Source organism: Hymenobacter lapidarius (assembly GCF_001816145.1).
Classification (GTDB): Bacteria; Bacteroidota; Bacteroidia; order Cytophagales; family Hymenobacteraceae; genus Hymenobacter; species Hymenobacter lapidarius.
Genome location: NZ_MDZB01000089.1, coordinates 1 through 57,671, shown reverse-complemented (window position 1 = coordinate 57,671; position 57,671 = coordinate 1). Strand labels below are relative to the sequence as shown.

Annotated in this window: 48 protein-coding genes (1 of these 48 running past the window's edge); 38 read left to right on the top strand and 10 right to left on the bottom strand. The window is 59.1% G+C overall.

What is annotated here, in order from left to right; all coding sequences use genetic code 11:
- From BEN47_RS05895 to BEN47_RS05880, 4 genes are all read left to right on the top strand, one after another.
- Positions 1-364 carry the 3' portion of an OmpH/Skp family outer membrane protein gene (locus tag BEN47_RS05895; protein WP_083322157.1) on the top strand. Its footprint begins 119 nt before the window's first position, so 364 of the gene's 483 nt are visible here — the last part of the coding sequence; the start codon falls outside the window, past its left edge; it ends in the stop codon at positions 362-364.
- A complete protein-coding gene (locus tag BEN47_RS05890) occupies positions 361-969 on the top strand; it encodes a hypothetical protein (protein ID WP_125921530.1) in 609 nt (202 codons plus the stop codon). Before BEN47_RS05895 ends, BEN47_RS05890 begins: the two co-directional genes overlap by 4 nt.
- A gap of 37 nt (positions 970-1,006) precedes the next feature.
- Positions 1,007-6,610 (top strand): hypothetical protein, encoded by a 5,604-nt coding sequence (locus BEN47_RS05885; protein ID WP_125921529.1) that lies wholly within the window; start codon positions 1,007-1,009, stop codon positions 6,608-6,610.
- 78 nt (positions 6,611-6,688) lie between these two features.
- On the top strand, positions 6,689-7,456 hold the full coding sequence (locus BEN47_RS05880) for an IS5 family transposase (protein ID WP_070726089.1): 768 nt from the start codon (positions 6,689-6,691) through the stop codon (positions 7,454-7,456).
- A 282-nt stretch (positions 7,457-7,738) separates the two neighbouring features.
- Here the strand turns inward: BEN47_RS05880 and BEN47_RS20840 are convergent, their stop codons facing one another.
- From BEN47_RS20840 to BEN47_RS05860, 4 genes are all read right to left on the bottom strand, one after another.
- Positions 7,739-8,011 (bottom strand): integrase core domain-containing protein, encoded by a 273-nt coding sequence (locus tag BEN47_RS20840; protein WP_070726087.1) that lies wholly within the window; start codon positions 8,009-8,011, stop codon positions 7,739-7,741.
- 73 nt (positions 8,012-8,084) lie between these two features.
- Positions 8,085-8,540 carry a DDE-type integrase/transposase/recombinase gene (locus BEN47_RS20835; RefSeq protein WP_070726085.1) on the bottom strand — a complete coding sequence of 152 codons (456 nt, stop codon included), beginning with the start codon at positions 8,538-8,540 and terminating at the stop codon, positions 8,085-8,087.
- A gap of 616 nt (positions 8,541-9,156) precedes the next feature.
- Entirely contained in the window at positions 9,157-9,663 is a 507-nt protein-coding gene (locus BEN47_RS05865; protein ID WP_070726083.1) for a hypothetical protein, read from the bottom strand.
- Between the two features lie 143 nt (positions 9,664-9,806).
- Positions 9,807-10,319, bottom strand: a complete 513-nt coding sequence (locus tag BEN47_RS05860) for a hypothetical protein (protein WP_125921528.1) — start codon at positions 10,317-10,319, stop codon at positions 9,807-9,809.
- A 401-nt stretch (positions 10,320-10,720) separates the two neighbouring features.
- On the opposite strand from BEN47_RS05860, the gene BEN47_RS05855 reads away from it, so the two are divergent.
- The 15 genes from BEN47_RS05855 to BEN47_RS05800 all read left to right on the top strand — a co-directional run bounded on the left by BEN47_RS05855 (position 10,721) and on the right by BEN47_RS05800 (position 28,940).
- Positions 10,721-11,773 (top strand): site-specific integrase, encoded by a 1,053-nt coding sequence (locus tag BEN47_RS05855; RefSeq protein WP_070726079.1) that lies wholly within the window; start codon positions 10,721-10,723, stop codon positions 11,771-11,773.
- A gap of 150 nt (positions 11,774-11,923) precedes the next feature.
- Positions 11,924-14,548 (top strand): ATP-binding protein, encoded by a 2,625-nt coding sequence (locus tag BEN47_RS05850; protein ID WP_239691513.1) that lies wholly within the window; start codon positions 11,924-11,926, stop codon positions 14,546-14,548.
- 16 nt (positions 14,549-14,564) lie between these two features.
- A complete protein-coding gene (locus tag BEN47_RS05845) occupies positions 14,565-15,662 on the top strand; it encodes a hypothetical protein (protein ID WP_125921527.1) in 1,098 nt (365 codons plus the stop codon).
- A gap of 31 nt (positions 15,663-15,693) precedes the next feature.
- Complete coding sequence (locus BEN47_RS05840) at positions 15,694-16,482, top strand: hypothetical protein (protein ID WP_125921526.1); 789 nt, start codon at positions 15,694-15,696, stop codon at positions 16,480-16,482.
- Positions 16,483-18,465 carry an HsdM family class I SAM-dependent methyltransferase gene (locus BEN47_RS05835; RefSeq protein WP_070726073.1) on the top strand — a complete coding sequence of 661 codons (1,983 nt, stop codon included), beginning with the start codon at positions 16,483-16,485 and terminating at the stop codon, positions 18,463-18,465.
- A 569-nt stretch (positions 18,466-19,034) separates the two neighbouring features.
- Entirely contained in the window at positions 19,035-20,624 is a 1,590-nt protein-coding gene (locus BEN47_RS05830; protein ID WP_070726071.1) for a site-specific DNA-methyltransferase, read from the top strand.
- 9 nt (positions 20,625-20,633) lie between these two features.
- Complete coding sequence (locus BEN47_RS22620; RefSeq protein WP_317039470.1) at positions 20,634-21,101, top strand: DEAD/DEAH box helicase family protein; 468 nt, start codon at positions 20,634-20,636, stop codon at positions 21,099-21,101.
- Complete coding sequence (locus BEN47_RS05825; RefSeq protein WP_317039469.1) at positions 21,035-23,293, top strand: DEAD/DEAH box helicase family protein; 2,259 nt, start codon at positions 21,035-21,037, stop codon at positions 23,291-23,293. Before BEN47_RS22620 ends, BEN47_RS05825 begins: the two co-directional genes overlap by 67 nt.
- Positions 23,294-23,347: 54 nt before the next feature.
- Entirely contained in the window at positions 23,348-23,512 is a 165-nt protein-coding gene (locus BEN47_RS22830; RefSeq protein ID WP_083322154.1) for a DUF3606 domain-containing protein, read from the top strand.
- 230 nt (positions 23,513-23,742) lie between these two features.
- Entirely contained in the window at positions 23,743-24,693 is a 951-nt protein-coding gene (locus tag BEN47_RS05820) for an Abi family protein (protein ID WP_070726069.1), read from the top strand.
- Positions 24,694-24,994: 301 nt separating this feature from the next.
- On the top strand, positions 24,995-25,156 hold the full coding sequence (locus BEN47_RS21340; RefSeq protein ID WP_158010874.1) for a hypothetical protein: 162 nt from the start codon (positions 24,995-24,997) through the stop codon (positions 25,154-25,156).
- A 158-nt stretch (positions 25,157-25,314) separates the two neighbouring features.
- Complete coding sequence (locus BEN47_RS05810; RefSeq protein WP_070726065.1) at positions 25,315-25,854, top strand: hypothetical protein; 540 nt, start codon at positions 25,315-25,317, stop codon at positions 25,852-25,854.
- A gap of 777 nt (positions 25,855-26,631) precedes the next feature.
- Positions 26,632-27,759: a replication initiation protein gene (locus BEN47_RS05805; protein WP_083322161.1), complete on the top strand. Its 1,128-nt coding sequence runs from the start codon at positions 26,632-26,634 to the stop codon at positions 27,757-27,759.
- Between the two features lie 263 nt (positions 27,760-28,022).
- Positions 28,023-28,193: a hypothetical protein gene (locus BEN47_RS21335; protein WP_158010872.1), complete on the top strand. Its 171-nt coding sequence runs from the start codon at positions 28,023-28,025 to the stop codon at positions 28,191-28,193.
- A gap of 183 nt (positions 28,194-28,376) precedes the next feature.
- The gene (locus tag BEN47_RS05800; RefSeq protein WP_070726061.1) at positions 28,377-28,940 is read left to right on the top strand and encodes an RNA polymerase sigma factor; all 564 of its coding nucleotides are present in this window, start codon (positions 28,377-28,379) and stop codon (positions 28,938-28,940) included.
- 128 nt (positions 28,941-29,068) lie between these two features.
- Here BEN47_RS05800 and BEN47_RS05795 read toward each other — a convergent pair whose 3' ends face one another.
- Positions 29,069-29,494: a hypothetical protein gene (locus BEN47_RS05795; protein WP_070726059.1), complete on the bottom strand. Its 426-nt coding sequence runs from the start codon at positions 29,492-29,494 to the stop codon at positions 29,069-29,071.
- Between the two features lie 262 nt (positions 29,495-29,756).
- Positions 29,757-30,818: an IS110 family RNA-guided transposase gene (locus BEN47_RS05790; protein WP_070726058.1), complete on the bottom strand. Its 1,062-nt coding sequence runs from the start codon at positions 30,816-30,818 to the stop codon at positions 29,757-29,759.
- 561 nt (positions 30,819-31,379) lie between these two features.
- On the opposite strand from BEN47_RS05790, the gene BEN47_RS05785 reads away from it, so the two are divergent.
- The gene (locus tag BEN47_RS05785) at positions 31,380-31,973 is read left to right on the top strand and encodes a recombinase family protein (protein ID WP_070726056.1); all 594 of its coding nucleotides are present in this window, start codon (positions 31,380-31,382) and stop codon (positions 31,971-31,973) included.
- Positions 31,974-31,976: 3 nt separating this feature from the next.
- A complete protein-coding gene (locus BEN47_RS05780; RefSeq protein ID WP_070726053.1) occupies positions 31,977-34,994 on the top strand; it encodes a Tn3 family transposase in 3,018 nt (1,005 codons plus the stop codon).
- 180 nt (positions 34,995-35,174) lie between these two features.
- Here the strand turns inward: BEN47_RS05780 and BEN47_RS05775 are convergent, their stop codons facing one another.
- Together BEN47_RS05775 and BEN47_RS20830 are read right to left on the bottom strand one after the other, a co-directional pair.
- On the bottom strand, positions 35,175-35,573 hold the full coding sequence (locus BEN47_RS05775) for a hypothetical protein (protein WP_070726051.1): 399 nt from the start codon (positions 35,571-35,573) through the stop codon (positions 35,175-35,177).
- A gap of 21 nt (positions 35,574-35,594) precedes the next feature.
- Positions 35,595-37,337: a hypothetical protein gene (locus BEN47_RS20830; protein ID WP_125921525.1), complete on the bottom strand. Its 1,743-nt coding sequence runs from the start codon at positions 37,335-37,337 to the stop codon at positions 35,595-35,597.
- A gap of 696 nt (positions 37,338-38,033) precedes the next feature.
- Between BEN47_RS20830 and BEN47_RS05765 the strand changes: the two genes are divergently transcribed.
- The 6 genes from BEN47_RS05765 to BEN47_RS05740 all read left to right on the top strand — a co-directional run bounded on the left by BEN47_RS05765 (position 38,034) and on the right by BEN47_RS05740 (position 43,687).
- Positions 38,034-38,852, top strand: a complete 819-nt coding sequence (locus tag BEN47_RS05765) for an AraC family transcriptional regulator (RefSeq protein WP_070726125.1) — start codon at positions 38,034-38,036, stop codon at positions 38,850-38,852.
- A gap of 127 nt (positions 38,853-38,979) precedes the next feature.
- Positions 38,980-39,747: a hemerythrin domain-containing protein gene (locus tag BEN47_RS05760; RefSeq protein ID WP_070726046.1), complete on the top strand. Its 768-nt coding sequence runs from the start codon at positions 38,980-38,982 to the stop codon at positions 39,745-39,747.
- A gap of 8 nt (positions 39,748-39,755) precedes the next feature.
- A complete protein-coding gene (locus tag BEN47_RS05755; protein WP_070726044.1) occupies positions 39,756-40,193 on the top strand; it encodes a DoxX family protein in 438 nt (145 codons plus the stop codon).
- A 105-nt stretch (positions 40,194-40,298) separates the two neighbouring features.
- Positions 40,299-41,393 carry a chromate efflux transporter gene (gene chrA, locus BEN47_RS05750; RefSeq protein WP_083322152.1) on the top strand — a complete coding sequence of 365 codons (1,095 nt, stop codon included), beginning with the start codon at positions 40,299-40,301 and terminating at the stop codon, positions 41,391-41,393.
- An 83-nt stretch (positions 41,394-41,476) separates the two neighbouring features.
- On the top strand, positions 41,477-42,322 hold the full coding sequence (locus BEN47_RS05745; RefSeq protein WP_070726040.1) for a chromate resistance protein ChrB domain-containing protein: 846 nt from the start codon (positions 41,477-41,479) through the stop codon (positions 42,320-42,322).
- Positions 42,323-42,661: 339 nt separating this feature from the next.
- Complete coding sequence (locus tag BEN47_RS05740) at positions 42,662-43,687, top strand: extracellular solute-binding protein (protein ID WP_070726037.1); 1,026 nt, start codon at positions 42,662-42,664, stop codon at positions 43,685-43,687.
- On the opposite strand, the gene BEN47_RS20825 is transcribed toward BEN47_RS05740, so the two are convergent.
- Complete coding sequence (locus BEN47_RS20825; RefSeq protein ID WP_125921524.1) at positions 43,662-43,844, bottom strand: hypothetical protein; 183 nt, start codon at positions 43,842-43,844, stop codon at positions 43,662-43,664. The genes BEN47_RS05740 and BEN47_RS20825 overlap by 26 nt on opposite strands.
- Here BEN47_RS20825 and BEN47_RS05735 point away from each other — a divergent pair.
- The 4 genes from BEN47_RS05735 (at position 43,844) to BEN47_RS05720 (ending at position 48,964) form a co-directional block, all read left to right on the top strand.
- The gene (locus BEN47_RS05735) at positions 43,844-45,214 is read left to right on the top strand and encodes an ABC transporter permease (protein WP_070726035.1); all 1,371 of its coding nucleotides are present in this window, start codon (positions 43,844-43,846) and stop codon (positions 45,212-45,214) included. The genes BEN47_RS20825 and BEN47_RS05735 overlap by 1 nt on opposite strands.
- Complete coding sequence (locus BEN47_RS05730; RefSeq protein ID WP_070726033.1) at positions 45,193-45,924, top strand: ABC transporter ATP-binding protein; 732 nt, start codon at positions 45,193-45,195, stop codon at positions 45,922-45,924. Before BEN47_RS05735 ends, BEN47_RS05730 begins: the two co-directional genes overlap by 22 nt.
- Positions 45,925-45,979: 55 nt before the next feature.
- Positions 45,980-46,618, top strand: a complete 639-nt coding sequence (locus tag BEN47_RS05725) for a 3-keto-alpha-glucoside-1,2-lyase-like domain-containing protein (RefSeq protein WP_125921523.1) — start codon at positions 45,980-45,982, stop codon at positions 46,616-46,618.
- 153 nt (positions 46,619-46,771) lie between these two features.
- Positions 46,772-48,964: a DUF5916 domain-containing protein gene (locus tag BEN47_RS05720; protein ID WP_158010870.1), complete on the top strand. Its 2,193-nt coding sequence runs from the start codon at positions 46,772-46,774 to the stop codon at positions 48,962-48,964.
- A gap of 185 nt (positions 48,965-49,149) precedes the next feature.
- On the opposite strand, the gene BEN47_RS23015 is transcribed toward BEN47_RS05720, so the two are convergent.
- Positions 49,150-49,449 carry a transposase gene (locus tag BEN47_RS23015; protein WP_438830498.1) on the bottom strand — a complete coding sequence of 100 codons (300 nt, stop codon included), beginning with the start codon at positions 49,447-49,449 and terminating at the stop codon, positions 49,150-49,152.
- Between the two features lie 828 nt (positions 49,450-50,277).
- Here BEN47_RS23015 and BEN47_RS20125 point away from each other — a divergent pair.
- From BEN47_RS20125 to BEN47_RS22615, 7 genes are all read left to right on the top strand, one after another.
- Complete coding sequence (locus BEN47_RS20125) at positions 50,278-50,736, top strand: chromate resistance protein ChrB domain-containing protein (RefSeq protein ID WP_239691512.1); 459 nt, start codon at positions 50,278-50,280, stop codon at positions 50,734-50,736.
- An 11-nt stretch (positions 50,737-50,747) separates the two neighbouring features.
- A complete protein-coding gene (locus tag BEN47_RS05700) occupies positions 50,748-51,413 on the top strand; it encodes a hypothetical protein (protein WP_125921522.1) in 666 nt (221 codons plus the stop codon).
- A 100-nt stretch (positions 51,414-51,513) separates the two neighbouring features.
- Positions 51,514-52,551 (top strand): DUF1259 domain-containing protein, encoded by a 1,038-nt coding sequence (locus tag BEN47_RS05695; protein WP_083322149.1) that lies wholly within the window; start codon positions 51,514-51,516, stop codon positions 52,549-52,551.
- A gap of 136 nt (positions 52,552-52,687) precedes the next feature.
- Positions 52,688-54,067: a TolC family protein gene (locus BEN47_RS05690; RefSeq protein ID WP_070726027.1), complete on the top strand. Its 1,380-nt coding sequence runs from the start codon at positions 52,688-52,690 to the stop codon at positions 54,065-54,067.
- A 13-nt stretch (positions 54,068-54,080) separates the two neighbouring features.
- Positions 54,081-57,263, top strand: coding sequence for an efflux RND transporter permease subunit (locus BEN47_RS05685; RefSeq protein ID WP_070726025.1), 3,183 nt, complete (start codon positions 54,081-54,083; stop codon positions 57,261-57,263).
- The gene (locus tag BEN47_RS21330; RefSeq protein WP_070726023.1) at positions 57,253-57,441 is read left to right on the top strand and encodes a hypothetical protein; all 189 of its coding nucleotides are present in this window, start codon (positions 57,253-57,255) and stop codon (positions 57,439-57,441) included. Before BEN47_RS05685 ends, BEN47_RS21330 begins: the two co-directional genes overlap by 11 nt.
- A complete protein-coding gene (locus BEN47_RS22615; protein ID WP_070726021.1) occupies positions 57,420-57,671 on the top strand; it encodes a hypothetical protein in 252 nt (83 codons plus the stop codon). Before BEN47_RS21330 ends, BEN47_RS22615 begins: the two co-directional genes overlap by 22 nt.

Genomic DNA, 57,671 nt, shown 5'->3' with positions numbered 1-57,671 from the left:
TCGTTTAAGGCAGCAAGTCATGCTTAACAAAAGGGAGGTTTGGCAATCTAACCTTGATTCCCTAACTGACGAGATGACATCTCTGCCTGATAATCAGGCAAAAGCAAAGAGGCAAGAGTTTCTGCAATACCGTCAAGCTATTGAACAGAAAATACAGGTTGAGGAGGCCCGGATAAACCAAGAAATCTTGGCTGAAATTAATTTATACATCAAACAGTACGGAAAGAATAAAGGGTACGACTTTATCCTGGGAGCCACAGAAAACGGTAACATTGTTTATGCAGCAGAAGGCAAAGACATTACCGAGGACGTCTTAAACGGCCTGAATAATAAATACGACCAAGAACATCCCAATCGTCCATGAATGCACTACCACCTCGTGTATGGCTGGCCATTAACCTGCTGTTAGCAAGTTGCTCTCGGCCACTTAAAGAGGAGCAATACCAGGATTATCTCAAAGACAATACCAATGGCCTAACACAAACCCAAGATGCGGGAGCCGCAACGGTCACTTGCTCATACCGTTCACTTGACTTGCTGGTAGCACAAGAACTAGCCGGAAGTAGAGCCACACCGAAAGCGGTGGATTCGCTGCGCCACAATTATGCAGGCAAAAGCTATTTATCGCTTTCGCTGACCCAGGACGGCACAGAAATCGAAAACCAATTCGTCACTGACAACAATACGTTTACCAGAGCTCTCACATACCTTAGTTCCGGCATTGCACAGGATGTGTATCTCTCTACTCTGACTCCTCAAGCAGATTCGGTCAGCGCATTAATGGCTCTCTACCCGCGGCAATATGGGGTTACGGGCCGCTCCACCGTCCTACTGGTATTCGACACCCATCGGTTGGACTTGACACGCGGCTTCACGCTCACTTATCACGACACGCATTTTCAGCTCGGCACTATGCGCTTCCTCTTCAAAGCTGCCGATTTGAACAGATTGCCTGCTCTCCAATTTTAGCCTTTCTCTGATCTGATAACTTTCTACCCATCTTATCATGTTGTTTCGTAATCGCCGCCTCGTTCGAGTTGTCGCTTGTTTTCTGCTTCTCGAAACCCTCGGCAACGTCATGGCACCAGCCGTCTCCTGGGCGTCCATGGGGCCCGGGCAGCCGGAATTCACCAGTTATGAGTCTCCGGGCTCCAGCGACATGGTGAATCTGACCACTGGCGATTTGACCTATAACATTCCAATTCTGGACGTACCGGGACCAGAACGCAGTTTCTCGCTGCCGCTCACCTACCGGGCCGGCGTCCGGCTGGAACAGGAAGCTTCCTGGGTGGGACTGGGTTGGTCGCTCAACCCTGGCGCCATTGCTCGCAGCCTCAATGGCTACCCAGACGACATTTCTGGAGAATTTTATACATCAAATTACCGCAAGGATATCAACCGCGGGTGGTACGGTGGCGTACCTGCGGTACTGGACTTGGCCTGGGATTCCGAAACCGGCCACAGCGGCACAGCAGACTTATTGGGCCTAGCCAGTGTAGGGTGGGAAAATGGTAAAATCAATTCTGGAGACTTGGTAGGTGTAAAATACACCAAAGGCGAAGGGATTAGTGTCGACCCGGTACGCATGGCCTTTGCTGCCGTGACTATTGCTTCGTTAGGCAGTGCCGCACCGGTCTCAACACTAGGACACACGGTAAGTACGGGGGCCAAAATTGCTGCTATCGGCGCAGAAGCCGGCTTACAGCTAGGCAAAGCCGCCGCAATCGGCACGGCTATGAGCATGGTGGGAAGGGCCAGTGGGCAAGGTGGAGGTTTTAATACAGTCACCACTAAGAAGGAAAAGAAGTTTTTACACACCAACTATTGGGTCTTTTTTAACGATACAAAGGACGAGACAATGTTCGGCTCGTTGTATTTTCAGAACATGAGCGCCGAGGTGTCACCCTGGGCCAACCAAGGCCAGAGCGACGGTCCTTGGATCCACAACGGTACGTACGGCACGGGTAGGGAGAAGGCCAAGGTCTATCATTATTATCACAACTACTCGAACTCCGGCAGTCTTACCCGCGAGGTCGGGGCCGACCTGCAACAGGAGATGACGCCCGCTGACAACGGCGATTACCTGCGCTCCAGTTTACGCCAGCTCAGCATCGCCCACGACGACTTCTCGGTCATGGGCGCCGGCGTGTCTGGCAACATCCGCCCGTACCGGCTCGAGATGGGCAGCGTAGCGTCTCCCAAGAAAGGCGCGGCTACCCATTACAAGTACAGCGTGACGCCTTATCTAAACGATTACAAGGTTCCCTTTCGGTACGACAACAGCGCTGCCAATGGCTATGATTACCATTTTCTGGATGCCGGCACCAACCCCGACGTTTTTGAACACCTGGGCATCGCCACGGGCGGCAGCGGCAGCCCTTCCGGCGACGTAGACAACAACGGCTTGGTTATAAAGGACCCGCGCCTTAAGTCCCGGTACGATAATATTGCCTCAACCGCGCCGGCCCGCAAAGGCATCCGCAACCAGGCCGCCGCTTCCGGCGGCCGGGACCGGGCTCTGGTGCAAGGCAAGCACGTAGCGTGGTGGTCGAACGAGGAAATCATGCGCATGTACGCCACTTCCACTGACGGCGACGGCTCCATGCTGGAATTCTACAAGCCCGCTTCGCGCCCTGCGATGACCTATGGGCCCACGGGCGAAACCCGGCAAGAGTGCACCAACGATTACGGCTACGACGAACGGTGCTGGGAAGAGCCGGTTTACGACAGCGTGGCCACGGGCGGCGAAGTACACAACCCGTGGCGGCTGACGCTGCCGGGCAAGGGCATCGGGGCCTACGCCGTCACGGCGGAAGACGGCACCACTTATCACTATTCGCTGCCGGTGTACCACTACAGCACGTTCACTAAATCGACCGAGAAGAACCCGACGCAAGGCTCAGCCGGCGTGGCCACGACGCGTACGGGAACCAATAGCGGGGCGTATGCCTACGCGACCACATGGTTGTTGACGGCCATTACTTCGTCGGACTACGTGGACCGCGGGCAGCGGGGCGTGGTTGACGACGCCGACTGGGGCGGGTGGGTGAAATTTGACTACGGCAAGTTCGCGGCGCGCTACAAGTGGCGCCAGCCGTACGTTGGCTCCTCCTACACTGAGGACGACAACGCCGACAACTTCATGGAGGGCTCCAAGCAGACGTATTACCTGAATTCCATCCGGACCCGCACCCACACGGCGCTCTTCGTCAAGAGCGTGCGACGTGATGCCCGGGGCCATTTCACTCCCAACGGTCAGAGTAATTTGGGCTTAAACGAAGCAATCCCTGCCTCTTCGTTGCGGCTGGATGAAATCGTGCTGCTCACCAATCAGGACCTAGCCCGGCTGCAAACCGAAAACGGCATCCGACAGCCGGGCGACAACGCCACGGTGCCTGCACTCAGCAACAACACTGGCGACAACGCACAAAGCTCCGACGCGGCCCTGCGTGGCGGCAGCACGTATCGTTACGTGCTGGACCAGCAAGATTTGAGCGCGGATGCGCGCATTCGCGCTTTCGTCAATGCCCAGGCCTTGAAGCGGGTGGTGTTCAACTACAGCTACCGCCTGTGTCCGGGCACACCGAATTCATTCGCCAGCCTGATGTCGCTACCGGCCATGGACGTGGCCCAAATTAGCACCGGGCGCAGCGGCAAGCTCACGCTGGAAAGCCTTTCCACTTACGGGCCCCAGACCACGAAGCTTATGCCAGACTTTCTTTTTCGCTACGGCAACAACCCAAGCTACCACCCCGAGAAATGGGACGGGTTTGGCCTGTACAACGGCAGCGGCTACGCCGGCAAAAACGGCCACGCGGTATCGTGGAACCACGAAACGGCGTCCCAGGACGGCGCGGCCTGGTCGCTGGCGGAAGTGGTGACGCCGCTGGGCAGCAAAACTCAGTTCACCTACGAGCGCGACCAGTACGCGCACGTGTCAGAGTTTGGCACCAAGGGCGTGCGCTTTGCGAATACCGACTGCTCGGCCACTTTCACCGCTTCCAACGCGCCGGGCGACTTACAGCAGTATTACCGCCCGGGCGACTACGTGAAAGTAGACGGAACCGCACGCTACGGGGCCAGTTGCAGCTATTACGATGCGGAATACGGCACCCAGTACTATTCAACGGATTGCGAGCAGCCCTACAAAAATCAGCGCGTTCGCATTGCCAGCGTTACACCCAATACAATCACGCTGGACCCGGCGGACGCCCCGGGTCCAGCGCCGTGTACCGCCGATGAATCCGAATGCGGGCCCATGACGAACTTGGGAGCGGTCTTGTATACGACGCTTCCTGCCACGGTCAACGGAGGGGACATTCGGGTAGCGGCGGTGACCACGCTCGACGAAACCAACCGCTCGTACCAGGTACGGTACCGTTACCAAGATGAGACGGCCCTGCCCATTGCGAACAGCGCGGGCGTCATTTCAAAGGAACCGGAATTCGTCACGCGGGTGCCTCACGCTCATGACAATCTTTATGATTATCCTTCCACGCCCGTTATGTATAGTAAAGTTATCGTGCTGCGGGGAAATTTTGCGAACAATAGCGATGCGGACCATGACCAGCGGGAGGAGTACGGCTTTGTAACGCCTTCGTCTGACATGATTCAGATCAACGAACGCAGTCACGGACAGTACTACGGCTTCACCTATGATGGCTCGACCATTCGATACGTCAACCTAGCCACGCGGGCCAATCACATCAAAGTGGACGTGGGTCAAATGGGCCAGGCGACAATCGTTCGTAAGCGCAATCGCCGGGGTGAAGTAGAATTCGCCACCACGTTCAACTACGCCAAGCAGATGCTCAACGCGGACGGAATAGCCGGCCAAGGCAAATTCACGGAAGGTGTCGTGACCAACGAGATGCTCAACCGTAATAACTACCGCATCAACCGCTCTACCAAGGAGTACGTGCCCACGGTGCTTGCGTCGACCACCACGGTCGCCAACGGCATGCGCGTGACCACCCACAACGACCTCTACGATTTCTTCACCGGACAAGTGCTGGAAACCCGGGCTCAAAACGCGCTGGGCGATGAGTTGGTAACCAAGACGGTGCCGGCGTACACCCTGGCCCCCTACGCGGCGATGGGCCCCAAGAGCGAAAACGGTACTAACCGCAACATGCTAACGCAAACTGCCGCGACTTACGTGTATAAAAAGAGCGCGGTTACCCCGCTCTCCTTGCTGTCGGCCAGCGTGCAAACCTGGAAGAATGCCTGGCTCTACCGCACCTACAATGCCGCCGCCGACCGCTACGAGGACGTAGCGGCCCCGTACCCCGTGTGGCGCCAGCACGAAACGTACGTATGGAACGGCGCCCGCCTTAACAGCGACGGCACCTACGCGGGCGTCGTGGCCTTCGACTGGAGTCGCTTGTTTGCGGGCGGCCAGCACGTCAACTGGCTGAAGCTGGGCGAGAGCACCCGCTACGACGAGTTCTCCCGCCCCCTGGAGGCGCGGGGTGTAAACGGCCGCTACGCCGCCAGCAAAGCCGGCAACGGGCAGACGCAAACCTTCGCCAGCGCCGGCAACGCCCGCTACACCGAAATGGCGTATTCCGGCGCGGAAGACCAACTGGCCCCGCTACCCGGCAACGGCGCGGTTCACTTCGGCGGCGAGGTTCGCGACGGGGGCCGCCGCGATGCATCCTACCACCACGCGGGGCTCTACAGCAGCAAGCTCACGGCCGGCCAAACGGGTTTTACCTACCGGGCGGTGGCCGGCGATGCCCAGGACGTTCGGGTGGGACGTCAGTATCGCCTCAGCGCGTGGGTCCACAGCAGCGACGCCGGCCGCACCAACGGCCGGCTGTACGCCACATTGAACGGGACAACGCTAGGGGAGGCGTCAGTGGCTTCGCCGACCACCAAAAAAGCGGGGGAGTGGTACTTGCTAAACCTATACGTTACCGTGCCAGCTTCGGCAACAGGGCAGTTGCTGGTGGTGGGCACGCGGCACGCTGGCATCACCAATGACCCGGTATACGTGGACGATTTCCGGTTCCATCCCCTCACGGGACCGCTAACGGCGTACAACCATGACCCGCACACCGGACTTGTCACCTACGTTCTGGACAACAACAACCTGTATACCCGCTTTCAGTACGACAATGCCGGCAAAATGATCCGCATCTCAAAGGAAACGCTCGACCAGCCGGGTGACGGTTCACCAGCGGAAAAGCCGGTCAAAGAACATGCTTATAACTACGCCCGCATGCGCGTGGCTAACTGGCACCGCACGGGCGAAGCGGCCTGTGCCACCAACCCCGACGGCTCGCCCACGGGGTACCGTCGCTACCGCATTCAAGACATTAACCCCCTCAGCAGTACTTACAATGCGTTGGATTGGGAGCCCGGCGAGTATACCAACGATTGCCCCCCGTGCGGAGGCCCTCACACCAAGTGGGTTTCGGGAAGTTGCGAAACGGCTTACGAAAGCGGTTGCGTAGATAGCCAGTATAACCCTTCTACGCAGATGTATACAAACATTTACCGTTACGTGTATTCGGACGGTACCTACGACGACGAACCCCGGTCGGAATCATTCCAGTGTCTTTCATACCGGGTGCAGAAGGCAAGCCAGTCTACGGTCCAGCACTAAGAGCCTGTTAAGGATTCTAAGTAATTGGTAGACAAAAGAAACCAGCCAGGTTACTTCCTTTTCCTCATCCGACCAAAGATGTACGAAACGGACCTGACTGATTTCCAGTGGCAAGTTATTGAAGAAATCCTGCCCGATACGCGCCGCCGCAAGCACTCGCTGCGGCTGATAGTCAACGCGTTGCTGTACCTGACCAAGAGCGGTTGCCAGTGGCGGCTGTTGCCGCGCGAGTTTCCGGCGTTCCCACTGGTCTACTACTATTTCCGGCGCTGGCAGGCCGACGGGCGCTGGGCCCAGCTCAACCAGGCCCTGGTGCGCCGCCACCGCCAGCGGGCCGCGCCTTCCCGCCAACCAAGCCCGAGCGTGGCCGTGCTCGACGCCCAGTCCATCAAATACAGCGAGCGGGGCGTGCCGGCCAAAGGCTTCGACGGCCACAAGAAAATACAGGGCCGCAAGTGCCAGCTCGTGGTCGACACCGGCGGCTGGCTACTGGCCGCCCACGTCGGCCCGGCCCACGAAAACGACCGGGTAGGCGGGCAAGCAGTCCTGGAAAAGCTCCACCAGCAGGGCTTTGAGCGCCTCGCGTTGGTGCTGGCCGACGCCGGTTACGGCGGTCAGCACCTGGCCGAGTGGACGCGGGCCCACTGCGGCTGGCGGCTGGAAACGGCCCCCGGGCTGGTCGGCAGCGGCGGCTTTACGCCCGCGCCCACCCGCTGGGTCGTCGAGCGCTCCATCAGCTGGCTGCACTGGGACCGGCGCCTGAGCCGCGACTACGAATGCGAGACCAGCAGCGCCGAAGTCATCTTGCTTTTGTGCAGCATTCGACGCCTTATTTGCAAATTTTAACAGGCTCTAAGCAAGTTTATTGAACGACATCTTTTAACAACACCCAAAGTTGTAAGTTAAAAAGGCTCTTACCTTGAGGTAAGAGCCTTTTTAACTTGTGGTGAAGAATTAACACCTCCGAGCGAAACATAAGCACTTGAAAAAATTCCGGGTCAATGGTTGCGAGTTGTTACCCAGTAGCTACGCTAACACTCAATATTTTTGCCATGCATCTAACGGCATCAGCCTTACTTATGGCCTTGGTTAAAAGTTTGGTACAAAGATTAAAATGAGGTGGTCTGATTAGGCTGGACAGTTTAGGGCAGTGGTTTGAAGAAGCTGTTGGTGAGTGTGATAGGGTGTATGATAGCCAATACTGGAATGCAGCCGGTCGCAATTGTAGTAGTCGAAATAATCGGCAACGCTGGTCTGGGCGTCGGCCAGGTCGGCAAAAACGGGCCACTCGCGCCCTTCGAGCACTTCCGTTTTGAGCCGGGACCAGAGGCTTTCCGCCTGGGCGTTGTCGTAGCACTCGCCGCGGCGGCTCTGCGAGCGCACGGCCTCGTGTTTGTGCAAAAGGGGCGCGGTAGGCGTTGCCGCAGTACTGCCCGCCGCGGTCGGAGTGCACGAGCAGCCCGGGCGTGGGCGGTTAGGAGAGAAAGCCCCGCTGCAAGGCCGTGGTGACCAGCTCCTCGGGCATGGTGGCGGCCGCGTGCCAGCCCACCACGTGCTTGCTGGCCACGTCCTGAAAAGCGCATAAGTAAGCCCAAGTGCCGTCGGCGAGCGGCAAGTACGTGATGTCCGAGACCCACACGCGGTTGGCCTGGGTCGGCTTGGGCTGGTCCAGCAGCCGGTTGGGGGCGCAACGCAAGCCGTGGGCGGAGTCGGTCGTGCGCGGGGCATACGCTTTGGGTTGCAAGTCACGCAGGCTCCGCCGCTGCATGGCCGCGCGCAGGCGCTGGCGGCCCACCCGGTGGCCTTGTTCGCGCAAGGCCACCCGCAGCCGGCGGTTGCCGTAACGGCGTTGGTGGACGCCAAAGGCCTCGCCCAGACGCGCAGCGGCCCCAACGCGGCCGCTGCCGGCGTCTGGGCGGCTTTTTGCCACTAGTAAATGCGTTTCGGGTCGATGTTCAGCGCCCGCGCGGCGGCTTAGGTCGAGCGGCTTTGCTCGGCCAGGCGCAGGACTTCGGCGCGGAAGGCCGCGTTGTACTTGCGACATTTGTCGGGTTTCGGCGTGTCTTTCATGACGAAGGAAAGATACCACCCTGTTCTGTCCAGCCTAACTAGACCACCTCAACCTTGACCCTGTCAATCGGTGGCTGTCACGCAGGTAGAAAAGGGGCTAAAAGTGGAACCACTTGCGTAGCCTGCTGGCCCCACCTTGTTGACCTGTTTGGCCCACTCAGCGATGCTGCCTACAGCAGGGCCAACGACGACCAGTCAATCCGGGATGAACGAGGTGACGGCTCGCTGGAGAGTTGGCTATCGCGCAATCTTTAGGGCGAGTTCAACTTCTCCGGGAAACCATGTAAAAGCCCGCTGATTGGATGTAGGGGTATTATTCATGGTCAAGCTGAAGCCGACTTCAAGCCCGTCGTTTAACCTCTGTACCAAACTTTTAATCAAGGCCACTTATAGCGAAACCAGCTGCTACTTAACCGAAGCAGAATAAAAACGATTCAACGTAGTTAAATCATCCATACAGACCGGTGAAACAGTGCTCACCGGCTTGAATAGTGGAGGTTGAACGTTCCACTCGTGACCGGTATGGCGCGGTTACGATTGCTACCCGAGCCGCAGGCAGTGCCGCTAAACGTACCGCTGACAGTATGCCTGACGCTATCAAAGCCTATGACATCAATCATACGATTCGGGTTCGCACAATTGCGAAAGTCAAAATACTGCGCCCGCCCGTCGGTAACAGCCGTGTAGTAAACGCCGCTGAAGGAGCGCGGATCCGTCACAACAAATCGTTCGGGTCGGCGCCGGAATTCGGCCAATCGCACCACCACGCGGGCCCCGTTGGCGGCATTGAGAGTGACAAGCAACTCATTGGTTTTGCGGTCCAGAACAGCCGATGAGGCCGCTGGCACAACCGCAAAGACTTGGCCGTTTACCCGCACTGCAGCGGTGTTAGCCGGCTGCGTTTTTTGCGCGAAACTAGAAAGGCTGACAGCTTGCCCCAGTGCCAGGGCGCAGAGGCTGGCAGCAAAGTAGTTAATTCCCATGGGTAGAAAAAGTAAAAGTGCCTATTCGATAAAACAACGGGGACATCTGACGTAATCGCGCTAGCTTAATTATGCTGAACTGTTGATGGTAGCTCACAACGGGTAAATGGCTGGCATGGGCGTGTGCAAAGGGCATCGCAGCATCACTGCACCTCCGCATAGGGCAGGTTGAATTGGCCGTTGGTCAATTGCACTGCGCGGGTATTGCTCCCAGTACCGCATACGGTGCCGCTGAACGTACCGCTGATGGTATGCTGGCTGGCATTAAAGGCACTAATCTCCACCGTCCGGTTATTGGAACTGCAGGCGCGGGGGTCGAAATACAAGAACCGTCCATTAGCTGCCTCCGTGTAATACGGGCCACTGGGTGAGTTTGCATCGGTAATCACAAAGCGAGCTGGCGCTTTCTTAAACTCGAGGAGCCGGATCACCACGCGGCTGCCGCCGCTGCTGTTCAAAGTAACCAAGACTTCGTTATTTCGAGTATTAAGCGTAACGGTTGAGGCACTTACGTTGGCGGCCAAGTTCTGGCCGTCGACCACCACGGACGCTGTATTAGCAGGAATAGCGGGCGAAGGAGCATCTTTTTTGCCCGAACATTGGGCCAAAAAAAGTGCCGCCGTCAAATTGCAAATTAATAGAAAATGTTTTTTCATAAATCAGGGATTTCTTAAGGAAATTTAATTGCTTGACCCTAACCTAAAGGTAGTAACGATAAGGCAAAAAGGTATATAGTTTTTTGTTTAATCCGTCTTTTGCTCTGACACTGGGAAAAAGTTTCTAACAACTGGAAGATTCTACCAAGTGGATTATCTGTTTCTTGTAAATGTACTGCTCCCCGCTAAACTGTCCATTTTTTGGAGAGTGGTTCATATTTGTTCTCACTTTGGATAGGTCCATTTTATAGGTTATGATAATGTTTACTTATCATAACTTATCTTTGGCAGCCAAAACGGGGGCTTTTCGACCGTTTTTGCTACCTATTATATAGGTGTACCGAACCGGTCCGGTCGCCCCACCGAATCCAGTCCTCCCAACGGCCCCCGGCACGCACGCCATGAGCGAAGACCTTTCCATCGTTCCGGCGTCCAACGCCACCCCCACGGTCAGCACGCAGCTGGCCCGTGCTTCCGCCAAAGTCGCGGGCTTTCTCGAAACCGGCTTGCAGGGTGCCGCGAATACCGAACGGGCCTACACGTCCGACCTGAAAAGTTACGGGGCCTTTTGCGAGCACCACGGCTTCGTGGCGTTGCCGGCCGACGTGGAGACGCTGACCGAGTACGTGGCCTTCCTGGCCACCGAGAAACCCGAACCAACGCTGGGGGACGGTCGGGAAAAAAAGAAGGGCCAACAACCGCTCACCCGGCCGCATTCGCTGGCCACCATCAAGCGTCACTTAGCGGCCATCCGTAAAGCCCATCAGCTTGCCGGCCACCGGCTGCCGGCGACCTTGGATGCCTTGAACATCGTTATGGAAGGCATTGCCCGCACGCTGGGCAAGCGACAAGACCAGGCGCAGGCATTCACGGTCGAGGAGTTGAAACAGGCTATTCTCCGCATCGACCTGGAAACATCGGCCGGCCTGCGGGACCGGGCCCTTCTGCTGCTCGGCTTCTCGGGGGCCTTCCGCCGGTCGGAGCTGGTGGACCTGAACATCGAACAGCTGGAATTCACCGAACGGGCCTTGCTCGTGCACCTGGCCAAAAGCAAAACTAACCAGTACGGGGCGGTTGAGGACAAAGCCATTTTCTACGCGCCCAACGCGGACTTCTGCCCCGTGCGCTGCCTACGGACCTGGCTGAATCTGCTGGGCTGGACCACGGGGCCGCTGTTCGTAAAGATTCCGCGGGCCGCCCCTGGGCAGATGGCGGCTCCGTCGGACAAGCGGCTTTCCGATATTTCCATCAACAAGCTGGTGCAAAAGCGCCTCGGCCCGGCTTACTCGGCCCACTCGCTACGCGTGTCCTTCGTGACGGTGGCCGTGCTCAACGGGCAGTCCCACAAGGCCATTAAAAACCAGACCAAGCAGAAAACAGACGCCATGATTGAGCGCTACACACAGCTCAACAACGTAGTTTCCTATAATGCGGCGCAAGCATTGGGATTATAACTACTGTGCGCTGCGCCCCTAGTAGGAAGTAAGTTACTTGTTTAGTTCCAATGGCTGACACGCGCCAAATATGAATATTGGTGCTGGAAGAGTAAGCTCCACCCCATTACATCTACCTTGGAGTCCCGTAGCTCCCACCTAACATTCTCCATGGACTCACTAACCTATACACATCGGCGCGTTTCTGTTGCCAATCAATGGTTTATTGAAATCCAGGGGTTAAAACCGACTAATCAAGCTGAATTGGAGGAAATGCTTGCCGGCCTAAGCGAGATTCATGAGTGGCCAGCGGAACGGCAAGTTATTGTTGGCGAAAACGAGGAAGGGCAAGGCTCAGCAAACTCATTAGCGCTAAGCACCTACAACTGGTATATTAAGGAAGTAAGAGTTGGGCCACAACGGTCAGATGTAGCCGTCACAAAGTGGGAGAAGGCTACTCTTGGCAGGGTGCAAATCATCAAAGGGTCTATAAGGGCCGCTCTGCAAGAAGAAAAGCTAGACCATTCCAAAATCATTAACCTATCTAGTGAACTTGCTAGTCTTGACGAATCAACTGTTCGCTTTAGCGTCGATGCTGGTATCATCAATCGTTTGGGCAAAGAATTGGTGGGGCGTGCGGAAACAGCATTATCCGAACTTGTCAAGAACGGCTATGATTCGGATGCTACAACCGTCACACTAGTCTTCAAAAACAATAACCAAATCGGGGGTACTCTCACGGTCACCGACAATGGGAACGGGATGACTCAGCAGCAGCTGGTGAACGGATTCATGCGCCTTTCTTCAACAGATAAGATTCACCACCCAAAGTCCCCGATATATAAGCGCACCCGCGCTGGTAAAAAAGGGATTGGCCGATTTGCAACGCAACGACTAGGCGCCAAGCTAACAATTGTCACCCAGACTGCTACAGCCACGGAAGCCATTCAAGTTACAATTGATTGGGACAAGTTCGTAACCGATTCTAATCTGCTTGCGATAGAATCAAAGATTGAAATTATTCCCGCACGAGCGGAAGGCAAGGGAACCGCGCTGATAATCGAAGGCCTGCGAGAGGTGTGGTCTGACACTGCTATCAAACGTGCTTACCGATACCTAGCTGAACTGTTACAACCCTACCCCCTATCACCGCAGCTCACTCAAAGCGAAAACGACCCTGGTTTCAGGGTTGATATTCAGCAACAAGATGCGCAGGGCAAACTGCATCTTATCATCAATGAACAACGGGCCTATTTTGACCAAGCATTAGCAGTCATTGAAGGTTACGTTGATGAGAAAGGAGTAGGCTTTTGGGCTGTCGAGAGTCAATCTTTAGGTATCGCTCAGGAAGTGCAGGCGCTTACTAAAGCAGATGGGGGGATTGAAACACCTTTCGACCACCTGCGGAACATCCACTTAAAAGCATATTATTTCATTTTTGAATCGGGCTTGTTTGCGCCTAACACTATTACGGCGGTTCGGGAAACATTGAAGGAACAAGGAGGGGTACGTATCTACCGTAACGGTTTTCGTGTCCTACCCTATGGCGAGCAAGACGACGACTGGACTGGTCTAGATTCATCGGTGCGGCGAAATGTTGTCATTCCGCCGCACGGCAACAACAACTTTTTAGGATTTGTAGAACTCGTTGATAGCGAGGGACGTCAATTTGACGAAACGGCGAGCCGTGAGAAACTGGTAGAAAATCTGGCGTTTCAAGAGCTTTCCGACTTCACCTACCGAACGCTGATAGGTGGCGTTCTACGGGTGGCTGCTTCTCGAAACCGAAAGGGCACTGCGGGTGAAAAACGCAAAACACCGCCCAAACCCACAGAGACCATCAAGGACGCCGCAAAAGATGCACTTGATGCCATAGAGACAATGAGGCGGGATAGCGCCGCGGCCAACCCACCACCTGATTCGCCCTCACCTAATACTGCCCCACCTATAGCAAGCCCAACTCCCCCTGTTTCTTCGCTGGATGTGTTCACCAATGCCGTCAAAGCCATCATCGGTGCCAATACCCAGCAGGAACAGCAGAATACAAAGCTTATTGAAGAAATCAATCAGCTTCGCGTACTGGCAGGCCTAGGGCTTGTTATTGGCCAGTTTGTGCATGAAATCAAGACGTATGTGACCTCATTTAACTTAGACATTCAGGCCCTGACCCTTCTCTTGACAGGCAATGAAGAAGCCGCAACTGTTTTTGCCAGGTTCAGCCGCAACATACAAGCGTTTTCTACCTATCGCTCTTATTTCGAGCGCACCATCTCCGACAATGTCTCTCGCGAGCTAGAGCCCTTAGAACTACGGGAGCTTATCAATCCATTCATCACAACCATCATTCCTGACGCAGAGAAGTCCGGCATTACCGTGTTGGCTCCAGTGTTCGAGGGCTATGATTTATTCACGGTACCCATGCACCGGTCAGAATGGGCATCCATTTTATTTAACTTCTACTCAAACGCCAAGAAAGCCATCCACCAGGCGGAAGTGGCTGGGAAGATTTTTGTAAAGTGCGGCAAGGTGGGCAACCTGCTTTACGTGGAATTTTCCGACAATGGAAATGGCATCCCGGTGGAGCACCAAGACCAGGTTTTCGATGCCTTCTTTACCACGTCGCAACCCGCCTCTCGGCAAGCCACCTTTCGTGAAGAACTGACCGGCATGGGGTTAGGGCTTAAAATCGTTCGAGACATCGTGGAGAGCTACCGAGGCACTATCTTCGTGGCTTTGTCCACGCCCGGCTTTAGTACCACGCTCCGCATTCAGATACCTCTAAATCCTAAAAAATAACATGTCCATCCGATACTTGTACCTGGACGATGACCCAGAGGAGAAAGTAGGCCAGATTGCTACTGCATTGTCTGTTCCGGGCAAACTGGTTGTAGAGTACCGTCCCGTGGCTTTGTTCGCAAACCAAGTAGAAGATTTAATCTCCCAAAGCGGTCAGTTCGATGGCTTGTTATTGGATTTACGACTTGACCAAGAGCGTCGGCCGAATGGCCAGCGAGCAGAGTACACGGCTACGACGCTAGCGCAATTTCTGCGCACCAAGGTGTATGACCAAGAGGTGAAAATCAAGGATTTCCCCATCGTCTTGTGTTCGCAACAGTGGAAGATTGGCATGTATGACGCTGATTTGAGTAGTCATGACCTATTCGACTATAAATTTCCTAAAGAGGACGTAGAGAAGCGGGCTCAGAAGATTTCTGAAAAGCTGATGGCTTTAGTTGAAGGCTACCGCCTCATCGATAAAGCGCCCGGTAGGTGGAACGAGATGTTAGCTTGCGATGCTCAGCTCCTCGACCCGCGTATGTTTAGTCGATTTGCGGGCCGTCCCGTGCCAATTGCAACCCATGAGTATGCCCGATATATTCTACGGGAACTGCTAGTGCCTGCAAATGAGCTTATCAAAGAGTCGGTTTTTGCAGCTCGCTTAGGGCAAACTGGCACGGGAGCCGGCTGGGCCCGGTTGCGTGACGAAGTGTTTGGGGCCGCACGTTACACCGGGGCATTCAGTCAGAGTTGGAACCGGTGGTGGCAGCCTGAAATCAACCGCATTTTCGAAGGTCTATGCGGAACAACACTTTCCTCTTTAACCGCAGCTCAACGGGTGGCCGCTTTAGCGGAGCATACTGGCATTGAAGGATTAGTAGCGGCTGAACCCATCATGTTCAATCATAGCAAGTGGTATTGGACCATCTGCGAAGCGCTAAAAACACCTCTGGACCCTTCAGAAGGTTTCCGGCTTGCTCCTGGCCACGAGCCAATGGCTTGGCAAGACTATGACTATATCTCTCTGAAAGCCTTGCTTGAACGAATGCATATTACCGATTTACATCGCTCACTTCATCCCGATGAAGTTGAACGCTTTGATGCCATTCGGGAAGAGTATTCTCAAGCATAGACGCTAAATGGCACCAATAGACCCCAAGGTTATGGCTTTTCGCAAAGCCAGAGCCAATGATTTAAGAGACTTGGCTCGCTTCACCAACAAGCAGCGCATTAGCATTGAGAAAAACGAATCCTTCAAAGACGCAATTCGCTTGCTGGAGGACAACCAGCATGTGTACCTAGACGAGGCAGGAAAACCTGATGTTTCACTGTGGGGATACACCATTACGCAGTTACCTGTAATCATCACCGCAATTCCCCGGCATACATTCCCTGCTGTCAGGCAGCTAACCTTGCGCATTAGCATGGCATTCGCGGCTGATTGGCGCGGCTGGGAGAAAATGCAGGACCCTGCCCGTCGGCTCAACTTGGATGTGCTTCTATTGGGGACCAACAAGGATGAAAGTCGCTGCTTGACTTCGTATCACTTGGACAGACATCAAGTGCAACCAGTTGCGGCCGGCTCTCAAGTCAAAGTGCCACCAGCTGAAGTCCACCCGCTTTACCATGTGCAGTTCAGTAGCGGCAAGACGTATAAAGTAGATGAAGCCGCTGACCTGAATCTTGGAACCAGTGGCAACTTGTTCCTTGACCCACCGCGGCTGTTACACTACCCTATGGACCTCATTTTAGGGGTCGATTTCATATTATCTAATTACCTACCCATTGCTTGGAATGCCTTGCAAAGAGATGGGTCCTACGCGAACCTGTGCCGCAAATACCAGACTGCGTTCTTGAAACCCTACATCCACGCCATTGCCCAGCATTGGAATTTGCCCCGCGACGCGGATTGCTGGGGTGCCAAAAAGGCCATCTGGCCCAATTTGCTCTAGATGATAAAGGAGTTTTTCAGAACGCTTAATAAAGTAATCCCTGCCGAGCCGCGTCGGGTGAACAGAATTCTTGTCACTACATTTTTAGCGTTAAACAACTTAAAGCCTCAACATAGCGCCTTTGTCAACGAGTTAGTGATTCATGAACAGGAGGAAGATTGGGCTGACTATACTCTTTTCCAGGACTACTTCCTTTCTTACCAAGGGACGTTTTCGTTTGAAGACCTGATTGAGATTTTCGAGTTAGTAGTTTCTCCCTCCGACAAAAAAGTCAATGGCGCTATCTATACGCCGGAGTACATCAAGTCTTACATCATTGACCAGGTAACGGCCTCCACAAACTTGGACCTTACACAAGCATTCGTGTGTGATGTGGCGTGCGGATGCGGGGGATTCCTTTACAGCTATGCCCGATTTTTACGAGAAAGGCATGACTTGTCGTATGAGTACATCTACAGCGAATTACTGTACGGGGTAGACATTGCCCCCTACAGCATCGAGCGAAGTGCCATTACTCTCTCGCTCCTGGCTATCGGTGAGGGAGAAGACGCCGATTTTCAGTTCAATTTAAAGGAGGGAAACTCCCTGGATTTTGATTGGCGCACGGAATTTACACGTGTTGGCGAGCGGGGTGGCTTTGATTTTGTCATTGGAAACCCGCCCTATGTTTGCGCCAAGAATATCACGCCGGAGACACGTGAGCTGTTAGAAAAATGGCCAGTCTGTTTATCGGGAAACCCCGATTTATACATTCCTTTCTTTCAGATAGGTTTGGAAGCGTTGCATGAGCATGGGGTACTGGGCTACATCACCGTGAACAGCTTCACGCGAAGCATGAATGGACGTAAGCTCCGGGAATACTTTCATCAGCATTCTTTTGGCCTTTCCATCGTTGATTTCGGAGGTGAGCAGGTTTTCAAAGGGCGTACGACCTACACCTGCATCTGCATCATCGGCCGGCAACCGCAACCAGTTGTGCGGTACTGCTTGAGTAAAAGCAGCCAACTATCGACCCTGGGACCAGCTGATTTTGTACAAATACCTTACGATACGCTTACTGACCATCAAGGATGGGTCCTCAGCACGGTGGACATCAAATCGGTGCTGCACCGGCTGCGGACGACTGGCCGCCCACTGGAACAGGTAGCAGACATTCGTGGAGGCTTCGCAACGCTGAAAAATCAGGTGTTTGTTTTTAAGGCGATTGGTGAGACGCCTACCCACTTTGAACTGGAGACCAAAGCGAAAGTGCGTTTTCAAATAGAAAAAGGAATCTGTCGAAATGCTGTCAAGGCAAACAGTTTAAAGAAAGAAGCCGATTTTGCTATTTACGGGGAAAAAATCATTTTTCCTTATAAGTACCAAGCCCAACCTAATGTCCTTTTCCCCGATGAGCAAACTGTTGGCCGGCGGGTGGTGCCGTTAGAGGAAGTCGAATTAGCCACTCTCTATCCTGACGCCTATAAATATCTCTTGGCGCACCAAGCAGAATTAGCGCTACGGGATAGAGGCGGTGCCAGTGATTATGAGGCTTGGTACGCATTTGGACGCGCACAAGGGTTGAATGTGCAAGGTTACAAACTCCTCTTCCCGCACATTTCTGACCAACCCTATTTCGTTTACACAGAAGACAGCGACTTACTGTTTTACACAGGTTTTTCCATCGTTTCCTGGAATTCAAGGACGCTGCGGATTTTGCAGAAAGTCCTTATCAGCAAGTTGTTTTGGTTTTTCGTTAAACACACCAGTAAACCTTATTCAGGGGACTATTTCGGTCTTGGCAAGAACTATATCAAAGGCTTTAGCATACCACTTTTTGAGAAAGAAGAGGAAGATTTCCTACTGACTTGCGCAGATAAGGATGAAATCAACACATTCTTGGCTGCGAAATACCGTATTCCAATGCAAATGCTAATGGACGAACCAACGATGGTAAACAGTGTAAATATTGAGCAGGTCCTCCCCTTGGTTGCTCCAGTCTGAACAGTACATGGGGTCGCACTATACTAGGAACGAAAAACAACGGTAAGCCCACTTGACCACCGAAAACGAGCTGATTTGTCTCTCTAAGTCAGTTATTCAGGAAGGAATGAGCCGTTGATACGTGAGATAAGCAAAAGCTACACTCCAACTCAGCCACAACATACTTTTCTTAAAAACTGCCTTAGTAGCGTTTAAACGTACGTTTTTTGAGGCAATGGCCCTGCTCAAAATTCCTTAGCGTTGTTTTCCGTTCCTAGTCTAGTGCGACCCCTGTGACGGGTGTATGCCATTGTTTCACGGCCTGCAATGCTATCGTTAGCGGCTGCATCAACGCAACGCCATGCGCACACAGCCACTTGAAAGCGGTAAATGCCGTTGCGCTTGCCTAACGAGACTAGCATCGGTCGGAATACTAACGAAGATAGTTATTTCGGGTGTTATTTTCAGTACGCTGCCAGTTAGCATAAGCATTGGGAATCCCAGAAGCGGACTTTTCCAGCCCCTACATCCGATTAGCTCCCCGTTTGTGGCTTCCGTACCTTCGTTGGCTCCATCACGCTACGCTTTTTATGCCCACCCTCCACTGGATTGGTAAAGACAAAGTCATCAACCACCACCAGGACGTTCCGTTTCGCCTCCTCAACCACCAGTACGGCGCCCTGGCCGACGGCACCCAAACCGCCGAACCCACCGGCAGCGGTAACCAGATTATCTACGGCGACAACCTCGAAGCCCTGAAAGCCCTGCTGCCGCAGTACGAGGGCCGGGTGAAGTGCATCTACATCGACCCGCCCTACAACACCGGCAACGAGGGCTGGGTGTACAACGACAACGTCAACGACCCCAAAATCAAGAAGTGGCTCAGCCAGGTCGTGGGCAAGGAAGGCGAAGACCTTTCCCGCCACGACAAATGGCTGTGCATGATGTACCCGCGCCTCAAGCTGCTGCATAAGCTGCTGGCGGAAGATGGAGCCATTTTTATTTCGATTGATGATACTGAATTATATAATTTAAAGTCTACATGTGATGAAATAATGGGAGGAGGTAATTTCATAACATCCATTGTTTGGCGCAAAAACTATGCACCAAAATCAAGTGCCATGCACTTTTCTGGTGACCATGAATACCTACTCGTTTACGCCAAAAATGCGGCATTATGGCGAGTGAACTTGATGCCTCGGACTGACAAGCAGGACAAGGCATACAAAAACCCGGATAAGGACCCTCGCGGACTTTGGCGTCCTAACAACCTAGCCGCTCGCAATTACTACAGCAAAGGCACTTATCAAATACAGACCCCAAGCGGCCGAATTATTGAAGGCCCACCACCGGGTTCTTATTGGCGCGTCTCGGAAGAAAAATTCCGAGAGATGGACGAGGAGGGAAGAATTTGGTGGGGCAAAGATGGAAGTAATGTTCCTGCTCCTAAAATCTTCCTGAGCGAAGTTAAGCAAGGCGTTACACCGCAGACTTTTTGGTCTTACGAAGAGGTAGGCCACACACAAGAGGCCAAAAGAGAGATTTTATCGATTCTGGATAAAGCAGAAACCGTATTCTCCACGCCAAAGCCAACCCGTCTAATCGAGCGGGTTTTGCAACTCGCCACCGACAAAGACTCCATCGTCCTCGACAGCTTCGCCGGCAGCGGCACCACGGCCCACGCCGTGCTCAAGCTCAACCAGCAGGACGGCGGCAACCGCAAGTTCATCCTCACGGAGATGGAAGACTACGCCGAGCACATCACGGCGGAGCGGGTGAAGCGCGTGATGCAAGGCTACGCAGGCCAGGCCGGCACCGGCGGCAGCTTCGACTACCTCACGCTGGGCGAGCCGGTATTTACCGAGAGCGGCGAGCTGAACGAGCAGGCCGGCCGGCCGGGCCTGCGCCAGTACCTCTACTACGCCGAAACCAAGCAGCCGCTGCTCCCCGAAACGACGGACGACAACGCCGCCTTCCTCGGCCAGCACGACGGCGCGGCTTACTACTTCCATTACGCGCCCGAGGAGGTCACGACGCTCGACCACGAGTTCCTGAGTACCATCCGCACCAAAGCGGGCCAGTACATCATCTACGCCGACAACTGCCTGCTCACGGCCGAGTTCATGACGCAGCACGGCCTCATTTTCAAGAAAATCCCGCGCGACATTTCGCGTTTCTAGACCACCCGCATGGAGCTGAAACCCTACCAGCAGGAGGTCATCACGGACCTCGCCCGCTTCCTCGACTGCGTGCAGGCCACCAAGTACCTGCCCAACGCTTTCCAGGACTTCTGGGCCACGCACCCGCGCACCCCGCTACAGCCGTTTCCGGGCACGGCCATCGAGCCGTACAAGAACACCGTGCCGGGCGTGCCGCACGTCACCATCAAGGTGCCAACGGCCGGCGGCAAAACCTTCATTGCCAGCAACGCCCTGCGCACCATTTTCGCAGCCTTCCCGGTGGGCCGGCCCAAAGCCGTGGTGTGGCTGGTGCCTTCCATCACCATTCTGGACCAGACGCTGCGCAGCCTGCGCGACCCGCTGCACCCCTACCGCCAGAAAATCAGCACCCACTTCGCCGGCCGGTGGAGGTGTACGACAAAGCGGCCTTGCTGCAAGGCAGCGGCTTTTCGGCCAGCAGCGTGCAGGAGCAGCTGAACCTGGTGGTGCTCAGCTTCGACTCGCTGCGGGCCAAAAACAAGGAAGACCGCAAGGTGTACCAGGAAAACGGCAACCTGCAGTCCTTTGGCTCGCTGCTGGGGGATGACGAGGACATTACGCTCATGCGCGTGATTCAGGCCCTGAACCCGGTGGTCATCGTCGACGAAAGCCACAACGCGGAGAGTGATTTGAGCGTGGACATGCTCAAAAACCTCAACCCCGCCTTCATTCTCGACCTGACGGCCACGCCCCGCAAAAACAGCAATATCATCAGCTTCGTGGACGCGCTGGCGCTCAAAAAGGAGCACATGGTGAAGCTGCCCGTCATCGTCTACAACCACAACGACCTGGCCGAAGTCATCAACTCGGCCCTGCAGCTGCAGCGCAACCTGGAGCTGCAAGCTCGGCAGGAGCAACGAGCCGGCGGGCGCTACATCCGGCCCATCGTGCTGTTTCAGGCCCAACCCAAAACCGCCGACGACAACACCACCTTCGAGCTGCTCAAGCAGAAGCTCATCGCCCTGAAGATTCCGGAAAGCCACATCCGCATCAAAACAGCCGGGCTCAACGAACTGAGAAACGAAGACCTCTCCTCCCCCAAGTGCGAGGTGCGCTACATCATCACGGTGAATGCCCTGAAAGAAGGCTGGGACGCCCCCTTTGCCTACATCCTGGCCTCGCTGGCCAACAAGTCGTCGGCCGTGGACGTGGAGCAGATTCTGGGCCGGGTGCTGCGCCAGCCCTACGTAATGCCCCACACCGCGCCCATGCTCAACATGAGCTACGTGCTGACGGCTTCCACGAAGTTCATCGAAACGCTCGACAAAATCGTGCAGGGCCTCAACAAGGCCGGTTTCAGCTCCCGCGATTACAAGGTGGCCGATGCCGCCACGCTGGCCCCGGCCCCGGCGCCCACGGGCACCTTTACGCAGGCGCCTTTTGACTTTGACCAGAAGCCGGCCACCGGCACGGGCATGGACGACCTGGCCGCGGTTGATTTCTCCCGCATCGCGCCCGTGGCCCCCGTCACCGACGAGGCCGTAGCTGCGGTGGTGCCAACGCAACCCGCGGCGGCTGGACCCGCCACCAGCACCGTAGAGGCCATTGCCAAGGCGGCGCTGGAACAAGACGCCGCCTTTCAAAAAGTAGTAGACGAAAGCACCGCCGGCGGCGTAGCCGTGCTGCCCACCGAACTCCAATCGCTCGTGAAAACCTACCCCATCAAGGACATTTTCCGGGACCAGGCGGCGGCGCTCGTGCTCCCCCAATTCTACTGGAAAAAGCCCTCTTCCAGCCTGTTCGACAGCGGCGACGGCGGCACCACGGTGCTGTTGGAAAAAGAATACCTACTACAGGGCTTCCTGCTGGGCAAGGCCGACACCGACATCAAGTTCAACGGCATCTCCTCGGAGCTGTACCGCGTGGACCTGGACGAAACCAAAAAGGAGGCTACCCCCACCTTCACCCGCATCGACGGCGACGCCAAGGAGCGCATCATGGCTTTCATCCTCGACCCGGCCCGCAAGGACAGCCGGGTGAAGAACTTCACGCGCCGCATCCTGGACCTCATCGGCAACCTCTACCCCATCGCCGACAAGGAGATTGAGAAGTACATCCGCCGCATCCTGGAGGACTTCACCGACGAGCAATTCACGGACTTTGCCAACCACGAATACACCTACACGCAGAAAATCAAAGACAAAATCCGCAGCCTCTCCGAAGAATACGCCCAAAAGCAGTTCAGCAACTTTCTCGACCAGGACAAGGCCATCATGAAGCCGGCCTACACGTTTCCGGTGCAGATTGCGCCCGGCGACACCAGCAAGGCCATTACCAAGTCCTTGTATGAGAAGGAAGGGAAAATCAACGGCTTTGAGGAACGGGTGATTAACGAAATAGCTAACCTGCCCAACATTGCCTTCTGGACGCGAAACCCCGAACGCAAAGGCTTCCGCATCAACGGCTTTATCAACCACTACCCGGACTTCATCATCCAGACCAAAAGTGGCAAGACGCTGGTGGTGGAAACCAAGGGCGACCACCTCGATGCCGAGACGAAAATTAGTCTGGGCGCTACCTGGGCGCACAAGGCTGGTAACGACTTCCGCTACTACATGGTGTATGAGCGCCGGGCGGTAGATGGCGCGCATACGCTGGACAACTTCCTCAACATTTTGCGGGGTATATAGGCGCTTTAGTGCCTGCCAGTGGACTTTTTGCCGCGTTAGTGGTGTTTACTACCTATGCTCCCATCCCCTCCCGCCGACGTTTTGCGCGTTAACCTTGCTTCCACCAGGGAAGTCAACTACTGGTGTCAGGCGCTGAACTGCACGGAAACCCGGCTGCGTAATGCGGTCCTTGCGGTGGGTCTGCTGGCAGCCGATGTACGCGCCTATTTGCAACGGTAAGCACGGCTTCCTGGTAGTGCTTGACGTCTATACGTTGGGCTTCCGAAACGCTAGGATTGCCTTTTCCTTCAAAAAGCCGTATCTTTGCCTTACAAAAAAAGTATCTGCCACATCGGCTTTGCCGGTGCTGTTTGGTTGGTACCGTAAAATTCTTCGGTCACAAGCTTCGGCTTGCTGTTTGACCGGAAGCCCACCCCGCTGAGGGTGGGTTTTTTTTTGCCTACTGCTTTATGCCGACCCGCCCCATCCGCCACTTTACCAAGCCCGCTATTGACTTCACGCAGCAGTTGCGGAAGCTGCAGGCCCGGGGCTTGGTGGTAGCGGACGAGCCGCGGGCCCTGCGCTACCTGGCCAACATCAGCTATTATCGGCTCAGCGGCTATTGGGGCAGCTTCCTAGTGCCTGGTACCAGTCACTTTCAGCCAGGCACCACGCTCGACGACATTCTGCACCGCTATCAGTTCGATAAGCAGCTGCGCCTGCTGTGTCTGGAGGCTATTGAGCGGCTGGAAATTTCCTTCCGTACCCAACTCATCTACCACATCACCCGCTACACCGGTGACAACAACTGGTACGAGCAGGCCCGCTTTTTTAAGCGCGGTACGCCCGCTGAGCAAGCCGCATCAGCCCGGCTTCTGGCCACCATTCGGGGTGAATTGGACCGGGCCAAAAGCAAAACGTTCATCGCGGATTACTACCGCTTCTACGACCACCCGCGCAATCCACCCGCCTGGATGGTGCTGGAACTGCTCTCGTTCGGCACCCTCTACAACCTGTTTACCCAGTTCGTGGATACCGCTCCCAAGCTGGCCATTGCCAACCATTTCAACCTGGCGCTGCGCGTATTCGATTCCTGGATGCAGAGCATTAACGGCGTCCGCAACAAGTGCGCCCACCACGACCGGCTCTGGGACATCGCCATGAAGCCGATGCTCTCCAACCAGCGGGGCCACGCCGGCTACTGGCTTACCGAGCCCAACGTGACGGCCATCAACACCAAAATCTACTACACGCTTTCCATCTTCAACTTCCTGATGGTGCAGGTCAGCCAGACCTCCAGCTTTGGGCGGCGCGTGGTAGACCTGCTGCGCGAATACAACATCATTGCCCTGGGCCTGCACCAGCAGCACATGGGGTTCCCGGCGGGATGGGAGCAGGAAATCATGTGGCTGGAGCCGTAAGCACCGGCAAAATCAGCGTTATTCTGCCCTTCTATCTTTGCCATCATTTTAGCACAGCCCCGGACTGTATGACGTTTGATGATGATTCCGCCGAACGATTTGAAGCCGATTTCCCCTCGTTCGATGCCTCGTTTGCCGTGACCTATGAAGATGCGCTACGCCTTGTACGAGGGTATCTGCGCTCCTACGAGCCCGCCGCTCTACCAGAGCTACTGGACGCTGCGCGGACCTGAACCTGGCCGTCGATGCGCAGCAGCTGCATCGGGTGTACTATGGTCCCCTCGTCAAGCAAGAGCCAAAATTGATTCAGAACCTGTTGGGCGTATTCGGCTACCAGGCCATGCTGCTGGGCTTCGATGTCGGGCCAATACGGGGTAAGATGCGGTATATGCTCTTCCTGAAGACGAAGGGCCGTCTGGACTGCTTTCAACAGGAGCTGGCGGCCTTTGACGCGGAAGTGTAGAGGTAGCTCAACTGGTAAATCTTCCAATCGGGCGGATTTACACGGTAAGCATAATCTTGGCCCCCTTACGGGCCGCTAGAGTTGGAGCAGAATTTCCCGTTAGGGGAGAGGTGCTCTGCTTCTCTGTATTTTTGAGCTTACCCCTTCCGGACCCACGCATGGACCAGCTCCGCATGATAGAGTACCAGCCGCGCCACTGGCGCGTGGTGTATCCGGCAGTCGTGTTGCAGCATGAGACGCTGTTTCAGCAGGGCAAAGCGTTGCACTCGGTCGCGCCCCTGGAAGCGGAACGCATCTACCGGCAAATCATGGCGGTCTGCGGGGAGCTGCACCTGGATGCGGTGTCGCACCTGGGGATGCTGCTCAACAACCGCACACCCGGTCTGGGCCTCACGTACCTGATGCAGGCCTTTATGCAGGCCCGGCTATTGTTTCCCAAGGCCTTTGAGGAAGGCCGGGATGTGCTGCTCTACGAATCCACGGGTAACGGCTTCGTGCTCACGGCCTACTATGCCATGGGCATGGAGCTGCAAAAAGCGAAGAAATGGACCGAAGCATTGGCCCTGTTCGAGTTTCTGGTGTTGATTAACCCGAAGGACAATCACGGGGCCGGGCGTTGGATTGCGGGCCTAAAAGAGTGGATAGCGGCGGCGGGCGGGAACCCGGACTCGGCAGCTATTTCGCTGGTCAGGCCCTAGGTGGTTCGTAAACAAATAGGGTAAAACCGCCGACTCTGGATGGCGCCACCGTTGGAAGCCAGCTGCGGCTTTATGCGGTTAACTTTTGGACCAAACTTTTAACCAAAGGGAGCCATTTTTCACGCCTCGGCACTCAGCGAGGCGTTCATTTTAGTGGATGCTCATAATTGCGCGCTGTGGCGCTCGTGGCGGCTGCGGCGGGCGCTCTCCCGCTTGCGGGGCGGTGCGTCGCTTCTGGGCTATCCCTGCGCTTCCTGGCGGGCCTGTAAGTGCCAGTGTGTACCTTCGCTCCGCTGGGTTGGGGGCCGCGCCGCCTGTGGCTGGGGTGGGGCATCAATAAACTAGAGATAGTATAAGCTGGCCGGTTACTAATTAAAATAATAGTAAAAAATAGTAGAAAAGTGCAATCACGGTTTTTTACCTTTTTAGGCCAATTTGTTTTGTTTTTTTCCTCCTTTTTGGACCGTCCGGGTACAACCTGACGGAGCCCTAAATACTCCTCGCGTGGGTGAAACAAAATAGTAGGTTTTTTACAAGGTTATCTTTTTATAACAACGACAACAAGATAGTATACTATAAGGAGCAAACCGAATAAAACGACGTTTGCTTAGTGATTGCTCCTGAATAAAACGACGTTTGCTTAGTCAGAAGTGCCGAATAAAACGACGTTTGCTTAGTAATAAAACGACGTTTGCTTAGTAATAAAACAACCGCTTTTTGTCAAGTCGTTTTATTACTCCTACCTTGCGGCCGGATTCCACCCTCTACCGGCTTTTGATGGCTTCTGAACCTCCCCCCCCAACCTCGCCACTGCTGGAACTGCCGCTACAGTATGAACCGGAATCAACGAACCGGGTCAAGCAGCACCTGCACGTTACCTTTTCCCGTCAGCGTAAAATGTCGGTTATCAGCAAGCGCATCATGGCGCGGGTGCTGGAACAGATTAAGGAGGATGATTTGGAGTTGCGGGAGTTCTATCAGTTGCGGGTTACCTCGCTGGTCGAGGGAACGGATATGACCGTAGAATCAGCCTACACTTTTGCCAAGCAGGCGCTCTACGAGCTGGCCCGTGTGCAATGGGAATTTGAGGACGTGGAAACCAAAGAGTGGTACTTACGGCCCCTGCTGGATGGCACCAAAGAACGCCGGGTAGGCATCAAGGATGGCACTATTACCATCATTCTAAACCCCCAACTCGCGCCCTACTTTGTCAATATTGCCGGTCAGTATTCCACCTACAAGTTAGAGGGCTACCTGGGTCTGCATAGCTGGTACTCCATGCGCTTCTTTGAAATTCTGTCGTCCTTCCGCGTTTCGGGCTGGTGGGAAGTCAGCCTAGAAAAGTACCGCGAAGTAATGGACTGTGGCCCGGAGCTGGATAAGTACGGCCAAATCAAAAAGGACAAGGCCGGCAAGGTTAAAATGAAGCTGGCCAACGCCTCGGATTTGATTGCTAAAACGGTATTAGGGGCGCAAAAAGAGCTTCAAACGACCCCCTACGCCTTCGATTATCATCCGGTCTATGAGCAAGAGCGCGTGGGCCGTGGCCGGCGTAAGATTGTAGGCCTGCGCTTCGACTTGCAGCAAAAGCAGCTCACCGCTGTTCCGCCCTCGTGGCTGACGGATAAGGATGCGGGGCCGGTTATTGCCAACCTGCGCTCGTTCAAGGTAACGGATAAGAACATTGCCCTCTACCTTAAAACTATGACCCTGGCCGGGGCTAGAAAGCTGCTCTACGAGTGGCGTATCAAGGAAAACAGCCAGCAAAAGATTGATGATAAAACCAAGTATTGCAATGCCGTATTTGTGCGGGCCGCGAAAGTGCTCATAGAAGAACGGAAAGAGCTGGCGTTGGCTGATAAGAGAATAGCTCAGCAGGCGCTTTTTCCGGGTCTCACCACCTAAAAAATAGCCCTGGCCGTAAGGTCAGGGCTATTTTTGGTTTAGTAGGGGTCCTCTCAGAAAACGGAAAATATAGCACGTTAATCAAATTCGAGTAGCCGAACGAAATAGCATTCCTGAAAATAGTTGCGGCCGTTTCCCCGAGAAGCCTATCTTTGGGTATCTATTGCGCGGTGGTCCTCCGCCCCGCAACAGTAGAAGGAGAACCGCCCACCGGGGCGGTTCTCCTTTGTCTATTTAGAACGGGTCCGCGTATCGACTACCATATGACGTGGCTTAATCTGGTCCTGGGCCTGCTCTTGCTGACGACCAGCGGCCTGGCCGTGGCCGCGCAGCGGCGTTTCCTCGCCTTGCGGCGCAAACACACAATCTTGCAGCGCCTCTACGACAAAGCCGAACAACAACTGGGCAGCTTGTGGGCGCTCAAAAAACCGTAAGGTCGGGGCCTACTGTCTGGAATTCTCGGTCCGATTACGAACGCAACCCCGTGTAGCTAGAATGGTGAAGGGCGGTAAGCAGTTGAAGGACAGGCCAACCGGTTAATCCAGCATCTTTACCGCCCATATTCCCTCTATTTCCTAAGGAGCTATCATTCTGAACTGTTTATTTGCCTTCTGCCTATGCCCTTCTCTGCTGTGCTGCCCGTCGCATCGGACGAAGAACAGCTTGTACAACGCCTAGTGGCCCGCGACGAACAGGCCCTCCGTCTGGTCTATGAAAAATACGCCAAAACCCTGCTGGCCGTCATTCAGCGGCTGGTCCGGGACGAGGCCCTAGCGCAAGACATCTTGCAGGAGGGTTTACTGAAAGTGTGGTTAAGCATTGACCGCTACGACGGCGACCGGGGACGCTTGTTTACCTGGATGGCTCGTGTGTGCTCTAACCAGGCCATTGATGCCCTGCGCAGTCCCCAGAACTACTTTCATCGCCGTACTTGGTCGCTCGAAGTCGGCAGTGCGCAACAGATGCCCGCTACTGCTACCTTCAACCCCGAACACATCGGGGTACGTGAACTAACGCTCTGCCTTAAGCCCCGGCAGCGCGAGGTCATGGACTTGCTCTACTTCAGGGGCTACACCCAAGTGGAAGCAGCGGAACACCTGGGCATCCCGTTAGCCACCGTAAAAACCCGCTCCCGTGCTGCGTTGCAGGTACTCGCCAAATTCGCCAGGGTACTTCAATGAGGGGTAACACTAGATTTGTGAAGTTTTAGCCTTCTCGCGCAACTGCGCTAAGCTGGGGTTGAACCACGGTCTTAAAGGCTACTTTCTGAACTTTAGCGTGCTATATTTTCCGTTTTCTGAGAGGACCCCTAGTAGCCCACTATGAAGTCGGCAATGAGTTGGTGGCTCTGCGGGCCAGGGTCGATGCGCCAAAGCGCAAACTGAACGGTCCTGATTACGTCGCCCACGTAGCCGCCCGTAAAGGGTCGGCGGCTCGTCGTCCTGGCGGCGTTAAGAGCCAGTAGCAGGGATTCTACCGGCTTCCGGGCGGCTTCCTCGGTTTCCAGAATAGACAACACTTGCTCAAAGTCGTGGTAGAGCACCGTTGCGGCCACGTTGGCGGTGGTACACGCCGGCCGGCCGGGCGTTTCATTGTAAAACGTGGCAATGCTGCTCAGGTAGCTTTTGGCGGCTTTCATAAAAAAGTCGTCCGCGTTGCCCTCGTCCGTCATTATGACCTGAAACCACTCCTGCACCTGGGCCGGAGCGGTTAGCTCATGCAAGGGATATTCCATCAGATTGCTTTTGGGTGAAGCTACTAAACAGCCCGGCTTTCCACTCTGGAAAGCCGGGCTGTTGGGGTACTATCCTGCCGGCGTGGTGTCCGTCCTGAGCGCGGTTATCATTTCCATTAAATCCGCTGCTCCGATGAATAGCGCAAGGTTTAAGGGTAGCACTAGATACTGTGTTAAAGGGTTGCTCTTCGGGCAGATATTTTCTACTTTTAGCCTTCCTAAAGGAGAGCCTTCGGGTTCATCCTGTGTAGCCTCGGCCCGTTTACGTGGTCGGGGCTACTTCTTTTTCAGCCAGGTGCGCCGGGTGGTAGTGCGGGTCGTAAACGCAATCATTTTTCCAGAGCGAGTAGCAGAGCACGAGCAGTTTGCGCATGATGGCAATGACGCCGGGCTTGCCGCTGGGCTGACGGGCCCGCAAGCGGGCGTAAAAGGCCATTTGCTGGGGATTGTAGCGTAAGCTGCTGACGGCCGGCAAGTAAAGGGCCGTGCGTAGCCGCACGTTGCCCCGGCGCGAGATGCGCGTGGCGTGGGCCGAGAGCCCACTTTGCCGCTGCACTACGTCCAACCCCGCGTAGGAGGCCAGTTGCCGCTCGTTTTCAACGAGCACGAAGCCGTTCGTTTCCGCCACGACGACGATGGCCGTCGTCAGGCCGATGCCGGGAATGCTGGTCAACTGGTCTAGTTTGCGGGCCAATTCCGGCTCCGCCTGCAGCAGATCGGCCAAGTCTTGGTCCAGCCCTTTTAGTTGCTGGACCAGCAGTTGCTGCTGGGCGGCAAGGCGGGCTAAGGTCCGGTTATCGGGTTGGTAGCTATGCTGGTAGGCGTGCACCCGAATTTTGAGTTGGGCGGCTTGTCGCACCAAAAATTGCCGCTCGCGGGCCAGGGCGCGCAACTGGCGCAGGGCGGGGGTGGGCGGCTGCCAGGCCGGCAGCGCCCGTTCCAGGCCCAGGCGGCAGAGCAGGCGCGCATCGAGTTGGTCGGTCTTGCTCTTGAGTTCGGTGCTGCGGGCAAAATGCTTCACCTTATTGGGTAGTAGCACACTCAGCAACTGGTTGTTATCCGCGAGGAAGTAGGCGAGCTCTTCGTAGTAGACACCGGTGGCCTCCACCACAAACCAGAGGGGGCTGCCGCTAATGTGTTGCTTGACCACCCAGCTGAGCAGCGCCGCGAAGCCGCTTGCCGTGTTGTCGAAGGTCGTTTCCTTGCCGAAATGGAGCTGCTGGCTAAAAGACGATTGGCCAAAACAAGCGACGAAGCTATCCTTGGCGATGTCGATGCCCACCACGCATTTCAGGGGGGCCGTAGGGGAGGGAAGCGGAGCCATACGCGAACAGCATGAAAAGAGGAAATAGACGTAGCCAGGCTAGGTTTTACCGCAACTTTTCTCGTACAAATGCGGGATGCTCCAGGCCTTGCGACCTACTAGCTCCCTCCATACTGTGCAGTCTTCAGGCAAAACGGGAAACGGGGCACCGTTTCTAGTGCTCAGCGTCAAGACCACTAGGACCCCGCGCTTAGAGTAAGATGATGTCCCCGTTTCCTTTTCCGGCTGGCCTCACCCTGAGGCCACGCAATCATACGAGAGTAGGAACAGAAATTCCCGCTAAGAGTATGTGATATATGTAATACTATCATAGAGGTAGCAGCCCATTAGGGGTCGCACAATAGTAGGAACGGAAAACAACGGTAGGGAGTGCCGGTCGACCGGGTTTGGGTCCGCCTGAATCCGTGGCGGGCGAGGCGTCTCGCAAAACGACCGTTTCCACGCGACACCAAGTCCTAGTGGAAAGGTCGGATGAATGGCTGAGAAAAATGTCTTATTCGTCAGTCTCACGAAACTACGTTCGCGTATCTTCGCCGCCGTGACTTTATAAGACAAAAACGCATGAAAGTCGGTTACGCCCGCGTCAGCACGCAAGACCAGCAGCTGCATTTACAAGTCGATGCCTTGCAGGCGGCCGGCTGCACGGACATCATCCAGGAAAAAGCCTCCTCCTCCAAGGACCGGCCGCTGCTGCTGCTGCTGCTGACCCGGCTGCGCACCGGCGATACGCTCGTGGTCTGGAAACTTGACCGGCTGGGCCGTTCGCTCAAAGACTTGGTGATGCTGGTCACCGGCTTTCAGGAGAAGGGCATCCACTTCGTGAGCCTGCACGACCACCTGGACACGACCACGGCCCAGGGCCGGCTCATGTTTAACCTGTTCGCCTCGCTGGCCGAGTTTGAGCGCGACATCATCCGCGAGCGCACCAAGGCCGGGCTCACGGCAGCGCGGGCGCGGGGCCGGCAGGGCGGCCGGCCAAAAGGCTTGTCGAAAGAAGCACTCTCCAAAGCCCAGGCCGCCAAAACGCTCTACCTGCAGCAAGACAAAACCGTGGCCGAAATCGGCCAACTGCTGGGCGTGGGACGCGCCACGATTTACCGTTACCTCGCCCACCTGGGCGTACCGACCGGTAACCCGGGTGTCCAGCAGCCCTAGCCGATGCCGGTCGAATTTCTCAGCGACGAGCAAGCGGCCCGCTACGGGCGCTACCACGCCGACCCCAGCCCGGAGCAGCTCGCCCGCTTCTTTTACCTGAGTCCGGCGGATGTCCAGTTTCTGGCGCCTTGCCGCCTGCCGCACACCCGGCTCGGCTGCGCGGTGCAGCTTTGCACGCTGCGGTTTCTGGGCACCTTTCTGCCAGCACCCACCCAGGTGCCGGCCGTGGTCGTGCGTACGCTGGCCGCCCAGTTGCAGGTGCCGGTTGACGACTGGCATACGCGCTACACCCGGCCCAACACGATTTACGACCACCAGGCGCAGCTGGTCGTTTATTTGGACTACCGGGTTTTTGAGGGCCGGCAGGCTTTCCGGTTGACCCGTTGGCTCTACGCCCAGGTGAGCACGAGCACCGTACGGCCCGGCGTGCTGTTTGACCTGGCGACCGCGCACCTGGTGGCCCAGCGCGTGGTGTTGCCGGGCGTCTCGCTGCTGGCCCGGCTGATTGCGCGGGTGCGCGAGCGCACCGGCCGGGCGCTCTACCACCAGCTGCAGGCGCGCCTCAGCGGCGGGCAGCGCGACCGGCTGGATGCCCTGCTGGTTGCCTCGCCCGGGGAGCGGCTGACGCCGTTGGAGATGTTGCGCACCCCGCCCACCCGCGTGTCGGCCCCGGCCCTGGTGGCCGCCCTGCGCCGCCTGGACCAGATTCGGGCAGTGGGCGTGGGCGCGGTGCCCGTGCAGGACTTGCCGGAAGCGCGGTTGGCGCGCCTGGCCCGGCACGCCCAGCTGGCCTGGGCCCAGCCGCTGGGACGCCTGGGCGAGGAGCGCCGCCACGCCACCCTGTTGGTGTTTGTGCAAACCCTGGAGCGCACGGCCACCGACGACGTGCTCGACCTGTTCGACAACCTGATGAGCACGCTGGCCCTGCGCGGGGAAACCCGGCGCCGGCGCGAGCGGCTGCGCACGCTCAAAGACCTGGACGCAGCGGCGCTGGTCTTGCAGCAGGCCGTGCGCATCCTGCTCGACGAGGAAGTGCCGGCGGCCACGCTTCGCCAGCAGGTGCTGGAGGCGGTAGGCGAAAGCCAGTTGCGGGCAGCCGCTGAAGTAGTACAAAACCTGGCCAGCGACGAGGACCCCGCCCTGCAAGTGCTCAGCGGCAGCTACGCCTCGGTTCGGCGCTTTCTGCCGGCCCTGCTGGAAGGCATTTTCCTGGAGGGCACCCCGTCGGCCAAACCGCTACTCGATGCCTGGCACTTTCTGCGAACCCAGGAGGCCGGTGGCCGGGGCCGGCCCAAGTGGGCGAAGGCCCCGCATGCGGTGGTGCCCAAAAGCTGGGCGCGGCGGGTGTTTCCGGCCAAAGGCCAGGTGAATCCGCCAGCCTACACGCTGTGCGTACTCGACCGGCTGCACCAGGCCCTGCGCCGCCGCGAGGTCTTTGCGCCCACCAGTGAGCGGTACGGGGACCCGCGGGCCGAATTGCTGCGCGGCGAGGCCTGGGAAGCCGCCCGCGAGGCCGTGGCCCGCGCCCTGGACCGCTCCACCGACCCGGCCGTGGAACTGGGCCGCCTCCGGCAGCAACTGCGCGCCGCTTACCAGGAAGTGAGTGCGAACCTGGCCGACAACACCGCCTTGCAGGTGCTGGAAGAAGAGGGGCAGCCCTACATCGTGCTTACCCCCCTGGCCGCGCAAGCCGAATCGGCTGGCCTGGCGCACCTGCGCCAGCAACTCAGTGCCCGCCTGCCGCCCGTCGAGCTGGCGGCCCTGCTGCTGGAAGTGGCGGCCTTCACCGACTTTACCGGGGCCTTCACGCACCTGGCCGACGGGCAGCCGGCCGCAGCCGACCTGCCGCTGAGCCTCTGCGCGGTCCTGCTGGCGCAGGCCTGCAACATCGGCCTGAAAAGCGTCGCCCGGCCCGAGGTGCCGGCCCTGACGCTGCCGCACTTGGTCTGGGTGCAGCACAACTACCTGCGCGTGGAAACGCTCACGGCCGCCAACGCCCGGTTGGTCGACGCGCAGGCCCACCTGCCCTTGGCCCAGGCCTGGGGTGGCGGGGAAGTCGCCTCGGCCGATGGCATGCGCTTCGTGGTGCCCGTGCGCACGATTCACGCGGGTTGGAACCGCAAATACTACGCGGCCGAGCGCGGCATCACCTACTACAACTTCACCAGCGACCAGTTCTCGGGCTTTCACGGCATCGTGATTCCCGGCACCCTGCGCGACTCGCTGTTCCTACTGGCCGGGCTCCTGGAACAGCAAACGCGCCTGGACCCGCGCGAAATCATGACCGACACCCACGGCTTCAGCGAAGTGGTGTTCGGCTTGTTTGCGCTGCTGGGCTACCGCTTCAGCCCCCGCCTGGCGGACCTAGCCGACCAGCGTTTCTGGCGCTTGGAAAAGCAGGACGATTACGGCCCCCTCAACGAGTTGGGCCGCCACGTGGTCAACGCCCGGCTGATTCACGACCACTGGGACGACATGCTGCGCCTGGCCGGGTCGCTCAAACTCGGCAAAGTCAAGGCCACGGCCGTGATGCGCACGCTCCAGCGGTCAGGCTCCCTCTCGGGTTTAGGCCGGGCCGTCGCGGAGCTGGGCCGGGTGGAGAAAACGCTCTACCTGTTGACTTACGTGCAGGACGAGGCCTACCGGCGGCGCATCCTGGTGCAACTCAACCGGGGCGAGGGGCGGCACGCCGTGGCCCGGGCCGTCTTCCACGGCAAGAAGGGCGAACTGCGCCAACGCTACCGCGAGGGCATGGAAGACCAGCTGGGCGCCTTGGGCCTGGTCGTCAACGCCCTGGTGCTATGGAACACCCGGTACCTGCAACAAGCCTTGCAAGAGCACCAGGCCACGGAAGGAGCCCCGGAGCCGGGCGACGTGGCCCGGCTCTCGCCCTTGCTGCACGAGCACATCAACATGCTGGGGCGCTACGATTTTACCCTGCCGGAGCGCATTGCCGCCGGGGAGCTACGTCCCTTGCGCAACCCCACTGCTTGGGAAGAGCACCTGGCTCAAATTCCTTAGCGGGGTTTTCTGTTCCTACTCTAGTGAGACCCCTTAAACGCCTCGTCGTATTTGCGCCGTTGGTCGGGCGACGCCCCGTTCTTTTTGGCTGTCATCACAGAAGAAATATACGTCCTTCTTCTGTCCGGCATTGCTAGACCACCTCATACATCCAACGAGTCGTCGGAGCTAGCTTCCGGTTCATGCGACAATTTTTTTGCTAGCTACCCATTTCCAATAAAAGAGCCCGTACAAGCCACCACCGAAAGCAAAGCTCATTGCGTCGTAGGCCTGAGAAGCACTAAAAGTCGGCATTTCAGTAACAATTGTAAAAGGTGTAGCGACCAAAATAATGAAAATTATGGATGCCAGTCCGCTGCCAATAAGTACCGATAATGCCCAGCTAAGGCGATTGAGACAGAGAAACAACCAATTGTGCAGAAAAACAAAAGGTAAATACACGTACCAGCCAAAGAGTACTATAATACAAAACGTATAAATGAACATTGATCCAATTCCCAAAGTGGTTGTGAGGCTTAGTAGTAGGGACGTTGCGACCAATGCAGTAACCAGGGCGAGTAGCGTCTTCAAAGTTTTCATTGGCAAAGATGTGCAATACGCTCAAGGACACAATACGGTTGACAGGGGTTTGCCGTCATCTAAAGCAGCTTTAATTTTATCATAATCGGGGCGCAGCATAACAGGGGCGACCGTAGTGGTACTAATGCTTTGATTATTTAAAAGTGTTTTTACGTTTCCGATCACTTTTTGCCATAATTGATCACTTGCTTTAAATTGAAGTCCGTTCACTCCTCCCCCCTGAATATCTGTCAAATAACCCAGCGCATTGTCAAGGTTTCCAGTAAGTCTGTCAGTTCCCTGTATGAAAAAGATATAGCCATTGCCTAAAGCCTCCACGCCGAACTTACGGGTGCCCGAAACAGGGTGGTCGCCCACGTAGGGGTCGTGAATGGTAGTGAAAGTCCAGGTGCTAAGATCCGGGCTCGTATAATAATCACTAGTAATTACAGAACCACGGTCCCCCGGAATTCCAATCTTGATGATGGAGCCCACAGGCGAGTTTGCCCACAAATTGGCTTCGTTCTCACCTGTTCCGTCATGAGGAGTAAAGGAAGTCCCTGACAAATCAGTCAAGTGAAGGCGCAAGTAATCCCTAAATTCCCCAGTTGTCATTTGACGGCCGTTAGTTATGGGCAGGGAAGAAAACAAAACTTGATGATAGTCAAGATTGATCAATGAGCCTTTTGCATTAGAAATTTGCTGTACATAATAAAGCCAATCCACAGCCACTGGGCCCAACTGGACACCGGGAGTATAGCTCAATCGGGTTAACTTATCGATAACCGATGTTGGAGGCTTGAACTGGATTTGCGTTCCCCATGAAAACGTTGTGTAAGGACATGGTCCATAAAGCGCTGCGTCGTGTTGGGTAAGATAATCGGCATTTTGTTCCACACTGACCGTAGACGTGGGGTCTGGCTCTCCTCCGGTGGGGCCTCCGGGTATTTGTGGATCTTGCGGATCTGGTAAAGGAGGAAAAATAGGATAGTCAGAGCCATCGTCATAGCAGCGCTGTTCTCTAGTGGTTGAAAACTGAAACCAACCACTGCAAGCGTATTCCTGAGTTGGATAATCGCAACCACTTATGCCGTGTGAGGTTACAATATCATGGCCTCCTCTGCAATTATTTGTTTGCCAATAACAAGTCCAAACGTCTTCACAAACTTCTCGGTTGCCAGCAGACGGCGTTTTGCCTGGTTTGTTTTTGTAGCGATTTGGCAATGCAATGCCATTTACATAGTCAACCTGTTGAATGCGGCCAACGACTGCCTTGCGTAATATAAGTTTTCCTGTAAAGAGTATGTTAGGGCCAACAGCTGGGGGGGTAGTATTTTTTTTGTTAGCTGATTCTATGTAGCTAGCCCAGTGCAATTCCGTCCTCGCCCCATTAGTTGTTGCTATCAAAAAATCACGCGTGCCTACCAAGCGTGTTTTCTTATTGTTTATTCCAGTTTTCTTGGACTTAAAGGCTGCTTCTAATGGCACGTAAACGTAAACTATAGTATCCCCCTGGGCCTTGCTGTACGCGGCTTGCCATTTCGGCGTTCTATGTAGGGCTAAAGTGTCTTGAAGATTGGTTGTTAATCGCCCTTGCCACTTTTGGCTGTGATAAAGCTCTTGGATCAGTGTTAAGTTTTCTGTTTTAACAACTTCGGAAGTGTGGGGTGAGGCCTTGCTTTCTGGCTCGACGTTTAAATCTTTTGTACAGCTTAAAATTCCGCTAGCGCCCAACGCTAATAGCCCAATAAAGGCTAGTTTGGTAATAGAGAAGTTTGTTTTCATTAAAAAGAAAGAGTGTAAATGAAAAATCGCTCTGACAAAAGTGTTGGCTAAAGCAGTAATGCTGAAATATTATAAATATTTTTAGATCATATTACATGGGTAGCCACAGTCTTTTGTTTTCTAATAAAAGTAATTTCAAGCGTTGTTTGATATTACAAATCTTGAACATGTTCCTCTTAGTCAAAAGGACATTAATGTTAATTTCGAGACATTAACAATTCATATAATTTGTAGTATAAATTCCTTGATGAGGAGGTAAACAGGCAATACAGGCATTGTTTAGTGGTGCATACCCCTAATAAATGAAGACTTCGCGACGAGAAGTCTCGGCCGCCCGCTGGGGTAGGAACTGTAGTTCTGGGGAGGCGTTGGGGGTCACCAAGCAGGCCGTGTTTATCCCGGCTAAAAAGGCTGCACGGGGATTTTGGGTGACCACCCGCTCCAGCAGTTGTTTACGGTAGGCCGCGGCCCGTTGCACCGTTGGGCCAAAAGCTCGAAAGACGGTCGTATTCTGAGACGCCTCGCCCGCCACGGATTCAGGTGAACCCAAACCCGGTCGACCACCCAGCCCTACCGTTGTTTTCCGTTCCTACTATTGTGCGACCCCCATTACAGGGTGAAAGTTGCTTCGGAGACCGGCTCGTAATCTGTTAATTTCGGGCCGCCCTGTCCATAGTTGTACCTGTTCTGTTGCGCATGCCCCACCCGCCAGCCATTCCTGTCAAAGACAAGTTTCTGCCCGGCCTGGCCGTGCGCCTGACGCGCATGAAGGAGGTCATCAAAACCACCCGCCCGCACGGCCACAAGCGCTACTACGAGCTGATTTATCTGACCGAGGGCGCGGGCTGGCACTACATCGACTTCCAGCGCTATCCTGTCGCGCCGCATACCTACTACCTGATTTGTCCGGGGCAGGTGCACCACTGGGAGCTGAGCGAGGTGCCCCGTGGCTACGTGCTCATGGTGAAGGAAGAATTCCTGGAGCAGCACCCGGCCCCGGTGGCCCTGGACGAGCTGCCCGCCACCCTGACGCTGGCCCCGGCCACCGACGCGCGGGCCGTGTGGAAGTTGATGGAGCGCGAGTACCAGCAGCCCGACGCGCCCCACGTTGCCGCGGCGCTGGCCGCGTACCTGCACCTGCTGCTGGTGCAGCTCTGGCGGGGGCAACCCAACCCTCAGGTCCGCAGCCATCAGCTCCCCCCTCTGGTACAGGCCTATAAGCAATGCGTGGAGGAAAACTACCGGCGTCAGCACCTAGTGAAGCAGTATGCTGACCAGCTGCACATTACTGCCCGGTACCTGAATTTGCAGTGTCAGCAGGCGCTGGGCCAGCCGGCCAGCCAGATTATTGCCCGGCGTCTGGTGCGCGAAGCCAAGCGCCAGCTGCTGTTCACCGCGAACACCGTGGCGCAGATTGCCGGCGACCTGGGTTTTGAAGACCCGTCGTACTTCAGTAAGTTTTACCGGAAACAGACCGGGCAGTCGCCCGGCGAGTACCGGCAAAGCATTTCCTGATTTTACCCTAAATAGGCACAATAGTACCAGAAAACGCGTAAACAACTGGGCCAATTGTACCGTTTATTAGGCCAAACCTGGGCCTGGAAAGCGTTTCCGGCGGCCCGTGCCTACTAAAGCAAGCGCCATGAACGATTCTGCCGGGCCCGCCGGGGCCGACCGCCGCCAGTTTATTACCCAAAGCGGGCTGCTGCTCGGGGCCGCCGTGGTCGGCTCCTCGTTGAGCCTGCTCGGCTGCGCTGACAACGCCGGCCAGACGGCCGGCGCAGCGGCGCAGGAGCCGGGGAAAGCCGGCGGCGAAAAGGAGGGCGGCGAAGACGTATCCGCCAACGAGGACCTGATGCGCGAGCACGGCCTGCTCAAGCGCGTGCTGATAATGTACGACACGATGGCCGACCGGGTGACCGGCGGCCAGGAGCTGGACCGCGACGTGGCCGCGCAATCGGCCGGCATCATCCGCGAGTTCGTGGAAGACTACCACGAGCGCATCGAGGAGCAGCACCTGTTTGCCCGCTTTCTCAAAGCGGGCAAGATGACTGAGCTGGTCAACACCCTGCAAGTGCAGCACGACCGGGGGCGCATCCTCACCAGCCGCATGCTGCTGGCCCTGAAAGCGCCCCGGCTCTCGAAAGCTGACCAGCAGCAGGTGGTGGCCGATATGCGGCAGTTCTACCGCATGTACACGCCCCACGAGGCCCGCGAGGACACGGAGCTGTACCCCGCCCTGCACCAGCTGGTATCGCGCCACGAGTACGACTCGATGGGCGAGGAATTCGAGAAGATTGAGCACCAGAAATTCGGGCAGGGCGGCTTCGAGCTGTACCTGAGCAAGGTGACGGACCTGGAAAAGAAGCTCGGCACCTGGGACTTAAATCAGTACACCCCTATCATTTAAGATTACCGATGCGTTTTCGTTCCCTGCTCGCCACCCCGCCCGACCCCGCCATCCTGCTGATTCGCCTCGCCGTGGGCGTGGTCTTCCTGTCCGAGGGCATACAAAAATTCCTGTTTCCCGCCGAGCGGGGCGCGGGCCGCTTCGCTAAAATCGGCTTGCCCCTGCCGGAGTTCCTGGGGTCATTCGTCGGCACGTTTGAAATCGTGTGTGGACTGCTGGTGCTGCTGGGGCTGTTTACGCGCCTGGCTAGTGGGCCGCTGCTGCTAATTATGCTCACGGCCATCGCCAGCACCAAGGTGGAGCTGCTGGCCGATAAAGGCTTCTGGGGCATGCTGCACGACAGCCGCACCGACTGGGCCATGCTGCTAGGCAGCGCGTTTCTGCTGATAAAAGGGGGCGGCAAATGGTCGGTGGATGAGCGGCTTGCAGGCGGCAGGTATGACTGAGCCGGCTTCCCCCACCTCCGCCCCAACTTCGCTGCGCGAGCTGGCCGGGCTCTTCCTGCGCCTGGGCTCCACAGCCTTTGGCGGCCCGGCGCCCACGTTGCGCTAATGGAAGAAGAGGTGGTGCGCCGCCGCGGCTGGCTCACCCAGCAGCAGTTTCTGGACCTGCTGAGTGCCGCTAATCTTATACCCGGCCCAAACTCCACCGAGCTGGCCATTCACATCGGCTACGAGCGGCGCGGCTGGAAGGGGCTGCTGGTGGCCGGCACCTGCTTTATCGTGCCGGCCATGCTGCTGGTTATGGCCTTTGCCTGGGCCTACGTGCGCTTCGGCACGCTGCCGGCCCTCACGGGCGTGCTCTACGGCGTGAAGCCCGTGATAGTGGCCGTGGTGGCGCAGGCGCTCTGGAGCCTGGGCAAATCGGCCCTGCGCACCTGGCCGCTGCGGCTGGTGGCCGGGGCGGCCCTCGGGCTGGGTTTGCTGGGCGTAAACGAGTTGCTGCTGCTTTTCGCGGCGGGCCTGGCCACCGGCGCGCTGCGCTGGCCCACGCTGGCGCACCGGCAAGTGCCGCCGGCCCTGCTGAAGCTGGTGGGCGCGGTGGCGGCGCTGGCGCTGCTGCCGCTGCTCGTGGGCCTGGGCTCGGGCACCGCGCCGACTGGGGCGGCGGCCCCGCTGGGGCTGCTGCCGCTGGGGCTGGCCTTCGTTAAAATCGGCTCGGTGCTCTACGGCAGCGGCTACGTGCTGCTGGCCTTCCTCGACGCCGATTTGGTGCAGCGCTTCCACTGGCTCAGCCAGGGCCAATTGCTCGACGCCGTGGTAGTGGGGCAGGTAACGCCAGGGCCGGTGTTTACCACGGCCACCTTCGTGGGCTACGTGCTGCAGGGCTGGCAAGGGGCGCTGGTGGCTACGGTGGGCATCTTCCTGCCGGCTTTCGTCTTCGTGGGGCTCAGCATCAAGCTGGTGGCCCAGCTGCGGCAGTCGCCGCTGGCCGGCGCTTTTCTGGATGGGCTCAACGCGGCTTCTTGGGCCCTAATGGCAGCCGTGTCGCTCACGCTGGCCCGCACGGCCCTGCTGGATATTCCCACAGTGTTGCTGGCAGTAGTCAGCGCCTTCCTGCTGCTGCGCTACCAAGTCAACTCGGCCTGGCTGGTGCTGGGCGGGGCCGCGCTGGGCTACGGCCTGCAACAACTGGGAATAGGATGAACCCAGCAACTGGTGCGGGACGCTCATCCGTTGCTGGTCAGGATGGATTACCTTCCGCTTTTGAATATTTTTTAACTGGTTTTATGCAGTGGATTACCCGTGAACGCCCTAAGATTGACCGGCTAGCCTGTGCCTGGCTCATCCTACGTTTCATAGACCCCGCCGCTGAAATTCTGTACGTGCCCAGTGGGGATGTCGTGCCCACGGCCGGGCGCACGGGGGCCATTCCCTTCGATGTGCCCAACGTGGAGTTCTCGCACTATGGACAGGAATGCACCTTCGACTACTTCCTGAAAAAGTACGCCCTCACCGACCCGGCCCTGCACGCGCTGGCCCCCATCGTGCGCGGGGCCGATACCGACAACCACGCGCTGGCCCAACAAGCGGCCGGTCTGTGGGCCATTTCCGCCGGCCTGGCCCACAACATCCGCGACGACCAGCAGCTCTTGCAGCAGGGCCTCGTCCTCTACGATGCCCTCTACAGCTGGGCCCAGCACCTGCAAGGGCAGGCCCACACCCAGCAGCCCGAGGAGCAGCTGCTGGTGCAGGTATATACCGCCTACCTCCAGCAGGCCAAAGACCGCACCGGCCCACCGCCCGCCTGGACCACGCAGCTGCGCGAGGTGATTCAGGACCACCTCGATACCAACCTGAGCTTGCGCCTGACCGAAGCGGCCGACACGGTGCAGGTCAACCCCAGCTACCTCTCCCGGGAGTTCGCGCGCTACTTCGACAACCTCTCCTTTGGCGAGTACATCCGGAAGCTGCGCATCGAGAAAGCCCTGCAGTTGCTCGATACCACCGCGTATTCCTTGGGCGAAATTGCGTACCTGACGGGCTTTTCCGACCAGAGCCACTTCACCCGCATTTTCAAGCAGCACACCGGCCAAAGCCCGTCGGCGTACCGGAAAAAGAAGGCAAAAACGTAAAGATTATACTAAGTGTAAATTTGATACTATTTCGCGGCATTGGACTGCTGTAATATTGCAGCGAGCGGTAATTGCCGGCTCAAGACGGGCTGCTGTGCAACCTGGACGGGGCTGCACTGACAGCGTGACCCTGCGGCAGCCAAGCCGCCCCTCGCCGCAATGGGGCAGGGAGGCCAGGCCTTACTTTACCAAGCTCCGGACCACGAGCCTTCGGTTGCGCCGCCCCAATCGGAAAAACCGGGGGGCTGCTCCGGCAGCACGAACCGTAATGCGAAGCGGACTATTGGCCGCTGGATTACCGTGCGAACTGCGCGGCTTCTTACCTTAACTAACCCGCTCATGCGCCGATACCCCCGTTTTTCGCTGTTTTGTCGGCTGCTGCTAGGCGGCGTGTGGCCAGTACTGGCCGGGTGTGCGAAGCCCACCAACGAGGTTGTTGTGTACACCTCCGTCGACCAGGTGTTTGCCGAGCCCGTGCTGCGCGATTTCGAAAAGCAAACGGGCATTACGGTTCGGCCCGTGTTCGACACCGAGGAAACCAAATCGACGGGCGTGGTTAACCGGCTCATCGCCGAAGCCGCCAATCCGCAAGCCGACGTATTCTGGAGCGGTGACCCCCTGCGGGCCGACTTGCTGAAGCAGCGCGGGATTACGACGGCCTATGCCTCCCCAGCCGCCGCCGACATCAAGCCCCTCTTCAAAGACCCGGCAGGCCATTGGACGGGCTTTTCGGCGCGGGCGCGGGTGCTGCTGGTCAACACCGACAAACTGAGGCCAGCCGATTGGCCCACTTCCATCCTGGACTTGGCCAAGCCCCGCTACCGCAACCAGGTGGCCATTGCCAACCCGCTGTTCGGCACCACCTCCTTTCACGTCGCGGCTTTGTTTGCTCAGTTGGGCGAGGGAAAAACCCAGCAGTTTCTCAGCGATTTGAAGCGCAACGGGGTGGCAGTGGCCGCCTCCAATGGTGACGTGAAAAAGTGCGTGGTGCAAGGCGAAGTAGCCATGGGCCTGACCGATTCCGACGACGCCAACGAAGCCCGCAAGGAGGGCGCCCCCGTGCAGGTGGTATTCCTCGACCAGCAGGGATTCGGCAACCTCATCGTGCCCAATACGGTGTCGCTCCTCAAAGGCAGCCCGCACCCGGACAACGGCAAAAAACTCATCGACTACCTGCTGTCCCGCGAAACCGAGGCCAAGTTGGCCCGCTCCTGCGCCCAGATGCCGCTGCACGCGGGCGTGGCCGTGCCAGCCACCGTGCCGTCCCTGGATAAAATCGTGCCGCTGGCCGTCGACTACGGTGCCACGGCCCGGCTGCTGGAAACCCACAAAACCTACCTCAAGCAATGGGCCGAATCCCGGTAATGCGGCGTCTGCGCCAGCTGCTGGCCGGGCTGCTGGTGGTCGTGGCCATCGGGCCAGTCGTGCTGTTGCTGGGGTCGGCGGCCCGCGCGGGCGGGGTGTCGTGGGACGCAGCATTCGGCGCGGGCTGGCTGCCGCTGCTGGGGCGCAGCGTCGCCATTGCCGCGGCGTGGCCGCGCTGGCCACGGGCTGGGCGGGCTGTTCGGGTTCCTGTTGGCCCGGTTCGACCTGCCGGCCCGGCCGCTGCTGCGGCTGCTGCTGTCGGGCCCCTTGTTTCTGTCGCCCTACCTGCTGGCCGTGGCCTGGTCCGACGGCTTGTACGGCTTGGGCTGGGGCCGGGCGGCGCTGTTTGGCCCGGTGGGCGTGACCGGTGTGCTGACCGTCGTTTACACCCCCCTGGCCGCGTACCTTGTCGGGACCAGCCTCGTCAACCTCAACGCCTCCCTGGAAGAAGCCGGCCAGGTGTTGGCCCCTTACCCGGTGGTGGTGCGCCGCGTCGTGCTGCCCCTGGTACGCCCGGCCGTGGGGTCCTCGTTGGGGCTGATTTTTGTGTTGGCTTTGTCGGAATTCAGCGTGCCGTCTTATTTGGGGGTGTCAACGCTGGTGACGGAGGTCTTCACCCAATTTGCGGCGTTCTACCGCTACGACGTGGCCCTGCTGCAATCGGTTGCCCTGGTAGGGGTGTGCCTGCTGCTGCTCTGGCCGGAGCGGGTGTTTTTGACCCGCACGCCGGTAGTGGCGATGGGCAGCCGCTCGTTTCGAACGGTGCCGGCCGGCCGCCGGGGCCGGTGGTGGGCAACGGCGGGGTTGGGCGCTTACGTGGTGGGCGCCGTGGGGGTGCCGCTGGCCATGCTTATCTGGCAGGCGCTGGGCCGGGGCCTGGCCGACCTGGCCGAAGCGTTCGCGCTGCTGCAACCCACGCTGCTGCCGTCGCTGGGGCTGGCCGCGGCGGGAGCCGCCCTGCTCACCGGCTCTGCCTACGTGCTGGCCCGCACCCAGCTGCCTGGGGCGAACGGGGTGCTGCTGGGGCTGTTTGTGGTGCCCTCCACGGTGCTGGGCATCGCCTACCTACGGTTTTATAATGCCCCCGGCCTGAGTGGCATCTACCACAGTTCCCTCATCATTCTGCTCGTGTACTGGGGCCGGTTTCTGTTCATCCCCGTGCGGCTGCTCGCCGGCGCGCTGGCCCAGCTCTCGCCCACCTTGGAGGAAGCCGCCCGGCTCCTGGGCGCGAGCCGCGGGCAGCGGTTTCGTCGCATTCTGGCCCCGCTGCTAGCCGACGCCTTCGGTACGGCATTTTTGCTCGGCTTTATTCTGTGCCTCAGCGAGCTGTCGACCGTCATTCTGGTGTACCCGCCCGGTACGCAGGTGCTGAGCGTGAAAGTGTTCACCTACATGGCCAACGCCCGCCAGTCCTTGGTGAGTGCGCTGAGCCTGGTGGTCTTACTGATTACCGGCGGGGCCCTGGCCGGGCTGCTCACCCTGCGTCACCTTCTTTTTCCTGCCTCATGGCGCCAGCCCCTTGCATAGCCCTAGTCGCCGCCACCAAACGCTACGGTCCGCGTCCGGTCCTGGACGCCGTCAACCTGAGCGTGGCCCAGGGTGCCTTCGTGAGCATATTGGGGGAGTCGGGCTGCGGCAAAACCACCCTGCTGCGCGTGCTGGCCGGGCTGGAGCCGCTCGACAGTGGCCGGCTGGCCTTGTTCGGGGAGCCGGCCACCGACGGCCCCCGGCTTTTGCTGGCCCCGCACCGCCGGTCGCTGGGGTTTCTGTTCCAGGACCTGGCCCTGTGGCCCCACCTGACCGTCCGCCAGCACTTGGCGTTTGGCTTGGAGGTCCGGCGGATGGACCGCATCCCCGAGCGGACCGCCGACATGCTGGGCCTGCTGGCCATCGAGGACCTGGCCGGTCGCTACCCGCAGCAGCTCTCCGGCGGTCAGCAGCAGCTCGTGGCCCTCGGCCGGAGCCTGGTGGTGAACCCGAAGTTGTTGCTCATGGACGAGCCGTTAGCCAACCTCGACGTCCGGCGGAAATCCCACATCCGAAACCTCATCAAAACCATCGCCACGCAGCGGCAACTGACGGTGGTCTACGTCACCCACGACCACCGCGAAGCCTTCGCCCTCAGCGACCGGATTGCCGTGATGGAGCGCGGGCGGATTATCGAGGAAGGCTCCCCGGACGAATTGCGGCGCTCCACCAATCCCCTGGTGCGGGCCTTCATTGAACCGGACGGCTGACGGTTTGGTAAGCGAGTAGCGTTGCGGTTTTTTTATTCACTTATCACCTATGACCATGAAAAAAAACAACTTACGGCAGGGAATTCTGCTGGCTTTGGCGGCGCTGAGTGTCGCGTGGCAGGTACCGGGTCTTCAAGAAAGCTTCGAAGCGGTGGCGGTCGGGAAATTACCCGCCGAGTGGTCGGCCGTGGTCGGCACCTGGGCCGTGGCTACCGACGGCGCGAACAAGGTGCTCTACCAAACGGCGAAAGGCCGGGGGTCGCAGTTCAACCGGGTGGTGGCCAACCGGTCTGCTTTTCAGAACGGCAGCGTGACGGTCCGGCTCAAGGCCATGGCCGGCAGCGAGGACCGGGGCGGCGGACTCATGTGGCGGTACCGCGACGCCAACAATTATTACGTCGTACGGGCCAACCCCTTGGAAAAGAATGTGGTGGCCTACAAAGTGCAGCAGGGCCGCCGGACGGATTTGCCGCTCGTGGGCCGGGGTAAAACCTACGGCCTGTCCGCCCCGATGGCCTCGAACCGCTGGCACACGCTGAAGGTCACGGCTCAGGGAAACTTGTTCACCGTTTTTTGGGACGGCAAACAGCTGTATCAGGTGCGGGACGACGCGTTCACCGCCGCCGGCAAAGTGGGTCTGTGGTCGAAAGCTGACTCCCAGACGATGTTCGACGACCTGGCGGTGACGCCTTAAACCGCCGGGCGGGCCCTGAAAGCAGCGCCAGGTGGCCGTCCTTGCAGGCACTTTTGCGCGGTTGATAATGGCCCCTGGCGGGGCACTATGAAATGCCACCCGATGCGTATGAGGCCATGTCGTTTGCTCCATTCCGGCCCCCTTTTTACTTGCTTGCTACTGGTTTGGCTGCTCGGGCGGGCCGCCACCAGCCTCGGCCAGGCAGTACCGGCCCGCCCGGCGCCCGCCCTGGCCGCGGCCCGCACGGCCACGCCCATTACCCTCGACGGCGTGCTGGACGAAGCCGCCTGGCAGGGCGCGGACGTGGCCACCAACTTCACCCAGAACTTCCCCTACGACAGCGCCCGCGCCCGCTCCCCAACCGAGGTGCGCGTGCTCTATGACGAGCAGTTTGTGTACATCGGGGCCGTGTGCCACGACACGCTGCCCGGCGACGTAGTGGTGTCGTCGCTGCGGCGGGATTTCAGCAGCGTGTCGGATTTGTTTGAGGTGTACGTGGACCCCTTTGAGGACCGCACCAACGGGTTTGCGTTCGGCGTGAACCCCCTGGGCGTGGAGCGCGAGGGCCTGATTGCCCGCGGCACGGAGCTGAGCCTGGATTGGGACAACCGCTGGTTTTCGCGCGTGACGCGGCAGCCGGGCCGCTGGACGGTGGAAATGGCCATTCCCTTCAAAACCCTGCGCTACCGCGCCGGGGCCACGGCCTGGCGAATGAACTTTGCCCGCGTCGACAACAAGCGCAACCAGAAATCGACGTGGGCACCCGTGCCGCGCAACTTTCCCCTGCACAGCCTGGCTTTCGGCGGCGAGGTGCGCTGGGCCGGGCCGCTGCCCCGCCGCGGCACGCCGGTGTCGCTCATTCCCTACCTGACGGGCGGGGCCCGGCGCGACCAGGAAAGCAACGGCCCGCTCAACTTCCCGCGCAACGCCGGGGCCGACGCCAAGGTGGCCCTCACCTCGGCCCTGAACCTGGATTTGACCGTGAACCCGGACTTCTCGCAGGTGGAAGTAGACCAGCAGGTGACCAACCTGAGCCGGTTCGAGATTTTCTTCCCCGAGCGGCGGCAGTTCTTTCTGGAAAACAGCGACTTGTTTGGCCGCTACGGCTTCGAGAACATCAACCCCTTTTTCTCGCGCCGCATCGGGGCCACCGAAGACCCCAGCACCGGCACCTTCCGCCAGACGCCCATCTATGCCGGGGCCCGGCTCAGCGGGCGCCTGAATGACAAGTGGCGGGTGGGGCTGCTCTCGATGCAGGCCGCCCGCGACGGGGCCCTGCGCCTGCCGAGCACCAACTACGCCGTGGCGGCCGTGCAGCGCCAGGTGTTCAGCCGCTCCAACGTGGGCCTGCTGGTGGTGAGCAAGCAGGCTGTGCAGGATTCGAGCGGGGAAGTGGGCCTGCGCGGCCGGCCCTACAACCGCGTGGTGGGCCTCGACTACAATCTGGCCTCGGCCGACAACCGCTGGACGGGCAAGTTCTTCTACCACCGCTCGTTCACATCTGGCAAGGGGGGCACCGACGAGCATGCCGCCGCGGCCTACCTCAACTACGACACCCCGACCTTCTACTTGGAAATTGGCCAGGAATACGTGGGCCGCGACTACCGGGCCGAGGTGGGCTACGTGCCGCGCACCAACTACTGGCGTCTGGAGCCCGGCACCGGCTACTACTTCTACCCCCGGCGCAACCGCGTGGTGAACAGCCACGGCCCCTACGTCGGCACCGACCTCATCACCACGCGCACGCTCTCGCGCACCCTCGACCACGACATCGACCTGGGCTACATTATTCGCTTTCAGAACACCAGCCAGTTCCGGTTCTTCCTGCGCTACGACTACACCTTTCTCTTCGACGCCTTCGACCCCACAAACACCGGCGGCCCGGAGCTGCCTACCGGCACGGCCTACACCTACCGCAGCCTGCGGGTGCGTTACGAGTCCGACGCCCGGCGGCGGCTCAACGGCACGGCCTTTCTGCGCGTGGGCGAGTATTTTAACGGCCGCATCACGGCCCTGAGCGGGCGGCTCACCTACCGGGTACAGCCCTACGGCAGCGTCTCGCTCGAATACGCCCTCAACCGCCTCGTGCTGCCGGCGCCCTACGCCTCGGCTACCCTAGTGCTGCTCGGGCCGCGCCTCGACGTGTCGTTTTCGCGCCAGCTGTTTTTGAGCGCCACCGCGCAATACAACAGCCAGCGCCGCAACCTCAACACCAACCTGCGCCTGCAGTGGCGCTTTCGCCCGGTGTCGGACCTGTTCATCGTCTACACCGACAACTATTCCGACCGGCTGCTGGTAAAAAACCGGGGCGTGGTGGTCAAGCTCACGTACTGGCTTAATCTGTAAGCCGATGCGGCCCGGAAGGGGCCCGGCTTGAGGGTGCTGCGCAACGCCGGAATGCGCCCATTTGCTGAGGCCAGGCCATAAAAATTATACTTAGAGCCTATCCCAAATGGCGGTCATGCAGAGCATGACGTTTTATTGGCTTCAACAGTCTTTTGGGATAGCCTCTTATTAGGTTGTGCGGACAATTAACGGAGCCAGAGCAGGGTGGCCGCGAAATGCGGCATCCCCAAAAAGCTGTTGGCTGTTTTGTCGTAGCGCGTGGCCAGGCGGCGGAACTGTTTGAGTCGGCTGAAAAAGCGCTCGACTTTGTTGCGGTCGCGGTACAAATTCTGGTCGATGCAGCGTTCGACGCGCCGGTTTTTCTTGCTGGGAATCACGACCTGCGCGCCGAGGGCTTTCACGCCGGCCACCACGGCGTCCGTGTCGTGGCCTTTGTTGCCCAACACGTTGCCCGTGCCCGGCACGGCCGCCAGCAATTCGACCACCCGCTGGCAATCAATCCACTTGCTGGCCAGGGCCGAGCAGTAGGTGCAACGGGTTGCCCAAAGCGTCGACCAAAGCGTGGATTTTGGTGGTCAGCCCGCCCCGGCTGCGCCCCAGGACCTCGTCGCCGACGCGGCTTTTTTTTGGCTGCCCGCCGCCTGCGCGTGAGCCCGCACGATGGTCGAATCGAGCATCAACCAGTCCAAATCGGGCTCCTGTACCGCTTCAAACAGCCGTTTCCACACGCCCGTTTGGACCCAGCGCCGGCACCGCTTGCGCTGCGTGTCGGCCTAGCCGAAGCGGGCCGGCAACGCCCGCCAAGCCGCGCCGTGCAACCCAAAGCACCGCGTTCAAAAACAGGCGGTTGTCGTCCGCCGTGCGCCCCACATTCCCGGCTTTGCCTACTAAGTGTGGAGCCAGCAGGCCCCAGGTGCGGTCACTGATTTCGTCTAACTTGTTCACGAACCCAAAGATAATTGTCCGTACAACCTAGTAAGGAAAAACGTTCTGTTTTCCGGGCTGGACGCGCCGTAGGTTTGCCGCAGGTCGGGGCCACTGCCGGGAAAAAGGAGACAAAAACGTAAAGATTATACCAAGTGTAAATTCGATGCTATTTCGCGGCCTTTCGCGGCCGTAACCTTGCAGCCGGTAAGCCGGGAACCTCCCCCGCTCACCGGCTGCGAAGCGCCGTAGGGACTACCGGTCCCCGCGTGGCAGCAGCAGTGATGAGCCGGCGGGCTTCCCGCCGGTGTCCTTAGCGCGACCGAATGCTGCGATTCCTGTTTGCGAGAGCCTTTCTCCTGTTATGTACCTTACCTGGCCTGGCCCAAGTGCCCACGCCGTCGCCGGGGTCCGTTTCCCTACCCCAGGCCCTAAAGCTGGTCCAGGCCAACTTTCCGCAGCTGCGCGCCCGTCAGCAGCAGGTAACGGTGGCCGACAACCGGCGGCGCGTAATTCAGGCCGAAGCCCTGCTGCCGGCTATCCCCTACGACATTCCCGGCGCGGAGTACTCGCACGAGGGGGACCGGTGCACCTTCGACTTCATTCTGAAAAAGCACAACCTCACCGACCCGGCCCTCCGGCAACTGGCCCTTATCGTGCGTGGGGCCGACACCGACCATTTCGAGCTGGCCCCGCAGGCGGCGGGCCTGTGGGCCATTTCCACCGGCCTGAGCTACAATCACGCCGACGACGCGCAGCAGTTAGCCATTGGCCTGCACCTCTACGAGGCCCTCTACAGTTGGGCCAAGCACGGGCAGGCGGAACGGCACACGTGGACCCCATCCTAAAAGTGCTAGCAATGAAAAACGCGTGGGCCCTGCTCGTCGTACCGGTTGTCTTGTGTGCATGCGGATCGGAAAAAAGTCGGTGGCTGACCGCCTACCAGCAAACGAAATGCGCCCACGCCCGCTTGCAGGTGCGGGTGCAACAGGCCCAGGTCCGGGCCACGGCACCCGAACGGGTGCTCCGCCACCGGCTTGCCGGGCAGCAGGCCGCCACGGTAGCGGTGTTCGCCGCGCAGTTCGCGGCGCTGGGAGCCGACAGCGCTACCGGGCAGCGCCGCTACCAGCAGGCCTACCGCCAACTCACCGACGCGCAGAGCGAGCGGTATGGCCACGTCTCCACGCCCGGCTATGCGCGGGCCCTCGCCGACTTGGTGCAGGCCCGCGACCACACGATTCAGGCCAGGCAAGTCCGGCGGCAAACCCTCCAGCACCGCTTGCGCCGGACGCCGGGTTATGCCGCCCGGCATCGGCAGGTGGCCGCCCTGGACAGCAGCATTCGGGCGCAGGGTGAGCGCGTGGCAACGCGTTACCGACCGCCGATGGACAGTCTGCAGCAGGGCCTGAACCGGCAGGGCCACGAATACCATGCCCTACGCCAACGCCTGGATGCCGTACAGCAAACAGCGCTGGCGTCCCAGCGCGACCGGATTCGGCGCTCACCGTGCCAGCCAGTGGAATAACGTGCGCCGGCCCCGGTGCTCCCGCAGTGCCGGACTGTTGAACCAGTTTAAGCCGCTTCTTCTGTTTGTAATTAGTCTAATTTTTAAAAAATCACTCCCCATGAACGATTCCATCTCCCGCCGCGACGCCCTGCGCGCCACCGCCCTGCTCGGCGCCACGTCCCTGCTGAGCCTTGATGACACCCTGGCCGCCGTATCGGCCCCGCCCAAAGGCAAAACCCCCGCCCTGAGCGCCGCCGACCAAGCCGCCATTGACGCCGCGCTGGGCAAGAAGGGCACCTACAACGAAGCCCAGGCCACGCACCTGGTTGGCCTGCCCCGCAACGACCTGAAGATGAAAATCAAAGGGGAGCCCGTTCCCATTGCCTTCGGCTTCGGCGGCTGGGTGGCCATTAAGCACACTTTGGATGGCAAGTCGGCCATGCTCATGAGCGACACGGTGCTGCTGCAGGAAGAAGTAAACCCGCTCATATCGGCCGCGCTGGCCCAGGGGCTGGAAATCGGGGCCGTGCATAACCATTTTTTCTATGAGGAGCCCCGCATCTTCTACATGCACATCCACGGCATGGGCAGCCCGGCCGAGCTGGCGCAAAAGTTTGCCGCCGCGCTGAAAGACTCCAAGCTGCTGCCGGCTAACCAGCCCCAACCAGCCGGTGCGCCCGCGGCTGCGGCGGGCAACAACGCCACCCCCGCGGCCGGGCCGCCCACGGGCAAGGAGCTGTTCAACCTGCCGGCCCTGGATAAGATTACCGGCAAACAAGGCACCGTGAACGGCCCCACTTACAAGTACACCGTGGGCCGCGACGACCTGCAGTCGCTGATGATGGGCACGGAAATGACGGCCGCCATTGGCCTGAATTCCTGGGCCGCTTTCGCCGGTAAGCAGGCCGACGCCCACATTGCCGGTGACATCGCCATGCTCGAAGCGGAGGTGAATCCGGTTATCAAAGCGCTGCGCGCCCACAACCTGGAAGTGGTGGCCGTGCACAACCACATGCTCTTCGATGAGCCGCGCATGATGTTTCTGCACTACTACGGCCGTGGCCCGGCCGCGCAGCTAGCCACCGGCTTCCGCGCCGCCCTCGACCAGCTAGGCAAAGCAAAAGCTCCCGGCATGAAGGGTGCCATGAAGCACTAGAAGCTTGCCAGCAGGATACCAGCCCGTTGGGGCACCAGCCGTCCGGGTCGGAGCAGGTCAAAAAAGAAGAGACTTCTACGCTTTGCGATTCAAGCAAATTTGCTTTTCATCCCCTGATTCCTATTACAACGTGCCTATGCGCTTGTTTTTTCTGTTGATAGTCCTGCTGCCGGGTACTGGGGGGCATTTTTGCCAGGCCCAGGCCCCGCCGACGGGTTATTCCCTGGCCCAGGCCCTAACCGTGGCTACGGCCCAGTACCCGAGCCTGCAGGCCAGCCAGCGCGAAACCCAGGCCGCCCAGCGGCAGGTGGCCGTGGCCCGCAACACGCTGCTGCCCGAGCTGAACGTGGCCTACCAGGCCAACGTAGCCACCTACAACAACATCACCGGCATGCTCTACCCGCAGTATGTGCTGCCCATCAGCGGCCCGCCGTCCACGGCCAACCGCAATGATGCTGTCGTGGGCAGCGCCGCCAGTGCCCTGCTCACCTGGTCGCCGCTGACCTTCGGGGCGCGGGCGGCCGATATCGGCCTGGCCCAGGCCCAGGTCCGCACGGCCCAGGCCAACGAGTCGGTGACGCTGCTCAGCCACCAGGTGCGGGTGGCCGACGCCTACTTCGATTTGCTGCTGGCCACCGACCTGGTGCGGGTGTACGCCCAGAACACCCGCCGCACCGAAACCCTGGCCCGGCAAGCCAACGTGCTGGTCATAAATGGCCTACGCCCCGGCGTGGACTCGGCCCAGTTCAACGCCGAAGTGTCCCGCGCCCAGGTCGATTTCCTCACGGCTCAGCAAAGCCGCGAAGCCGCCGCCATTCGACTGAGCGAGCTGCTGGCCTTGGCCACCGGCGAGGTCACGGCCACCGACACCACCCTGCTCACCCGCCTGCCCCCTGCTGCCGACCCGGTGGCCGCCGACACCGCCACCCATCCCTACCTGCTGGCGGCCCGGCGGCAGGTGGAAGCCAGCAGGCAGCGCCGGCAGGTGATTCAGCGGGCCGTGCTGCCCAAGCTCAGTTTCTGGGGCACGGGCTACGGGCGCGGCTCAGGCATCAGCGCCACCGGCGAGGTGAACAGCAGCGACGGCTGGCGGCTGAGCCGCACCAACTACGGGGCGGGCTTCCAGTTGGCCTTGCCGGTGCTCAGCTACCCCCAGGTGCGGGTGCGGGCCCAGCAGGAGCAGTTCCTGACCCAGGCCTACGAGGCCCGCCTGCGCGAAACGGGTTTGCAGGTGAGCAAGCAGCAGCAGCAGGCCCAGGCCGCGCTGCGCAGCCGCCTGCTTATTGCCCGCCAGCTGCCCCGCCAATTAGGGGCCGCCCGCTTCGCCTACCGCGCCCAGCAGACCCGCTACGAAACCGGCCTGGTCAGCGTCACCGACGTGGCCCAGGCCCAGTACGCGCTGGTGCGGGCCGAAGTGGACGCCCGCGCCGCCACCGCCCAGGCCTGGAAAGCCTACCTGGCCCTGGCCGCCGCCCGCGGCGACGTGAACGAGCTGCTGCGTCCGGTTCAACCCTAATTCCCGTGCTGCTATGCTAAAACTGATTTCCGCCGCCCTGCGCCAGCCCATTACCGTGCTGGTCGTGATGCTGGGACTGGTATTTTTCTCGACGCTGGCCGTGCGCCGGATGCCGATTGACATCTTCCCCAACCTGGGCCTGCCCACCGTGTACGTGGCCCAGCCCTACGGCGGCCTCTCGCCCGACCAGGTGGAGGCCCTGATTACGTCCTACTACGAGTACCACTTTCTCTACGTGGCCGGCATCAAGTCCGTCGAGTCCAAGTCCATTCAGGGCGTGTCGCTGGTGAAGCTGCAATTTCAGGAGGGCACCGACATGGCCCAGGCCATGGCCGAAGTGGTGGGCTACGTGAACCGGGCGCGGGCCTTTATGCCGCCGGGCACGGTGCCGCCCTTCATCACCCGCTTCGACGCGGGCGGCGTGCCCGTGGGCCAGCTCGTGTTTCGCAGCAGCACCCGCACGCTGGGCGAAATCCAGGATTTGGCCCTGTTTAAGGTGCGACCCATGTTCTCGACCCTGCCGGGCGTGTCGGCCCCGCCGCCGTTCGGGGGCAACCAGAAAACGGTGATTCTGCGCGTGGACCCCGACCGGATGCGCTCCTACGGCCTCTCGCCCGACGAGGTGGTGCGGGCCCTGGCCACGGGCAACACCATCACCCCGGCCGGCAACCTGCGGGTGGGCGAGCAGACCCTGCTCACGCCCCAGAACACGACGGTGGACAACATCCAGGAGCTGGCCAACATCCCCCTGCGGCTGGGCAGCGGCACCAGCGTGTACGTGCGCGACATTGCCACCGTGGAGCTGGGGGCCGACATCACCACCGGCTACGCCCTCATCGACGGTAAACGCTCGGTGTACATGAACGTGTCGAAACGCTCGGATGCCTCCACCTGGAGCGTGGTGCAGGCCGTGAAAGCCAATCTGCCCGCCATGCAGGCCGCCGTGCCGCCCGACATTCAGGTCAGCTACGAGTTCGACCAGTCGGGCTACGTCATCAACTCGCTCAAAAGCCTGCTCGTCGAGGGTGGGCTGGGGGCCCTGCTCACGGGCCTGATGGTGCTGCTGTTTCTGGGCGACCGGCGCAGCGCCCTCATCGTGGTGCTCACCATTCCGCTGGCCTTGCTGGCGGGCGTCATCGGGCTTTTCCTGGCGGGGCAAACCATCAACATCATGACCCTAGGCGGGCTGGCGCTGGCCGTGGGCATCCTGGTGGACGAGGCCACGGTGACCATCGAAAACATTCACCGCCACCTGGAAATGGGCAAGCCCCGCGCCCGCGCCATTCTGGATGCCTGCCGCGAGATTGCCGGCCCCAAGCTGCTGATTCTGGTCTGTATCCTGGCCGTGTTCGTGCCGGCGCTGTTCATGTCGGGCGTGCCGCGGGCCATGTTCATGCCCCTCTCGCTGGCCGTGGGCTTCGCCATGATTGCCTCGTTTCTACTCTCCCAGACGCTGGTGCCGGTGCTGGCCAACTGGTGGCTCAACGACCACGCGGCCGATGCGCCGGGCCCCGAAGCCGGGCCGGGCCACGCGGCAGTGCCGGCCCCGCCGGGTCGGTTTGCCCGGTTCAGCGCGGGGTTCGCGCGCCGGCTCGCGGGCTTGCAGCGCCGTCGCGCCCTCGTCATTCCGGCGTACCTGCTGGGCACGTTCGGCCTGCTGGCCCTGGCCTTTCTCAACATCGGCACCGAAGTGTTTCCGCAGGTCGATACCGGCCAGTTTCAGCTGCGCCTGCGCCTGCCCACCGGCACCCGCATCGAGCGCACCGAGGACGCCACCCGCCGCGTGCTGGCCCTGGTCGATTCGCTGGCCGGCCCCGGCCACGTCGAAATCACGTCAGCCTTCGTCGGCACCCAGCCGTCGAGCTACCCCATCAATACCATCTACCTCTGGACCAGCGGCCCGCACGAGGCGGTGATTAAAGTCAACCTGGACCCCGAGGCCGGCCTGCGCCTGCCCGCGTTTCAGGAGCAGCTGCGGGCGGCCGTGCGCCGGGCGTTGCCCGCGGCGGCCATCTCCTTCGAGCCCGGCGATTTGGTGGGCCAGGTGCTGAACCTGGGGGCCAATACGCCGGTGGAAATTGCCGTGCAGGGCAAGAACCTGAGCCAGGGCCGCGCCTACGCCGAGCGCCTTAAAACCAAACTCGAAACCTTACCCGCGCTGCGCGACGTGCAGTTCAGTACCCCGCTCGACTATCCCAGCCTGCAGATTGACATCGACCGGGTGAAGGCCGGGCAGCTGGGGCTGACCGCCGACGCGGTGGGCCGCTCGCTGGTGGCGGCCACGTCCTCCAGCCGCTTCACCCAGCCCAACTACTGGGTCGATAGAACCTCCGGCACGGCCTACCAGGTGCAGGTGGAGCTGCCCCAGTACCAGCTGCGCGGCCCCGCCGACCTGGAAACCGTGCCGGTGCTGACGCCCGCCGGCAGCCCCTCGGTGTACCTGCGCGACGTAGCCGACTGGCGCGAAACGCGCACCGTGGGCGAGTACGACCGCATCAACCAGCAGCGCTACGTCACGCTCACGGCCAACCTGCACGGGCAGGATTTGGGCCACGCCGTGCGCGACGTGCAGGGTCAGATTGCGGCCCTCGGCGAGCTGCCCGCCGGGCTGAAAGTGGTGCTGCGCGGCCAGGCCGACCTGCTGGCCCAAACCCAAAGCGAGCTGGTGGTGGGGCTGGGGCTGGCCATCGTGGTGATTTTCCTGCTGCTCACGGCCACGTTTCAGTCGTTTCGGGTGGCGCTGGCGGTGCTGGCCATGGTGCCGGCGGTGCTGGCCGGCTCGCTGCTGCTGCTCTGGCTGCTGGGCCAGACGCTCAACATCCAGTCGTTCATGGGCTGCATCATGGCCGTGGGCGTGGCCGTGGCCAACGCCATTCTGCTGGTATCCAACGCCGAAATCCTGCGCCGCGACCAGCACGCGCAAGCCGGCTCGGAAGGCGCGCGGACCCGCCTGCGGCCCATCCTGATGACCTCGCTGGCCATGATGGCCGGCATGTTGCCCATGGCCAGCGGCCTGGGCGAAGGCGGCGAGCAAACCGCCCCGCTCGGCATTGCCGTGATTGGCGGGCTGCTGTTTTCCACCCTCAGCGCCCTGCTGGTGCTGCCCCTGCTCTACAGCGCCCTGGTGGAGTCGCGCCCGCTCACCCCCGTTTCCCTGGACCCCGAAGACCCCGACAGCGCCTACTATGGACAATAATTTCGCTTCCCCTTCGCCCGCCCGCTACGCGGCGGTACTGGGCCTGGCCGCCGTGCTGCTCGGTGCGGCAGCCTGCCAGTCGCCCGATAAAGCGCCGGCCGCCGCTGCCCCGCCGGCAACTCCGGCGCTGCCAAAACAGATACACTGGCGGCCCTGGTGCTACGGCCCCAGCAGCTGACCAAGGAAACCACGCTGCCCGGCGAGCTGCTGGCCTACGAGCGGGTGGAGCTGCGCGCCAAGGTGCCGGCCTTCGTGCGCCGCATGGCGGTGGACATTGGCGCGGTGGTGCGCCGGGGGCAGGTGCTGGCCGGTGCACGCCTTGCCGGGCGTAGTAGTCGCGCAGGTAATGGGCAAACTGCAGAATCATGTCGGCCTGGGTGGCCATCATCTTCTCCTGCAGCACGCTGA

Coding starts and splice junctions, on each gene's coding strand:
- BEN47_RS05805 (WP_083322161.1), top strand. CDS start 26,632: ATGGCTTCTGAACCTCCCCCCCCAACCTCGCCACTGCTGGAACTGCCG.
- chrA (WP_083322152.1), top strand. CDS start 40,299: ATGGAAGAAGAGGTGGTGCGCCGCCGCGGCTGGCTCACCCAGCAGCAG.
- BEN47_RS05865 (WP_070726083.1), bottom strand. CDS start 9,663: ATGGGAATTAACTACTTTGCTGCCAGCCTCTGCGCCCTGGCACTGGGG.
- BEN47_RS05860 (WP_125921528.1), bottom strand. CDS start 10,319: ATGAAAAAACATTTTCTATTAATTTGCAATTTGACGGCGGCACTTTTT.
- BEN47_RS05820 (WP_070726069.1), top strand. CDS start 23,743: ATGCCGACCCGCCCCATCCGCCACTTTACCAAGCCCGCTATTGACTTC.
- BEN47_RS05890 (WP_125921530.1), top strand. CDS start 361: ATGAATGCACTACCACCTCGTGTATGGCTGGCCATTAACCTGCTGTTA.
- BEN47_RS21330 (WP_070726023.1), top strand. CDS start 57,253: ATGGACAATAATTTCGCTTCCCCTTCGCCCGCCCGCTACGCGGCGGTA.
- BEN47_RS05760 (WP_070726046.1), top strand. CDS start 38,980: ATGAACGATTCTGCCGGGCCCGCCGGGGCCGACCGCCGCCAGTTTATT.
- BEN47_RS05840 (WP_125921526.1), top strand. CDS start 15,694: ATGGCTTTTCGCAAAGCCAGAGCCAATGATTTAAGAGACTTGGCTCGC.
- BEN47_RS21335 (WP_158010872.1), top strand. CDS start 28,023: ATGACGTGGCTTAATCTGGTCCTGGGCCTGCTCTTGCTGACGACCAGC.
- BEN47_RS05790 (WP_070726058.1), bottom strand. CDS start 30,818: ATGGCTCCGCTTCCCTCCCCTACGGCCCCCCTGAAATGCGTGGTGGGC.
- BEN47_RS05830 (WP_070726071.1), top strand. CDS start 19,035: ATGCCCACCCTCCACTGGATTGGTAAAGACAAAGTCATCAACCACCAC.
- BEN47_RS05885 (WP_125921529.1), top strand. CDS start 1,007: ATGTTGTTTCGTAATCGCCGCCTCGTTCGAGTTGTCGCTTGTTTTCTG.
- BEN47_RS05690 (WP_070726027.1), top strand. CDS start 52,688: ATGCGCTTGTTTTTTCTGTTGATAGTCCTGCTGCCGGGTACTGGGGGG.
- BEN47_RS05700 (WP_125921522.1), top strand. CDS start 50,748: ATGAAAAACGCGTGGGCCCTGCTCGTCGTACCGGTTGTCTTGTGTGCA.
- BEN47_RS05775 (WP_070726051.1), bottom strand. CDS start 35,573: ATGAAAACTTTGAAGACGCTACTCGCCCTGGTTACTGCATTGGTCGCA.
- BEN47_RS05850 (WP_239691513.1), top strand. CDS start 11,924: ATGGACTCACTAACCTATACACATCGGCGCGTTTCTGTTGCCAATCAA.
- BEN47_RS05725 (WP_125921523.1), top strand. CDS start 45,980: ATGAAAAAAAACAACTTACGGCAGGGAATTCTGCTGGCTTTGGCGGCG.
- BEN47_RS05740 (WP_070726037.1), top strand. CDS start 42,662: ATGCGCCGATACCCCCGTTTTTCGCTGTTTTGTCGGCTGCTGCTAGGC.
- BEN47_RS22620 (WP_317039470.1), top strand. CDS start 20,634: ATGGAGCTGAAACCCTACCAGCAGGAGGTCATCACGGACCTCGCCCGC.
- BEN47_RS05745 (WP_070726040.1), top strand. CDS start 41,477: ATGCAGTGGATTACCCGTGAACGCCCTAAGATTGACCGGCTAGCCTGT.
- BEN47_RS05795 (WP_070726059.1), bottom strand. CDS start 29,494: ATGGAATATCCCTTGCATGAGCTAACCGCTCCGGCCCAGGTGCAGGAG.
- BEN47_RS05810 (WP_070726065.1), top strand. CDS start 25,315: ATGGACCAGCTCCGCATGATAGAGTACCAGCCGCGCCACTGGCGCGTG.
- BEN47_RS05800 (WP_070726061.1), top strand. CDS start 28,377: ATGCCCTTCTCTGCTGTGCTGCCCGTCGCATCGGACGAAGAACAGCTT.
- BEN47_RS05755 (WP_070726044.1), top strand. CDS start 39,756: ATGCGTTTTCGTTCCCTGCTCGCCACCCCGCCCGACCCCGCCATCCTG.
- BEN47_RS22830 (WP_083322154.1), top strand. CDS start 23,348: ATGCTCCCATCCCCTCCCGCCGACGTTTTGCGCGTTAACCTTGCTTCC.
- BEN47_RS20830 (WP_125921525.1), bottom strand. CDS start 37,337: ATGAAAACAAACTTCTCTATTACCAAACTAGCCTTTATTGGGCTATTA.
- BEN47_RS05780 (WP_070726053.1), top strand. CDS start 31,977: ATGCCGGTCGAATTTCTCAGCGACGAGCAAGCGGCCCGCTACGGGCGC.
- BEN47_RS05685 (WP_070726025.1), top strand. CDS start 54,081: ATGCTAAAACTGATTTCCGCCGCCCTGCGCCAGCCCATTACCGTGCTG.
- BEN47_RS20825 (WP_125921524.1), bottom strand. CDS start 43,844: ATGGCGACGCTGCGCCCCAGCAGCGGCAGCCAGCCCGCGCCGAATGCT.
- BEN47_RS05880 (WP_070726089.1), top strand. CDS start 6,689: ATGTACGAAACGGACCTGACTGATTTCCAGTGGCAAGTTATTGAAGAA.
- BEN47_RS05730 (WP_070726033.1), top strand. CDS start 45,193: ATGGCGCCAGCCCCTTGCATAGCCCTAGTCGCCGCCACCAAACGCTAC.
- BEN47_RS05695 (WP_083322149.1), top strand. CDS start 51,514: ATGAACGATTCCATCTCCCGCCGCGACGCCCTGCGCGCCACCGCCCTG.
- BEN47_RS05835 (WP_070726073.1), top strand. CDS start 16,483: ATGATAAAGGAGTTTTTCAGAACGCTTAATAAAGTAATCCCTGCCGAG.
- BEN47_RS05765 (WP_070726125.1), top strand. CDS start 38,034: ATGCCCCACCCGCCAGCCATTCCTGTCAAAGACAAGTTTCTGCCCGGC.
- BEN47_RS05785 (WP_070726056.1), top strand. CDS start 31,380: ATGAAAGTCGGTTACGCCCGCGTCAGCACGCAAGACCAGCAGCTGCAT.
- BEN47_RS05855 (WP_070726079.1), top strand. CDS start 10,721: ATGAGCGAAGACCTTTCCATCGTTCCGGCGTCCAACGCCACCCCCACG.